This window comes from Pseudoalteromonas sp. XMcav11-Q (genome assembly GCF_040104525.1).
GTDB lineage: Bacteria > Pseudomonadota > Gammaproteobacteria > Enterobacterales > Alteromonadaceae > Pseudoalteromonas.
In genome coordinates this window covers 346029-403699 of sequence record NZ_JBECOX010000004.1, presented here as the reverse complement: position 1 = coordinate 403699, position 57671 = coordinate 346029, and the positions used below count along the sequence as shown (strand labels likewise).

The 57671-nt window shown below is 42.2% G+C and carries 51 protein-coding genes (2 of these 51 cut by a window edge); 28 read left to right on the top strand and 23 right to left on the bottom strand.

Features of this window, described 5'->3' with window-relative positions; genetic code table 11:
- Window positions 1–969: the 5' portion of a LacI family DNA-binding transcriptional regulator gene (locus tag ABMY45_RS09280; protein WP_010605303.1), read on the bottom strand. 63 nt of this gene lie to the left of the window's left edge; only the first 969 of its 1032 coding nucleotides appear in the window; its start codon is at window positions 967–969; its stop codon lies off the left edge, out of view.
- A 170-nt stretch (window positions 970–1139) separates the two neighbouring features.
- Between ABMY45_RS09280 and ABMY45_RS09275 the strand changes: the two genes are divergently transcribed.
- From ABMY45_RS09275 to ABMY45_RS09245, 7 genes are all read left to right on the top strand, one after another.
- Window positions 1140–1367 (top strand): FeoA family protein, encoded by a 228-nt coding sequence (locus ABMY45_RS09275; RefSeq protein ID WP_010605304.1) that lies wholly within the window; start codon window positions 1140–1142, stop codon window positions 1365–1367.
- An 18-nt stretch (window positions 1368–1385) separates the two neighbouring features.
- The gene (gene feoB, locus ABMY45_RS09270) at window positions 1386–3470 is read left to right on the top strand and encodes a ferrous iron transport protein B (protein WP_349288791.1); all 2085 of its coding nucleotides are present in this window, start codon (window positions 1386–1388) and stop codon (window positions 3468–3470) included.
- A gap of 270 nt (window positions 3471–3740) precedes the next feature.
- On the top strand, window positions 3741–4169 hold the full coding sequence (locus ABMY45_RS09265; protein ID WP_010605306.1) for a GNAT family N-acetyltransferase: 429 nt from the start codon (window positions 3741–3743) through the stop codon (window positions 4167–4169).
- Between the two features lie 105 nt (window positions 4170–4274).
- Window positions 4275–6128: a monovalent cation:proton antiporter-2 (CPA2) family protein gene (locus ABMY45_RS09260; protein ID WP_349288790.1), complete on the top strand. Its 1854-nt coding sequence runs from the start codon at window positions 4275–4277 to the stop codon at window positions 6126–6128.
- A gap of 25 nt (window positions 6129–6153) precedes the next feature.
- Window positions 6154–7053: a LysR family transcriptional regulator gene (locus tag ABMY45_RS09255; protein ID WP_174169310.1), complete on the top strand. Its 900-nt coding sequence runs from the start codon at window positions 6154–6156 to the stop codon at window positions 7051–7053.
- Between the two features lie 83 nt (window positions 7054–7136).
- Window positions 7137–7826 carry a pirin family protein gene (locus tag ABMY45_RS09250; protein WP_010605309.1) on the top strand — a complete coding sequence of 230 codons (690 nt, stop codon included), beginning with the start codon at window positions 7137–7139 and terminating at the stop codon, window positions 7824–7826.
- A 46-nt stretch (window positions 7827–7872) separates the two neighbouring features.
- Window positions 7873–8610: a sulfite exporter TauE/SafE family protein gene (locus ABMY45_RS09245; RefSeq protein WP_349288789.1), complete on the top strand. Its 738-nt coding sequence runs from the start codon at window positions 7873–7875 to the stop codon at window positions 8608–8610.
- Window positions 8611–8671: 61 nt separating this feature from the next.
- On the opposite strand, the gene ABMY45_RS09240 is transcribed toward ABMY45_RS09245, so the two are convergent.
- Window positions 8672–9106 carry a hemerythrin domain-containing protein gene (locus ABMY45_RS09240; protein WP_045990043.1) on the bottom strand — a complete coding sequence of 145 codons (435 nt, stop codon included), beginning with the start codon at window positions 9104–9106 and terminating at the stop codon, window positions 8672–8674.
- A gap of 15 nt (window positions 9107–9121) precedes the next feature.
- On the bottom strand, window positions 9122–9649 hold the full coding sequence (locus tag ABMY45_RS09235) for a hypothetical protein (RefSeq protein ID WP_174169308.1): 528 nt from the start codon (window positions 9647–9649) through the stop codon (window positions 9122–9124).
- A 537-nt stretch (window positions 9650–10186) separates the two neighbouring features.
- Here ABMY45_RS09235 and ABMY45_RS09230 point away from each other — a divergent pair.
- The 8 genes from ABMY45_RS09230 (at window position 10187) to ABMY45_RS09195 (ending at window position 22426) form a co-directional block, all read left to right on the top strand.
- Window positions 10187–12370: a pre-peptidase C-terminal domain-containing protein gene (locus ABMY45_RS09230; RefSeq protein WP_349288788.1), complete on the top strand. Its 2184-nt coding sequence runs from the start codon at window positions 10187–10189 to the stop codon at window positions 12368–12370.
- 138 nt (window positions 12371–12508) lie between these two features.
- Window positions 12509–14338, top strand: a complete 1830-nt coding sequence (locus ABMY45_RS09225; RefSeq protein WP_349288787.1) for a M28 family metallopeptidase — start codon at window positions 12509–12511, stop codon at window positions 14336–14338.
- A 152-nt stretch (window positions 14339–14490) separates the two neighbouring features.
- Window positions 14491–16212: an ATP-binding protein gene (locus ABMY45_RS09220; protein WP_174169305.1), complete on the top strand. Its 1722-nt coding sequence runs from the start codon at window positions 14491–14493 to the stop codon at window positions 16210–16212.
- Entirely contained in the window at window positions 16205–17563 is a 1359-nt protein-coding gene (locus tag ABMY45_RS09215; protein ID WP_211865691.1) for a sigma-54 dependent transcriptional regulator, read from the top strand. The genes ABMY45_RS09220 and ABMY45_RS09215 overlap by 8 nt, the downstream gene beginning before the upstream one ends.
- Before the next feature lie 161 nt (window positions 17564–17724).
- Complete coding sequence (locus ABMY45_RS09210; RefSeq protein WP_349288786.1) at window positions 17725–18675, top strand: porin; 951 nt, start codon at window positions 17725–17727, stop codon at window positions 18673–18675.
- A gap of 12 nt (window positions 18676–18687) precedes the next feature.
- Window positions 18688–20136, top strand: coding sequence for an SLC13 family permease (locus ABMY45_RS09205; protein ID WP_206471932.1), 1449 nt, complete (start codon window positions 18688–18690; stop codon window positions 20134–20136).
- 307 nt (window positions 20137–20443) lie between these two features.
- Window positions 20444–21847: a coniferyl aldehyde dehydrogenase gene (locus ABMY45_RS09200; RefSeq protein WP_174169283.1), complete on the top strand. Its 1404-nt coding sequence runs from the start codon at window positions 20444–20446 to the stop codon at window positions 21845–21847.
- Between the two features lie 204 nt (window positions 21848–22051).
- Window positions 22052–22426, top strand: coding sequence for a hypothetical protein (locus tag ABMY45_RS09195; protein WP_349288785.1), 375 nt, complete (start codon window positions 22052–22054; stop codon window positions 22424–22426).
- A gap of 178 nt (window positions 22427–22604) precedes the next feature.
- On the opposite strand, the gene ABMY45_RS09190 is transcribed toward ABMY45_RS09195, so the two are convergent.
- Entirely contained in the window at window positions 22605–22772 is a 168-nt protein-coding gene (locus ABMY45_RS09190; RefSeq protein WP_227387886.1) for a DUF2986 domain-containing protein, read from the bottom strand.
- A gap of 184 nt (window positions 22773–22956) precedes the next feature.
- Window positions 22957–23682, bottom strand: coding sequence for a tetratricopeptide repeat protein (locus ABMY45_RS09185; RefSeq protein ID WP_010605322.1), 726 nt, complete (start codon window positions 23680–23682; stop codon window positions 22957–22959).
- Between the two features lie 140 nt (window positions 23683–23822).
- On the opposite strand from ABMY45_RS09185, the gene ABMY45_RS09180 reads away from it, so the two are divergent.
- Entirely contained in the window at window positions 23823–24608 is a 786-nt protein-coding gene (locus ABMY45_RS09180) for a DUF6279 family lipoprotein (RefSeq protein ID WP_349288784.1), read from the top strand.
- 6 nt (window positions 24609–24614) lie between these two features.
- Here ABMY45_RS09180 and ABMY45_RS09175 read toward each other — a convergent pair whose 3' ends face one another.
- Genes ABMY45_RS09175 through ABMY45_RS09165 form a run of 3 tightly spaced genes read right to left on the bottom strand, consistent with a single transcriptional unit; the run spans window position 24615 to window position 26371 of the window.
- Entirely contained in the window at window positions 24615–25256 is a 642-nt protein-coding gene (locus tag ABMY45_RS09175) for a flavin reductase (protein WP_206471935.1), read from the bottom strand.
- Between the two features lie 7 nt (window positions 25257–25263).
- A complete protein-coding gene (locus ABMY45_RS09170; protein WP_206471936.1) occupies window positions 25264–25989 on the bottom strand; it encodes an SDR family NAD(P)-dependent oxidoreductase in 726 nt (241 codons plus the stop codon).
- Entirely contained in the window at window positions 25982–26371 is a 390-nt protein-coding gene (locus tag ABMY45_RS09165; RefSeq protein ID WP_010605326.1) for a DUF393 domain-containing protein, read from the bottom strand. The genes ABMY45_RS09170 and ABMY45_RS09165 overlap by 8 nt, the downstream gene beginning before the upstream one ends.
- 125 nt (window positions 26372–26496) lie before the next feature.
- On the opposite strand from ABMY45_RS09165, the gene ppc reads away from it, so the two are divergent.
- The 3 genes from ppc (at window position 26497) to cdd (ending at window position 30624) form a co-directional block, all read left to right on the top strand.
- Window positions 26497–29130: a phosphoenolpyruvate carboxylase gene (gene ppc / locus ABMY45_RS09160; RefSeq protein ID WP_206471938.1), complete on the top strand. Its 2634-nt coding sequence runs from the start codon at window positions 26497–26499 to the stop codon at window positions 29128–29130.
- Window positions 29131–29396: 266 nt separating this feature from the next.
- Window positions 29397–29714 (top strand): hypothetical protein, encoded by a 318-nt coding sequence (locus ABMY45_RS09155; protein WP_223192100.1) that lies wholly within the window; start codon window positions 29397–29399, stop codon window positions 29712–29714.
- A gap of 43 nt (window positions 29715–29757) precedes the next feature.
- Window positions 29758–30624, top strand: coding sequence for a cytidine deaminase (gene cdd, locus ABMY45_RS09150; RefSeq protein ID WP_010605329.1), 867 nt, complete (start codon window positions 29758–29760; stop codon window positions 30622–30624).
- Between the two features lie 26 nt (window positions 30625–30650).
- Here cdd and udp read toward each other — a convergent pair whose 3' ends face one another.
- Entirely contained in the window at window positions 30651–31409 is a 759-nt protein-coding gene (gene udp / locus ABMY45_RS09145) for a uridine phosphorylase (protein WP_010605330.1), read from the bottom strand.
- A gap of 378 nt (window positions 31410–31787) precedes the next feature.
- On the opposite strand from udp, the gene ABMY45_RS09140 reads away from it, so the two are divergent.
- The 3 genes from ABMY45_RS09140 (at window position 31788) to ABMY45_RS09130 (ending at window position 34861) form a co-directional block, all read left to right on the top strand.
- The gene (locus tag ABMY45_RS09140) at window positions 31788–32567 is read left to right on the top strand and encodes a DUF2189 domain-containing protein (RefSeq protein WP_010605331.1); all 780 of its coding nucleotides are present in this window, start codon (window positions 31788–31790) and stop codon (window positions 32565–32567) included.
- 296 nt (window positions 32568–32863) lie between these two features.
- Window positions 32864–33976: an arginase family protein gene (locus tag ABMY45_RS09135; RefSeq protein ID WP_349288783.1), complete on the top strand. Its 1113-nt coding sequence runs from the start codon at window positions 32864–32866 to the stop codon at window positions 33974–33976.
- 174 nt (window positions 33977–34150) lie between these two features.
- A complete protein-coding gene (locus tag ABMY45_RS09130; protein WP_239421115.1) occupies window positions 34151–34861 on the top strand; it encodes a transporter substrate-binding domain-containing protein in 711 nt (236 codons plus the stop codon).
- A gap of 16 nt (window positions 34862–34877) precedes the next feature.
- Here the strand turns inward: ABMY45_RS09130 and ABMY45_RS09125 are convergent, their stop codons facing one another.
- Window positions 34878–35120, bottom strand: coding sequence for a VF530 family protein (locus tag ABMY45_RS09125; protein ID WP_017216709.1), 243 nt, complete (start codon window positions 35118–35120; stop codon window positions 34878–34880).
- A gap of 32 nt (window positions 35121–35152) precedes the next feature.
- The gene (locus ABMY45_RS09120) at window positions 35153–35434 is read right to left on the bottom strand and encodes a DUF1496 domain-containing protein (protein WP_010605335.1); all 282 of its coding nucleotides are present in this window, start codon (window positions 35432–35434) and stop codon (window positions 35153–35155) included.
- A 60-nt stretch (window positions 35435–35494) separates the two neighbouring features.
- Between ABMY45_RS09120 and ABMY45_RS09115 the strand changes: the two genes are divergently transcribed.
- Window positions 35495–35725 carry a TIGR02647 family protein gene (locus tag ABMY45_RS09115; protein WP_010373121.1) on the top strand — a complete coding sequence of 77 codons (231 nt, stop codon included), beginning with the start codon at window positions 35495–35497 and terminating at the stop codon, window positions 35723–35725.
- A gap of 74 nt (window positions 35726–35799) precedes the next feature.
- Here ABMY45_RS09115 and maiA read toward each other — a convergent pair whose 3' ends face one another.
- Complete coding sequence (maiA, locus tag ABMY45_RS09110; protein WP_029215796.1) at window positions 35800–36426, bottom strand: maleylacetoacetate isomerase; 627 nt, start codon at window positions 36424–36426, stop codon at window positions 35800–35802.
- A gap of 8 nt (window positions 36427–36434) precedes the next feature.
- The gene (gene hmgA, locus ABMY45_RS09105) at window positions 36435–37730 is read right to left on the bottom strand and encodes a homogentisate 1,2-dioxygenase (RefSeq protein ID WP_010605337.1); all 1296 of its coding nucleotides are present in this window, start codon (window positions 37728–37730) and stop codon (window positions 36435–36437) included.
- A 112-nt stretch (window positions 37731–37842) separates the two neighbouring features.
- Between hmgA and ABMY45_RS09100 the strand changes: the two genes are divergently transcribed.
- Window positions 37843–38313 (top strand): MarR family transcriptional regulator, encoded by a 471-nt coding sequence (locus ABMY45_RS09100; protein ID WP_349288782.1) that lies wholly within the window; start codon window positions 37843–37845, stop codon window positions 38311–38313.
- A 57-nt stretch (window positions 38314–38370) separates the two neighbouring features.
- Here the strand turns inward: ABMY45_RS09100 and ABMY45_RS09095 are convergent, their stop codons facing one another.
- The 3 genes from ABMY45_RS09095 to ABMY45_RS09085 form a co-directional block, all read right to left on the bottom strand.
- On the bottom strand, window positions 38371–41649 hold the full coding sequence (locus ABMY45_RS09095) for a TonB-dependent receptor (RefSeq protein ID WP_349288781.1): 3279 nt from the start codon (window positions 41647–41649) through the stop codon (window positions 38371–38373).
- Between the two features lie 197 nt (window positions 41650–41846).
- A complete protein-coding gene (locus ABMY45_RS09090) occupies window positions 41847–44939 on the bottom strand; it encodes a TonB-dependent receptor (RefSeq protein WP_349288780.1) in 3093 nt (1030 codons plus the stop codon).
- Between the two features lie 36 nt (window positions 44940–44975).
- Window positions 44976–45836, bottom strand: a complete 861-nt coding sequence (locus ABMY45_RS09085) for a S1/P1 nuclease (RefSeq protein ID WP_010605341.1) — start codon at window positions 45834–45836, stop codon at window positions 44976–44978.
- A gap of 378 nt (window positions 45837–46214) precedes the next feature.
- On the opposite strand from ABMY45_RS09085, the gene ABMY45_RS09080 reads away from it, so the two are divergent.
- Both ABMY45_RS09080 and ABMY45_RS09075 read left to right on the top strand, forming a co-directional pair.
- Window positions 46215–46952: a PhnD/SsuA/transferrin family substrate-binding protein gene (locus ABMY45_RS09080; RefSeq protein ID WP_010605342.1), complete on the top strand. Its 738-nt coding sequence runs from the start codon at window positions 46215–46217 to the stop codon at window positions 46950–46952.
- Entirely contained in the window at window positions 46942–47868 is a 927-nt protein-coding gene (locus ABMY45_RS09075; RefSeq protein ID WP_102058000.1) for a hypothetical protein, read from the top strand. Before ABMY45_RS09080 ends, ABMY45_RS09075 begins: the two co-directional genes overlap by 11 nt.
- A 50-nt stretch (window positions 47869–47918) precedes the next feature.
- On the opposite strand, the gene ushA is transcribed toward ABMY45_RS09075, so the two are convergent.
- The 3 genes from ushA to ABMY45_RS09060 all read right to left on the bottom strand — a co-directional run bounded on the left by ushA (window position 47919) and on the right by ABMY45_RS09060 (window position 50288).
- Window positions 47919–49508, bottom strand: coding sequence for a bifunctional UDP-sugar hydrolase/5'-nucleotidase UshA (gene ushA, locus ABMY45_RS09070; protein ID WP_211865681.1), 1590 nt, complete (start codon window positions 49506–49508; stop codon window positions 47919–47921).
- Between the two features lie 63 nt (window positions 49509–49571).
- Window positions 49572–49763 carry a hypothetical protein gene (locus ABMY45_RS09065; RefSeq protein ID WP_349288779.1) on the bottom strand — a complete coding sequence of 64 codons (192 nt, stop codon included), beginning with the start codon at window positions 49761–49763 and terminating at the stop codon, window positions 49572–49574.
- A gap of 102 nt (window positions 49764–49865) precedes the next feature.
- A complete protein-coding gene (locus ABMY45_RS09060; RefSeq protein WP_349288778.1) occupies window positions 49866–50288 on the bottom strand; it encodes an MAPEG family protein in 423 nt (140 codons plus the stop codon).
- A gap of 117 nt (window positions 50289–50405) precedes the next feature.
- On the opposite strand from ABMY45_RS09060, the gene ABMY45_RS09055 reads away from it, so the two are divergent.
- Together ABMY45_RS09055 and ABMY45_RS09050 are read left to right on the top strand one after the other, a co-directional pair.
- Window positions 50406–53291 (top strand): insulinase family protein, encoded by a 2886-nt coding sequence (locus ABMY45_RS09055; RefSeq protein ID WP_174169268.1) that lies wholly within the window; start codon window positions 50406–50408, stop codon window positions 53289–53291.
- Window positions 53292–53409: 118 nt separating this feature from the next.
- Window positions 53410–53919: a GNAT family N-acetyltransferase gene (locus ABMY45_RS09050; protein ID WP_206471945.1), complete on the top strand. Its 510-nt coding sequence runs from the start codon at window positions 53410–53412 to the stop codon at window positions 53917–53919.
- On the opposite strand, the gene ABMY45_RS09045 is transcribed toward ABMY45_RS09050, so the two are convergent.
- The 4 genes in view from ABMY45_RS09045 to ABMY45_RS09030 are tightly spaced (at most 60 nt apart) and all read right to left on the bottom strand, a layout consistent with a single transcriptional unit that may run on beyond the window.
- Window positions 53914–54492 (bottom strand): ABC-type transport auxiliary lipoprotein family protein, encoded by a 579-nt coding sequence (locus ABMY45_RS09045; protein WP_174169266.1) that lies wholly within the window; start codon window positions 54490–54492, stop codon window positions 53914–53916. The two genes, ABMY45_RS09050 and ABMY45_RS09045, sit on opposite strands and share 6 nt — an antisense overlap.
- Window positions 54493–56148 carry an intermembrane transport protein PqiB gene (pqiB, locus tag ABMY45_RS09040; RefSeq protein WP_102058004.1) on the bottom strand — a complete coding sequence of 552 codons (1656 nt, stop codon included), beginning with the start codon at window positions 56146–56148 and terminating at the stop codon, window positions 54493–54495. It abuts the gene before it with no gap.
- A complete protein-coding gene (locus ABMY45_RS09035; protein WP_010605351.1) occupies window positions 56145–57338 on the bottom strand; it encodes a PqiA/YebS family transporter subunit in 1194 nt (397 codons plus the stop codon). The genes pqiB and ABMY45_RS09035 overlap by 4 nt, the downstream gene beginning before the upstream one ends.
- A 60-nt stretch (window positions 57339–57398) precedes the next feature.
- Window positions 57399–57671, bottom strand: partial view of a thioesterase family protein gene (locus tag ABMY45_RS09030; protein ID WP_349288777.1) — the 3' end only. It continues 522 nt past the right edge of the window; only the last 273 of its 795 coding nucleotides appear in the window; the start codon falls outside the window, past its right edge; its stop codon occupies window positions 57399–57401.

Here is a 57671-nt window from a genome sequence, read left to right as displayed (position 1 = left end):
GAAGAGTTTGGCTGCTTCTCGGCCTTTTTCTTCACTATTTTGATGAATGGTAGTTAAGCTGGGACTAAAGCGTAGCGCTTCATCAACGCCATCAAAACCAACGACTTTAAGATCCTGCGGTATCTTTACACCAAGTTTTTTGGCTTCTCTTAACAGCGGTAGTGCAATTAAGTCACTCATACACAGCACGGTATTAGGCCTTGGTGAGAGGTTAAGTAGTTCTTTTGCGGCGATATTTGCAAACCTTTCGCTGCTTTCAGGAATATTCCACACTCTGTCTTCGCCAAGTGTTAACCCACGCTCTTCAATGGCTTTGAGATATCCGCTATAACGCTGATGCGCAATAGAGGTCTCTATATCTGTTAGGTTCTGCTCATATACGCGGCATAGCAAATCAGTGTCTAATAATCTCAAACCAAAAATAGCAACATCACTATTGTCGTTTAATGCTTTACTCGCTACATCAAAGGCGGCTTGTTGGTTGTCGATATTAATACTGGCATGTGCGGGCAAATCAAAGTCAACCGTCACAACCTGTTTGCTAACATTCGCAAGATGCTCAATTAACTTGGGATTACGCGGGCGGCCATAACAAATTAAGCCGTCGACGAAATCGACAATGTCTCCGACATTATCTGCGGTGCCTGAGAACAAGAGTAGGTTAATATGCTGAGCTTCTAAAACGCTTGCAACTCCTCGCATAAAGCTACTCGCAACGGGATCTGATACCATATATTCAACGCTATCGGGTAGTACCAGCGCGACAATGTTAAACGAGCCCTTACGCAGCGATTGGGCTGCCTTGTTAGGTCCAAAATAACCCAATTCTTTACAGGCTTTTAGGATTTCTTCTCGTTTGGATTTAGAGAGTTGATCTGGTCTGTTAAAAGCATTCGATACAGTTGCATTTGACACACCTAATTCCGCCGCAATGCTTTTGAGCGTCCATTTTTTTTTGTCGTTACTCATTGGCAGGACCCCTTAATACAGTCAGGCATATGGCAATGGTTTAGTTCATCTTAACTAGTAAACACCTTAAATAACAAGCAATAATAGATTATTGTCGCAATCTAGTTTAAAGAAAATAGTCAATGAGGTATGATGCGCCATACTTTTATTGCAAATTGTTCTCATAATCAATGACATTAGATAAACTTTCCAAAAATAGCGCAGCGACCATCACTTCTCTTACCCATCCAGATACTGCGTTACTGAGTCGAATAATGGCACTTGGAATTATTCCTGGTGAGCAAATAGAAGTCATTAACGTCGCCCCACTTGGATGCCCGATGCAAGTGAAAATTGGTGACACCTTTGTGAGTGTGCGTAAGGCCGACGCACAGTTCGTTGAAATTGAAGTTTTATAAGTTATTAAGGGCTCACGTATGAAAATTGCGTTAGTGGGGAACCCGAACTGCGGGAAAACCACATTATTTAACCGCCTGACCGGCTCTAAACAAAAAGTAGGGAATTGGCCAGGGGTAACTGTCGAGAAAAAATTCGGCTATTTTGCTTTAGAAAACACAAACGTAGAATTGGTAGATTTGCCCGGCTTATATAGCATGGAGCAAATTGAGCCAAGCCAAGATGAGCAAATCGCGTGTGACTTCCTAAAGCAAAATGAAGCTGACGTCATCATTAACATCGTGGATGCCGCAAACTTACAGCGAAATCTAGTATTAACTTCCCAGCTGAAAGAATTAGGCAAACCTATTCTCGTTGTTGCAAATATGGTTGATGTCGCAACACAGCGTGGAAGAACGTTAGATTTAAAAAGACTCTCTGAACAGTTAGGGTTACCTGTAGTGCCATTCCACGGTGCTAAAGGTACAGGGCAAGAAGCGTTGTTGGAACAACTCGCACAGATCACGCGTTTTCCAAAAGCACCTGTGACGGCAAACACCGAAAGTGCTAGCAGCGATCCCCTCGAAAAAGCGGTTGCTCGTCACCAAGCAGTGAAAAAATTGGCTGATGGCGTAAGTGTCATTACGCCAAAACGTGCAGATACGACAGAAACGCTTGATAAAATCGTGCTCAACCGCTGGCTTGGTGTACCTATTTTCTTAGCCATGATGTATTTAATGTTTACCATTGCGGTGAATGTTGGTGCTGTATTTATCGACTTTTTTGACATCGCCGTGGGCGCCTTACTTATCGATGGTGTAAAAATCTTGCTGGCAGATATTGGCGCACCTCAATGGCTGGGTGTGTTATTGGCTGATGGTTTTGGTGCGGGTATTCAATTAGTGGCGACCTTCATCCCTGTTATTGCGGTGCTATATCTGTGCTTATCCATTTTGGAAGACAGTGGTTATCTTTCTCGGGCCGCGTTTGTTATTGACCGTTTGATGTCATCCATTGGTCTACCTGGCAATGCTTTTGTACCTTTGATCGTTGGATTCGGCTGTAATGTGCCTGCGGTTATGGCGTCAAGAACGATGGGACGAGAGTCAGATAGATTACTGACGATTATTATGGCGCCATTTATGTCCTGCGGCGCACGTTTGACGGTATATGCGTTATTTGCAGCGGCTTTCTTTCCAACGAACGGAGCCAATGTCGTTTTTGGTCTGTATTTGCTTGGCATAGTGGTTGCGGTAGGTTCTGGCTTTTTATTTAGAAAGCAAGTATTCAAAACGCAAAAATTACCCTCGTTTACTGAGATGCCAGCGTATCATATGCCAATTTGGCGCAATATATTCATTACCACTTGGCAGCGTCTGAGCGGCTTTATCAAACGTGCTGGCAAAACAATTGTCATGGTGGTTATTTTACTCAGTGCATTAAACTCGATTGGTACCGACGGTTCGTTTGGCAATGAGAATACAGATAGGTCACTTTTGGCGAAGGCTGCACAAGTTGTCACGCCAATCTTTGAGCCAATTGGGTTAAAAGAGGAAAACTGGCCTGCTACGGTTGGTGTTGTGACTGGTATGTTTGCCAAAGAAGCCATCGTCGGTACTTTAGATGCGCTTTATACCGGTGCCGAAGAAGAAGGTGGAGAGTTTTCATTGTTGGCTTCGTTAAAAGAAGCGTTGATGACCATAGTAGACAATAGTAAAGATCTTATCGCAAACCTTGGTGATCCATTAGGACTTAACGAATTAGAATCAGGTGCTGAAAGTGGCGCAGTGCTACTCACCGCAATGGCCGCGAAATTTAATGGTCAAATTGGTGCATTTAGTTATCTTGTCTTTATCTTACTCTATACTCCTTGTGTAGCGGTATTAGGTGCAATTAAGCGTGAATCTGGCGGTAAGTGGATGTGGCTTGTTATTGGCTGGACGACCTCAATTGCTTATATCATGGCGACTTTAGTTTACCAAGCTAGTCAGTTAAGTACCTCGCCGACGAGTGCTTCACTTTGGATTGTAGCGATGTTGTTGTTTGGATTTGCGTGGTGGAAAGGGTTATCCCGACTGGGCAATAAACTTAACCAACCGCCAACCTATCAAATAAACTTAGGTTAGTTATATTCAAAAGCTTGTTTAATTACGGCGCTTAGAGCGCCGTTTTTTATTATTTTTTGGTATCAAGCAAAAAAAGGCAGTGTCAACTGAGTCAACACTGCCAACAACTCTAAATCAATCAAGGGGAGTCTTCGTAAAGGAGATTACGCCGCTTTATTGACCGAAGGGTTACGCAATAATGAAAGATTTATGACTGTGAAAATTTCACTTTGCTTCTTGCTAAAAATCGCTTAATTTTTAGCTCTACTCTTGCTGTTAACCGGGACAATAATGATAACCACTGATACTCCTCTTATTTTGCGCCACCTTGATACTATCCATGCACTGATCTCTAATGCTTATTGGGCAAAACAAATGCCTAAAGCATTGCTAGAAAAAGCCATTCAAAATAGCCTGAGTTTCATGTGTTTGGATGACAAAGGCGAGTTTCAGGGTTTTTGTCGCGTGATAACTGACTATGCCACCTTTGCCTATCTTGCTGACGTGATAGTTGATGAAAGTGCCAGAGGTAAAGGAGTAGGCAAAGCGATTGTTCAAGCCGTGGTTGAACATCCAGAGCTACAAGGCTTAAGGCGCTTTATGCTGGCAACTTTTGATGCGCATACTCTATATGAAAAATTCGGCTTTGCAGCGGTGCCAGATCCGAGCATTTTGATGCAGATCTGCCACCCCACTATATATTCGGATTTACAAGATTAATTGCAGGATTTCGGTCATTTATATTTTGTTTTTTAGAACGAAGACTGGATAAATACACTTACCCTGAACATAATAAAGACGATAACAATAACAGGTGTCTTTATTATGTTACTGCTCGCGACTATCTATTTGGCTGCTGCGATATTGGCGGTGCCAATCGCTAAACGGCTAGGGCTTGGCTCTGTGCTTGGATATTTATTGGCGGGGATCCTAATTGGTCCTCACCTTCTTCATCTTGTGGGGGAGCAAACGGACGTCATGCACTTTGCCGAGTTTGGTGTAGTGATGATGCTATTCTTAGTCGGGCTTGAGTTACAGCCCAAAAGGCTCTGGACGATGCGCCGCTCTATAGTTGGTCTCGGTGGCTTACAAGTAGTTATAACAACGGCTGTACTCTATTTCGCGATTGATTTAGCGCTTGGCTTTTTGTGGCAGCAATCATTAGCCATTGCGTTAATGTTGGCACTGTCTTCTACCGCCATTGCACTGCAAACCTTAAATGAAAAAGGCTTGATTAAACAATCTGGCGGTCAAAATGCGTTTTCAGTGTTGTTATTTCAAGATATAGCCGTGATCCCCATTCTCGCGATTATGCCGTTGTTAGCATTTAGTGATTTGGCTGTGAGTGATGGTCACGGCAATTTGTTACACACTTTTCCGACTTATCTCCAAGTGATTATCTCTGTTTTTGTCATTTTGGCTATTATCGCTGCTGGGCATTATGTCGCCGCGCCGTTATTTAGGTATATTGCCAGCACTCGAATGCGCGAGCTATTTACCGTGGTGGCGCTATTTATCGTTATCGCAACCGCGTTATTGATGCAAAGCATCGGTTTATCCCCAGCGCTTGGAACATTTCTCGCGGGTGTTGTTCTCGCGGAAAGTGAATTTCGCCATGAATTAGAAGCCGATATTGAACCGTTTAAAGGGTTACTACTTGGCCTCTTTTTCATGACAGTAGGCGCATCAATCGACTTTTCCTTATTGGCACAAAAATGGTTATTTATTTTAGCGTCAGTGGTGCTACTAATGGGGTTAAAGGCGGTTATTTTATATATGTTGGCAACGGCGTTTTCACTGCATAAGCGAGCGACATGGTTATTTACCGCAGCCCTGTGTCAAGGCGGTGAGTTCGCGTTTGTACTCCTTTCGGTTACTGGCAGTTTAGCAATCTTAACTCCAGATCAAGTCGCGTTAGTTACACTGGTTGTTGCGGTATCTATGCTCGGATCGCCCCTCATTTTTATTCTTTATGACAAAATAGTTGAACGCCAGGCCAATACTCCTCAAGAACAAGATAGCTTAGAGACGATGGAAGCGACACAAAACGTTATTGTGGTCGGCTACGGGCGTTTTGGCCAAGTGATAGGGCGTTTGCTTCATGCACAGGGTTATCATTTATCGATTTTGGATCACAGCCCAAGCCAAATTGAATTACTCCGTCGCTTTGGCAATCAAGTGTTTTATGGCGATGGTGCTCGATTAGATTTACTCGAAGCCGCAGGGGCTCACGAGGCGCAAATGCTGGTCGTGGCGATTGATGAGCCAGATAAAACCCTCGAAATCGTCAGGTTGGCGCAGCAACATTTCCCTAACCTAAAACTTGTAGTTCGTGCGACCGACCGTCGCCATGCCTACCAACTGATAAAATTGGGTGTCACTGCGTTTGAGCGAGAAACCTTTGTCTCTGCTGTGAAGTTAGGTGAACAGGCGCTCAAGTTATTGGGCCATAGTGAAGAAGATGTCGCACGAGCGGGTTACCTCTTTACCAAACACGATGTTGAATCTATGCATATGCTCGCCGATGTGTGGGGAGACGATGAAAGCTATGGTATTGCGATCCGTCAGCGTATGGCTGACCTCAAACAGGTGTTGCAGGCGGACGAAAAAGCGCAAGAAGATCTTAATACCTGCCATGGTGAAGATTGTGAAAATAAACCATCAACCATTGAGCAATAACGCATAAATATTAGGTTAAATCAGTATGTTGAGAGTGACATTAGAACAGTGGCGAATGTTTAGAGCCGTTGTTGAATATGGTGGTTTTAATCAAGCTGCCAAAGAAGTGCATAAAAGCCAGTCAAGTATCCACACTGCGGTCCATAAAATTGAGGAATGCCTTGGTGTTAAGCTTTTTAGAGTCGAAGGGCGAAGAACCCTGTTAACCGAAGCGGGTGAAATGATGCTGCGCCGTGCCAATTATCTCTTGGAAGAAGCGGCAAAAGTGGAAGCGGTAGGGCAGACGCTGGGCGAGGGAGTTGAGAGTCAATTGCGCATTGCGGTCGATGAAATTTTCCCACAGCAGGTACTCTATAAGGTGCTAGAAAATACATCTGCACAATACCCTTTATTGCGTGTCGAGTTGGTCGAGTCAGTATTAACAGGCGCATCAGAACTTTTACAAAATACCGACGTAGATATCGCCATTTCTCCAGTTACTTTACAAGATGGGTTCAGTGAAGAGTTGTGCCAAATCGAGTTTGTTGCAGTGGCAAATCCCAATCACGCATTACATCAATTTGGTCGCGAGCTTACATTCGAAGACTTAAAATCCCATCGTCAAATCGTAGTGAGAGATTCTGCAATCTCGCGTAAAAAAGATGAAGGATGGTTGGGGGCGCATCAACGTTGGACGGTGAGCCATATGACAACCTCGATAGATATGATAGCGCAAGGCTTAGGATTTGCTTGGTTACCTATTCCGGCTATTAAAACGCAACTAGACTCTAGCGTCTTGAAACCACTACCACTATCGCAACATAGTCAGCGTAAAGCACAGCTTCATCTTATTTTTAAAGATGGTGACAGGCTTGGGCCCGCCGCGCGCGCTTTTATTGGTGAGTTAAGATATCAGTGCATGCAGCTAGAAGATTCTCTTGAGTAGAATGGTTGATGTTAAATTATCAAATTTTATTCGTTTCAAACAGGCAATAGACTAAGGTCATCAACATGCGTTTGGAGCGAAACATGCGATATATTCGAAAAGCACAAGATAGAGGTAAAGCAGATTTTGGCTGGTTGCAAAGCCAACATAGTTTCTCATTTGGTCGATATTATGATCCCGCCCACATGGGATTTGGTAATCTTAGGGTGATCAATGATGACACAGTACTTGGTGGTCATGGCTTTGATACTCATGGTCACCGAGATATGGAAATTATTTCCTATGTCATTGACGGTGAATTAGCACATCAAGATAGTATGGGTAATCAGTTTACTGTGGCGGCAGGTGAAGTTCAGAGAATGAGCGCCGGTAGTGGCATTCTTCATTCAGAATATAATGCTTCAAAGACAGCGCCTGCCCATTTTTTACAAATTTGGATAGAGCCAAAGCTTAAAGGCATAACCCCGAGTTATGAACAAATTCAAATCAAACAAAGTAGTGCACTTACGCCGATTGTTACGCCTACAGGCGTGGAGAGCACTCTGAGTATCAATGCTGACGCTGAAATACACCGATTGCAACTACATCAAGGTCAACAGATTGAGCTGAATGCGCACGCGCAAAAAGCCTATTTGCACATTGTTGGCGGTGAAGCGACGCTTGATGGTGAAAGGTTTCAGCAAGGAGATGGCATCGGTCTGATTGCTGATGACAACATGCAGGTTACGGCAGTAACAGATGTTGAAGCGCTGTGGTTTTTATTACTTAACTAAGCAAATTGGTATTAAATTCAGCGCCTAAAATTAAAGGAATTGAAGAATGACAGAACCAATTCAACTTGCAGTAATTGCCCTTGTCGTTCTGCTAAGTGGTATTTCAAAGTCTGGCTTTGCAGGCGCGTTAGGGGCGTTTTCTGTTCCAATTTTGATGATGGTGTTGAATCCAAGGGACGCCATTGCGTTGATGCTTCCGCTACTTATCGTTGCGGATGTTTTTAGCCTGAAGAGCTATTGGCGCTTATGGAATATGCCAGAATTAAAGCGGTTATTGCCAGGCACACTAGTCGGGATAGCCTTAGCAACGCTTTTTCTTCAAGGCGTCAGTGAGTTTTGGCTGACGGTTGTGATTGCAGCGATGAGCATAATATTTGCGCTTAAAAGCTTACTGATTAAAAATACACCTGAAAGTGTTGGGCACTTAAGGTTACTGGCCGCGAGCACCTCTACCGCAGCTGGTATCTCCACGACCTTAATTCATGCAGGCGGCCCACCACTCATGGTGTATTTTAACGCTCGCAAATTAGAGCCAACGGCTTATATCGCGACGGTTGCGGTACTATTTGCGCTGATGAATGTGATTAAGTTAGCGACCTTCTCTGCAACTGGGTTGTTACAGTGGCAACATGTGCTGCTTGCTATCTGTTTTACACCTTTAGCGTTGCTTGGTAATAGGCTCGGTGTGCACCTTGCGAAACGCTTACCTAAAAAGCAATTTTTGCTGGTGATGAATGGACTACTGCTCATACTTGGAGTGGTATTGATTGGTAAATTGCTGTGATGGTGTCGGTTACCAAAATCTAGCAAAGTAAATGCCCACAACATGTTGTGGGCATAGAAAGCTATAACTGCTCTTCCATCTCTTTTTGATACTCATCTGCAAGTTGCGACTTTTCACTTTTATCAAGTACCTTACCCGCACGCTGGAAAAATGCTTGCTCTTCGTCAGCCAAGTGATGCTCAACTTTGTCTTTGAGTTTTTTCAATTTAGTTAGCCAACTAGGATCGGAAAACTCCGTATTATCCAGTGCCTCAATTAACTCATCAATCTCATGATGCTCGGCGATACCGTGGCGAGAGTCTTCGATCGTCATGTCGCTTTCCATTAACGGGGCGTAAAAGTACCTTTCTTCTGCGATGGCATGCGCCTCTAGCGCGTCCTTCAACTCTTTATAGTACTTCTCGCGAACCTTTGAATCACCAGACGTTTCTGCCAACATGTTCAATAGGGCGCGTTGATGATCATGATCTTGCTTTATTGCATTAAAAATTTCCATGTAGATTACCTCTTTCTAGCTTAAAACGTCTGTTCTGGTGCTGTTTTTAAAAAACGACATGAGTTTGCTTCGATGCGCCTCATTATTCGTTTTAATGATAAGCAGCCACTTGCCCTCTGCGATTTTATTCATCACCGCCTGGTTAAACGCATCTTTGTCTGGACGCAAAGAAATAAGGCCCGAAGCAAATAGCCCTAAAAATAAGCCGGGGCTTAGTAAAGCGATAAACGTTAAATAAGGATTAGCTTGAGTGAAAGCCGGTCCATAACTTACCAATAGTCCCGCGATGAGAAAGCCTAATATCACCCCCATGCTGCCAAGGTACAAATGCCAATTAAGCATGTTTTTGGCAAGGCGACTTTCGCTTTTAGGCTCAAGTTTTTTGTCGGCATCTTTGTCATACGGATTAACCAGTTCTAGATGCTCATGTTGAACAAGGTGGCTGTTTAACAATTCATTTTGCAATTTTTCTGCGGCTGCTTTCCCTGTTAGAACGGCCCCAACTCTATGATCTGTGTAGGATAATATTTCAAAAGTATCCATTACTCCTCCTAATTTCGTTGCAGCTTGTAATTATTCAAACTGCAAGTGTTATACCGAGAGTGTAAGATTTCTAAGATATTGAATTTTATTAATAATTTTAGATTCCAGATGTTGTGGGGTTGAACAAATGAAGCACAAGGCAGAAAGAATTACCGAGTAGTTACTACATGTTTTGATACAACATAATGATTATAAAGTTAGTTTAGGGAAGAAACTGGCATATTTACTCATATTGTATCAAAAAATTTACAAAGGTATGTTTTGTTACTTAATTCAAGATATTAAGTGTGGGTCTATTTTTTAAACAAATGCATGAAAGCATTGCATAAATATTTAAAGTAAATTAAATATTATTAAAATGTTAACTTTGGGGTTTATTTATTTGAATTGCTGCCTAGTCTAATAAGGCGTGGCGAGTGCTAATGGGCTTGCCATGTCTTCTGCAGTTGAAGGAGAAAACAGTCACATTTCATCTAATGTTTTTTGTTAAGCAGTGATGAAAAGGACAATAAAACAACAATACTAGGAGTGTAATTCGTGAAATTATCTACAGTAACTATGGCTACGGCGTGTGCGATTGCGTTTACTTCGCTCAGTGCTCAAGCTGCAACAAAACAATACTTAAACCAGCAAGCTGACATGAATACTATGCTTAAGTCAGCTTCTCAAACTGTGTTGAGTACACAACCAGAAGTGCTGATTGGTTTGGAAAGCGCGAGCCAACTAAAGGAGCTTAAAAGCTTCAATAGTAAAAAAGGTGAAGTAACTAAGCGTTTTCAACAAATGTACCAAGGATTACCAGTGATTGGCGATTCGGTCATTTTAACGTTTGACGATGCCGGTGCGCTTAAAAAGGCTCACGGTGCAGCGGTTTATAACATCGCGGCTGACATCGGTTCGGTAAAACCCAAGCTAAATGCCAAAATGGCATTGAATCAGTTTGAAAAGCAATCGCTTAGTGCAGGCAAAAAGCTTAAAAAACATAACGAGAAATCTCGCCTTGCGATCTGGCTGGATGGCAATTCAACGGCACGTTTAGTCTATGAAGTCACTTTTGTTACTTATGGTGATGAGCCTAAACGCCCATATTTGATCATTGATGCAAACACAGGCGAAGTGTTAGAAAGCTTCAATAACTTGCAGCATGCAGATGCGATAGGCCCTGGTGGTAACCAAAAGACTGGTCGTTACCAATATGGTACTGATTATGGTCATCTAGACGTTGCACAGTCGGGCAATACTTGTACCATGACTAATGCGAACGTTAAGACAATTAACTTAAATCACGGTAGCAGCGGCTCGACTGCACATAGCTTTACGTGCCCAGAAAATACAGTTAAAGAAATTAACGGTGCATACTCACCGCTGAACGACGCCCATTATTTTGGCAATGTAGTATTTAATATGTACAACGATTGGCTCGGCACAGCGCCGTTGTCGTTCCAGCTTAAAATGCGTGTGCACTATAGTAGCAACTACGAAAACGCGTTTTGGGATGGCAGTGCGATGACATTTGGTGATGGTGCAAATACATTCTATCCGTTGGTAAGTCTTGATGTATCTGCTCACGAAGTAAGCCATGGTTTCACTGAGCAAAACTCAGGTTTGGTATACCGTTATAAATCAGGTGGCTTGAACGAAGCGTTTTCTGATATGGCAGGTGAAGCTGCTGAATTTTATATGAAAGGCAGCAATGACTGGTTAGTTGGACAAGACATTTTCAAAGGGAGTGGTGCATTGCGTTATATGAATGATCCAACGCAAGACGGTCGCTCAATCGATCATCAGTCTAACTATACGTCTAGCATGGATGTTCATCACACTTCAGGGGTGTTCAACAAAGCCTTCTACAATCTGGCAACTACGGCAGGTTGGGATACGAAAAAAGCCTTTATCGTAATGGCAAAAGCTAACCAAATGTATTGGACCGCTAATACTGACTGGGACTTAGCTGGTAATGGCGTGATGGATGCGGCATGTGACCTAGGTTATGAACCTGGTGATGTACAAGCTGCGTTAGCAGCGGTTGGCGTTAACTCTAACTTAAGCACAGGTAGTAGCTGTGACACCAACCCACCACCTCCTCCTGGTGGCGATGAAGAGTTAACGAACGGTCAGCCTCGTACTGGGATCAGTGGCGCGGCAAAAGAGCAAATGTTTTTTACCCTTGATGTGCCAGCTGATGCGACTAGCCTAAACTTCACCACTTCTGGTGGTAGCGGTGATGCGGACCTTTATGTCAAGTATGGCTCTCGTCCGACACTAAACACTTATGACTGCAATAGCACAACGTCTACAAGCAACGAAAGCTGCGATATTAGTAACATTCAAGCTGGTAAGTACTACGTGATGGTCGAAGCGTGGAATCAGATTTCGGGCGTAACTTTGACTGGTACATACAGCTCAACAGGTGGAACTCAACCAATTGACCGCACTGAGTCAAATATCAGTGTTGCATCTGGCAGCTGGACACGTTTCACGCAAGATCTAAATGCTAGCTACAGCAGCCTTGAAGTAAGCATTTCAGGTGGTTCAGGTGATGCGGACCTATACGTAAACTTTGGTTCTCAATCAACAACGTCGAGCTATCAGTGTCGTCCTTATAAAAACGGTAACAATGAGACTTGTACGATTGCAAACCCGCAGCAAGGTACTTGGTATATTGATTTACGTGGCTATAGCGCAGCTAGCGGTGTAACACTGAATATCAAAGCGAACTAAGTAACAGTTTATAGGGAGCGCAAGCTCCCTTTTTTATTAGGCCCCAAAAAAGTCATAAATTTACCTCATTTGAATAATTCTTTTATTTTGCTCAGCGCTTAAATCATGTTGTTATTCAAATGAGTTGAGGATACAACAATGAAATTAACTACACCTATGCTACTGAGCATTGCCTGTTTGAGTGGCTTTTCTGAAGCGTCAGAAGAGGTTTGGGTGACGATGGATGCGAAGTCTAGTCAGCATTTCCAAGTCCATAATTCTATTCGCGGTACTCACTTTGAGCAGCTTTCTTTACCGAACAGCGAAGTCAAAGCGTTAAAAGTACCTGCAAGCTTACATTCACACCTGAGTGCATTTATGCACGACGAATATCACCGCTGTGGTGGTTTTGTCGCTCATGACTCTTTAGAGCAGGCGCAAAGCTACCTTGCACAGTTAGAAAGCATAAACCCAAGTGCGACGCTGGTTAACTACAGCATTGATAACCCCGCGCGGGTTAACAGCTTAATCTCAAAAGTCAGTACGGTAAACTTAGACAGCAGTGTCAATTCGCTAACCAGTTTTTATAACCGCTATTATACCTCGCAAACGGGTGTTGATGCCGCTGCATGGGTCAAGCAAACATGGAGCGATATTGCAGCAAGTCGCTCAGATATTAGTGTTGAATATTTTAGCCACTCTTGGGCTCAGTCTTCAGTGATTGTCACCATTCCAGGTAGCGAACTGAGCGATGAAATCGTTATTATCGGCGGGCACCTTGATTCAATTAACCAATCTAACTCAAGTGGGTTTGCGCCGGGTGCGGATGATAATGCCTCAGGGATAGCTGTGCTTACCGAAGCGCTAAGCGCTATTGTTGAAGATGGTTATCAGCCTCAGCGGACAATCCAAATCATGGGCTTTGCGGCAGAAGAAGTTGGGCTTCGAGGTTCTAAAGCTATCGCGCAGTCGTACAGCTCTCAGGGAAAAAACGTAGTCGGTATGACACAATTTGATATGACTGGCCGCAATGGCAGTAGTGCGGATATTGTGATGATGACAGACTATACAAACAGCGCACAGAATCAGTTCTTAGGCCAATTAATTGAAACTTATTTGCCAAACCTTAGCTATGCCTATGACCAATGTGGCTATGGCTGCTCCGACCATGCATCTTGGTATCAGCAAGGGTTCCCAGCTTCTATGCCATTTGAATCAAGAATGTCTGAGATCAACAGAAAAATTCATACCACCAACGATACTGAATTTGATTCAACACATGCACAAAAATTTGCAAAACTCGCGCTGGCATTTGTTGCTGAGCTTGGTAAAAATGCGGGTGATACACCTCCGCCACAACCAAACAATAAGCTTGAAAACGGCGTGGCTAAAACGGGGATTTCTGGCGCTTCTAAAAGCCAACAGTTTTTCACCATGGAAGTACCACAAGGTGCAACTAATTTAAGTTTTACCACCTCAGGTGGTACTGGTGACGCCGATCTCTACGTTCGCTATGGATCCAAACCTACTTTGGATACTCATGACTGCAAGAGCACTAACTCGTCTAGTAACGAGCAATGCAATATTTCCGCTGTGCAAACTGGTACGTATTACGTGATGGTAGAGGCATGGAACGCGATTTCGGGGGTCAGTTTGGTAGGACAATACGATACCTCAAGTGGCAATACGCCTATTGACGAAACTATCAATAATATTTCTGTCACCAGTGGTCAGTGGCAGTATTTTAGTCAAGCACTAACCGCGGGATACCAAACCCTGACAATTACGACGTCGGGAGGCACGGGAGATGCGGATCTTTATGTTAATTTTGGCACGCAACCAAATACCAGCACCTACCAATGTCGGCCATACAAAAATGGCAATAATGAGGTATGTACAATCTCCAATCCTCAGGTTGGCACTTGGCATATCGGCCTGCAAGGCTACCAAGCAGCGAGCAATGTAACGCTAAGTATTAGCGCGAATTAATACGCCAACTAATACGCGTTTAAAATTAAGACCGGGGATATAATCTTGCTTATCTCCGGTCTTGGCGCTTAGTGATACATTGATTTAGAGAGATTTGATTTAATTGATATTCTGCTTCTGATAGACTCAATGAGTTCAATTAGGAGTTGCGTGTGTCACATAAGTTCTCAGTTAAGATATTAATTTATCTTTTATTATTATTTTGTGGGCTGTGGGCAAGTTATTTGTTCAATGTGGCACAGGATGAGGAAAATGTCCTTGGTCAGACTAAAACCAACCTAGAAAAGTTCAATAGTTATGTCCAGACTGAATTTACTCGTTATCAAGCTATCCAAACGCAATTGAGCCTAAGCAATTTGGTGCAATCAGGCTTACAGCAAGCAACCGCTATTAACTCCAATGAACTGGACAGATACCTTCAGGACATTCAAATATCCAGTGGTGCGTCAGACGTTTACCTGCTAGACCTCAGTGGAACTGTGATTGCGAGCAGCAACTGGTATTTACCGCATAGCTATAAAGGCAGCAATTTTGCCTTTCGCCCCTATTTTTACGAAACAATCAAGGGCAATGAGCATGTCTCTTTTGCGCTCGGTTTACGTTCCAAAACCCGTGGCTTCTATTTTGCTAAGTCTGTCTATAAAGACGGCTCGCTTGTGGGCGTGGTGGTGATGAAGGTTAACGCCAGTAAATTTGAATCAGATAAAGCCCAGCTTGATACGGGAACTGATAGCCATTTCTTAATTGTGGACGATAATCATATTGTACTGGCATCTGATGTTGAGCAGTGGCGGTTAGGCTCGTTAGGGGAACTGTCCCCAGCAAAGCGAAAAGAAATTGAATCCTCAAGGCAGTTTGAAAACGAATCTCTGTTTCCGATTGATTGGCGCGTGCTTTCACCAACCAGAGTGAAAACTTCATCTCATGGCAGCGACGCGCTGATGCAAAAGAGGCCGCTTAACAAGCAATACACTCTTTATTTGCTACATGAAGTTGCGCCTATCAAAGCTGCACAGTGGCCGCGGCTTGGGGTAACTGCACTGGTATTGATTTTACTCTTTGTTGTTGTCGAGTACACGTTGAGTAAATTGACAGGATACCGACAACTGCTTTTCAGCCAGCGGAGTCTCGAGGCTGAGGTTGCCAGCCGCAAGCAAGCGCTCGAGCAGGCGCAAGATGCACTGATTCGCGCTGCCAAGTTAGCAACCATAGGGCAGCTCAGCGCCAGCATTAACCATGAAATCAATCAACCGCTTAGTGCCATGAGTGCGTATGTTGCCAGCGCCAAACGGTTGGCTCAAAAGGGAGAAGTGAGCAAAGTAGTCGAAAATATGGTCCTGATCCAATCTTTGATCACTCGAGTGCATAAAATCGTGGCGCAGCTAAAATCATTTAGTCAGCATCATGATAATAAGATGCTGGTGGCCAACCTTAAACACTCTGTAGATAACGCCTTAGTTATAGTTGGGCCTGAACTCAAACGCTACGGTGTAGCAATTCAAAGTGAGGGGCTTGCGTGCAATATCTGGGTCGATCCATTTAAGTTTGAGCAAGTACTGGTGAATATTATTAGCAATGCGTGCCAAGCCATTGTTGAGCAAGATAATAAATGCATTTATATTCGCGCCGTGGAGCACGAAGGCAAGATCCAGCTGTCTATTATTGACTCGGGCGAAGGGATAAAGCAGCATGCTTTATCCAACATATTTGAACCGTTTTACACCACTAAATCAGGTAATGGCTTGGGCTTGGGGTTATCCATTTCAAAACAGATCATTGAATCGTTTCATGGCAAACTCAGTGCCCATAATCATCCGCAAGGTGGTGCCGAGTTTTTAATTAGTTTACACACAAAGAATCCGCAACATGACTGAAGAGAAAACCCTGTTAATCATCGATGATGAACAAAGTATACGAGATGCACTAAAGCAACTGTTTGAAATAGAAGGGTACTCAGTGCAGTGTTTTTCCAGTGCAACGCCTGCATTAAAAAAGCTTTCTCGTCAGTTTAGCGGTGTTGTGCTTTGTGACATCAATATGCCTGAGATCAATGGTATTCAATTTTTAGAGCAGGTAATGCAGTTTGATTCTGAGTTACCTGTGGTATTTCTAACCGGCTTTGCGGATGTTGAAGTGGCGGTAAAAGCTATCCAAAAAGGGGCTTACGACTTTTTTGAAAAGCCTGTGTCAGAGCCGCTACTTGACTGCATAGAAAGGGCGCTTGATAAACGCCGGCTGGTGATGGAAAACCGAGAGCTAAAAGCGCAAGTCAAGAAAAAGTCTGCGCCGGGGGTGCGGATCTTAGGTGAGACAAAACAAATGCAGCAAATGCTACATTTGCTTGATGCCGTGATTGATACTCCTGCTGACGTACTAATTGAAGGTGAAACCGGTACAGGAAAGGAATTGGTGGCGCGATACTTACACGACCATAGCGAGCGCTCAAACCATAACTTCGTCGCCATCAATTGCGGTGCGATTCCAGAAGAGCTGATTGAAAGTGAATTATTTGGTGCCAAAAGCGGAGCATTTACGGGTGCTAAAGAGTCTCGCGAGGGAAAATTTTCTTTTGCCCAAGGTGGCACGGTTTTTTTGGATGAAATCGAAGCCATGTCTGCGGCTTTACAAGTGAAGCTGCTGCGCGTTTTAGAAGAGAGAAGTGTGACGCCAGTTGGTAGCAACACTGCGATAGCACTGGACATTAGAGTGGTTGCGGCGACGAAAGTGGATTTACAAACCTTAGTCGCACAGGGTAAATTTCGCTCGGATTTATTTTATCGACTTAACCTCGTCAAAGTGATGATCCCATCACTTCGTTCCAGAAAAGCTGATATTCCGCTGCTATATAAACACTTTAGCTCCATTGCTGCTACTCGCTTTCATAAACCTATGCAGCCAATTAGCCCTGAATTAGAGGCGCAGCTACTGGCGCAAGACTGGCCTGGGAACGTGCGAGAGCTGAGAAACCACGCCGAGCGCCATATTTTACTCGGTGGTGCGATGGCTGCGAGTAACAACATGCAAAGCAATTTGTCTGATGAAACGTTGAGTTTGGCTGAGAAGGTGAGCTACTACGAGCAATCGTTAATTGAAGAAGCGCTGGCACAAAGCCAAGGTAGCATAAAAGATGCGATGAATTTATTAAAAGTGCCGAGAAAAACCTTGTACGACAAGATGAGCAAGTATGGTTTAAATCGCACTATGTTCACCAATGATGATGGGTGAATTTAGTGACACATTATAGATTTAAGTGTGTGGAAATCCGCACATTTTAGCTGGTGTTAATCTTAGATTTATATTTATCCATATGATTTATATTAAAAAATAAACTCTGGTCTCAGAATTGCGTTGTCTTAAGCGACAATAATCAAAAAATGAGACAAGTTATGACAGCAAGTAAATCTTTAGTGGCGTTGGCAGTTGCCAGTGCAATGCTATCAGCCTCTGCGTTAGCCGCAGACTACAGCATTTATGGTAAAGCAGAAGTTCAAATTGCTAACACAGACGAAGGTGTGATGCGTTATACCAAAGAGGGCACACAAATTGACGCACCATTTTCAAGAATTGGTGTAAAAGGCACTCACGGCTTATCAAGCGATCTAAAACTCGTCTACAAATATGAAGTACAAGTTAAAGGTTTTGAACACGACGATACCACCGAGCCATTTTCAGCAAGAAACACCTATGTTGGCCTTGAAGGTAAATTTGGTACGGTTTTAGTGGGCAGAAACGACACGCGTTTTAAATTCAGTGAAGGGAAAATCGATCAATTTAACGAAACCCAAAGTGATATTGCCCAAGTGCTAGCAGGCCAAGACAGAGTTGGTGATTCAATTACCTATTCTTCACCTAAATGGAACGACTTTTCTTTTTCTCTGACCTACACACCGAAAGACGACGCGAGCAACGACGAAACTGGGTTTGCAGCTACCGCAATTTATGGTGACCGAGCATTAAAAAATAAAGATTACTATGTTGCTCTGAGTCATACCGACAGTATTGGTAATTTGGTTTCCACGCGTATCGCGTTGGCTTACAAGTGGCAAAAGCTACAACTTGGTGCCATCATCCAAGACAGTGAAAATCTAGCGAAAGACAAATCAGGTAATGGCTATGTGCTAAGCGCAAGTTATCAACTCGACGATAATTGGCGTCCGAAGCTACAGTTTGCCAAAGACTCAAGCGGATTACGCCACAGTGAAGATGCGACTCAGTGGACGCTAGGTACAGACTATATTTTTGATAAACAAACTAACTTGTATGTAATGGCAACGCAGCTCGACCTTGAAACACAAGACGATACTAGCATCGCTGTTGGTTTAAAATATAAGTTTTAAAGGTTCAAGATAATGACAGAAGAGAATAAAAAAACGATAAAAACGCAGCTGTTTCTGTGGCTTGGTCCCTTGGTAATGTTACTGATCTGTTTGGTTGAACCACCATCTGGCATGTCGGTTGAGGCATGGAGAACCGCAGGCTTAGCGTTTTGGCTAGCCTCTTGGTGGATAACCGAAGCTGTGCCTATTCCAGCGGCTTCGTTATTACCTTTGGTTATTTCGCCTTTAGTCGGGATTGCATCTATTAAAGCAGTCGCTGCACCGTTTGCGCATCCTTTGATTTATCTATTTCTGGGTGGATTTTTGCTCTCAATCGCCATGGAAAGGTGGGGGCTGCATAAACGCATCGCGCTGAATACCATGTTGTTCGCAGGCACTAAACCGAGTATACAGATCTTAGCGATGATGGGCGTGACAGCATTTTTATCTATGTGGATGTCAAACACGGCAACGGCAGTAATGATGTTACCGATTGCACTTTCGGTTATTCACTTGGTAAAAGAGCAGGGTGGAGATAGCCAAAGCTTTGCTAAAGCGCTATTACTTTCTATCGCTTATGGTGCCAGTATTGGAGGTATTGCAACTTTAATTGGTACGCCACCAAATGCGTTAATGGCTGCATATTTATCCGACAGTTATCAAATAGAGATTGGTTTTGCCACTTGGATGATGATTGGTGTGCCTTTGTCTTTGGTGATGCTGGCATTTGCTTGGTTCTGGTTGACCAAAGTGACTTACAAGGTTGATAAAGAAGAAATCAATGTTGATACTAAGTCGTTATTTACTTCCCAATTAAAAGCACTCGGTGAAATGTCTCGTGCGGAGAAAGGGGTTTTTGCGGTATTTATTTTAGCGGCAGTATGTTGGATCTTTAGACCGCTAATTGGTGATGTTACGGGTCTTAAATTGTCAGATACTGGCATTGCAATTGCCGCTGCACTGTTACTATTTGTTCTTCCTGCTAAGTCGGGAAGTGACGAACGTATTTTAGATTGGGAAAGCGCAGCTAAGGTGCCTTGGGGGATTTTGCTATTATTTGGCGGTGGTTTATCGCTCGCGGCACAGATCAAATCTTCAGGACTTGCCGATTACATCGCTAACTTACTTGTGGGCGCGGATGCCATGGGCTTAGTGCTTGGCGTGCTAGTTGTTGCAGCGCTTATTACGTTCTTAACGGAAATTACCAGCAATACCGCAACGGCTGCAGGCTTTTTACCTTTACTTGGACCTGTCGCTGAATCAATCACGGGCTCTCCTTTAGCTTGGGTTATCCCTGCAGCAATCGCGGCCAGTTGCGCCTTTATGATGCCTGTCGCAACACCACCAAATGCCATCGTATTTGGCTCGGGTGAGATTAAAATTAAAGACATGATCCGAGCAGGGTTTGTTTTGAACTTAGTCGCAATTGGGTTAATTACAATCGTTACCTTGACTTTGGCAAGGAGCATACTAGGGTTTTAAAGTTGCCATTCTCCACAGGCTGTGTCCATCGAAAGGCAACTCGGTCATACGCAGCCTGCCTCTATAGTAATACCAATTGTGTTAACTCTCCAACCTATTTGAAGGGCAAAATACCATATTAGCGTCGTTAAAAATTTCTCATTTAGAACAACTAAATAGCAAAATTTTTGCCTAGCTACTAAAGCTATTTTTCCGCTTCAAAATAGTTCATTTACTTAATACAATTGGTATAATACCTAGCTTTTTGAAGATAGACCCGTTGTTTTTTCCTTGCTATATTCGAATTAGACATTAGCAGGACCTGATAATGATTGAAGATAATACCAGCACTCTAATAGCCACATTTACTCAGTTAAAAAGCCGCTTTAACCAAGATCCTTACCCAGCGCTTGAAAAGCGCTTACGTTTACTAGCGGAAATAAAAGCACGTATATTGCAACGGCAAGATCAATTAGTCGAGGCGGCGGATCAGGACTTTGGTACTCGGAGTCGATTCGATACTGTGATTGCAGACATCATGCCTTGCATTAATTCGATTGATTATATCGCTAAGCACCTGCGCAAATGGAGCAAAGTGCAGCATCGTTCACCCGGTGCGCAGTGGCTACCATCTAAGGCGAAAATTGAGATTGTGCCAAAAGGAGTCTTGGGCGTGATAGCCCCGTGGAATTATCCAATTCAGTTGGCGATTGTCCCCGTGATTACCGCCCTCGCCGCTGGAAACAAAGTCATGCTCAAGTTGAGCGAGTTCACTCCCAATGTGAATGCGGTGATAAGAGCCATTTTTAAAGGATTGGATAATGAAGTGTGCGTCATTGAAGGTGGACCTGATATTGCCACGACTTTTACTGAGCAGCCATTTGATCACTTGCTATTTACAGGTTCAACAGCAGTTGGCAAAAAGGTGATGGCGGCGGCGGCTAAAAATCTCACGCCGGTCACCCTAGAGTTAGGGGGGAAATCACCTGTTATTGTGCTTGATGACGCTGATATCAGCGCCGCTGCGATGAGCGTGTTAATGGGTAAGCTCTCTAATTCAGGTCAAATCTGTGTTGCACCAGATTATGTGTTAGTGCACGAAGAAAAATACGACGCATTTATTGCTGAGCTGGAACAGCACTACGAAAAAACATATAAAACAAAAGTAGGTGTAAAAAACCAAACTTCAATTATTAACGACAGACAATTTCAGCGCTTAAATGACATTATTATTGATGCCAAAAGTAAAGGCGCAAATGTATGGCAAGCTGAGCCGGCATGCGACAACCGTCAGCTCCCTCTGCATATCATTACCCATGTCAACAAAAGCATGAGGGTGATGCAAGAGGAGTTATTTGGAACGATTTTGCCGATACTAAAAATATCCGACTTAAATGATGCGATTAACTACATTAGAGAAGACACCACACCGCTTGCGAGTTATTTGTTTACGCAATCTCAGGTTGCTATGAATAAAGTGTCAAAGGAGCTCGCAACGGGGACTCTAGCGATCAACGAAACCATAGTGCACGTGGTTGTTGAGTCTTTACCCTTTGGTGGCCTAGGTCACTCTGGTATGGGTCAATATCATGGCGAAGAAGGCTTTTATACCTTTAGCCACAAAAAGCCCATTCTCCAATCCAATAATACTAAATGGCGCAACAAGATGTTGCTTAGCCATTCGAAGCTGCTTACAAAGCCTTTAGAGTGGCTATTTTTGAGGAGAAAGTAGCGTTAATGTGTTGAGCGAAGCGCCATTACATATTGAGATCCAATGTACTTGAAATAAGACTTAGCCTGAAATATCACTGGTTATTTTTATGGGACTTTACTATATCAACAGATAAAAAAGCTGATGCTAGAGAGAGTGCTGGCTCAGCCCAATATTCAGGCTAACACGATACAGGATGACAGTTTCAGTCAGGAAGGAGTTCACATGAATACTAAGGTTAAGTTCACAGCTGGTCGTAATATCGCCATGAAGCTGCCGCCTCATCAGTACGAGGCAACACTTCAGTTCTACCGCGATGTCATTGGCCTCAAAGAAATAACAGAGCATGCTCCATCGGTTGGTTTTGAGTTTGGCTCCAATAGTCTCTGGCTCGACAGCGTACCTGGTATCAGCCAAGCCGAAACATGGCTCGAGATTGTTACCAATGATATTGCAGCAGCGTCAGAGCACCTCAAAGCTGCTGGCGTCGTACGCTGTGATGAATTCGAGCCGTTACCTGAAGGATTTCAGGCATTCTGGGTGTCAAGCCCTGCATCGATTATCCACCTTGTTTGCAAAGACTCAGAGTCATGGAAATAGTAACACCTAACACGTGTGAATTTTCACTGTTCAAACCAGCAAATCAATTTTAATTTGAGAGCAGAGATCCTCATCTAACGTTGGAGGATTGATTGAGGTAGGCAACAATGCAGAATCATAGTTAAAAAGAGCTTGAAATTAAAACAGTTAATGACGAGCTGGCACAAAACTCAGGCAATTAATGTTCATTGTTTTCGCTATTTAACTCGTCACTGTCTTGCTGGGCTGCGATTTTCTCACGCTCAGCTTTTGAAATATAACGAGGTTTGTTGCTTTTGTGGAGTTTAGCATTAGCACGTTTGTCTTTTTTCTTTAAGGTTTCGTAAATTTTCTTTTTGCGATTCATTTTCACAGCTCATTATGAATGAAGTGCTAGTTTACCTTAGTGTTAGCGGGTTCAACAATGTAAAAAGATTGCCGCAGTTAACAATGAGCATGACTTTTACCTAGGTGTGATGGTACTAGCTCAATCTCTTAGTAAGGAAAATAATAAGGGCCTCACATGAGACCTTTATTATTTACCACTTTACTTACTTTGTACGTGTTTCTGCCACGTATTTACCGGCTTGAATTCGCTCGTAAATACTATTTGCGAGCTCTTTCGCTTGCTCGATTTGTGAAGGGGAAAGCTGTTTTTCGTCGAGTACTCGGCTCTTTGTGGCTTCAGCATAACCATTAAATTCGGCTAACGTGTTCCATACGTACGAGCGTTCAATATTTTTCTCGACTCCTAAGCCCTGAAAATACATGAGTGCTAAATTAAACATGGCTAAGGTGTAGTTGTTTGCGGCGGCTTTTTCATACCAGTTAAGTGCGTGGCGGTAACTTTGTGGTACACCGTCACCGTTTGCATACATTAGCGCTACGTTAAATTGCGCGGCTGGCATGTTTTTGTTTGCCGCTCTGGTCATTAGCTCAACGTATTTTGAGCGGTCCTTTTTAACGCCGCGACCTTCGTCATACATGACTGCTAGCGCAAACATTGCGTCGGCTTCACCAAGTTTTACGGCCTGTTGAAATAACTCTGCAGCTTTGCGTTGATTTTTAACGACACCATAGCCGCCTTCATACATTACACCGAGTTGATAAATGCCTGGGGCGTAGTTCATTTCAGCTAAATAATTGAATTCTTGTAGTGCTTCTTCGAACCTGCCAGCATTGAGTGCATCTATGCCTTCTTCCAATCCAGCTGTTGCCAAAGGTGCTTGGCTTAAAAGTGCAATGGCGATACATGCTTTTGAAATCCTGCCTAACATCATAGACCTCCTTAAGGTAGCTATGCTAACTATGTTGTTAGTTATTCTAATGCCAGAAACACAGATTTACAAAATACAAATCTAAAATGGCAGATACTGCGTTAATATAAGGTAATAAAAACAAAAATTGAGGCTATGGGATGAAGAAATTAATAGCACTGGCGCTATGTTTACTGTGTTTGGCTGGATGTAGTCAAAGATTGGCCTATAACAACTTAGGATGGTTAGCGAGTTATTATATTTCCGATTATGTTGAGCTGACGGATGAGCAAGAGGAAAAGCTGGAGGCTGATGTAGAATCTTTGGTTGCGTGGCATCGACAGTCAGAGCTACCAAAATACAAATATCATATCCAATCACTGTTGAAGCACTGGCAAACCATGACAGAGAGTGACATGGTGCATATGGTGTATACCACAAGGAACTATTGGTATTCCGTCGTTGAAGCCGTATATCCCAAGTTAGAAACACACCTAAATTCGCTTAACCGTGAACAGCGAGAAATGCTGATAGCCAACATAGAAAAAGAAATGTTGGACGATGACTGGGAGGAAGGAGACCAATTTAACCGCTACGAGCGTTGGCTTGGTGATTTGAGTGATAAACAAAAGGAGCTTATTAACGAATATTACGAGCAAGGCGAGTTTGCGCGTCAGGTTTGGCGTGCACATGAACAAAGACGATTTAGCCAGTTTAAACAAGCCATGATACTGAGCGGAGTCGAGCAGGTTTCACCTGAGCTGTTGCAGCAAGCGATAGTTACTACACCCACAGCGCTGCCTGAGCGCATCCTAGATATTCAAGCAAGGCGAATAAAAGAGTATGCAAATCTCGCTGTTAAACTTAAAGGCACGATGAGCGGCAAACAAAAGAAGCACTTTAAGGAAGAGCTCGAAGAATTACTTGAGCTCTTGGAATCATTGTAGAGATACCTAGCCAAGTAATTTAATTCTGGTTGGCTTGTTTGGTTTAGCATACTCCAAGCGATTAATACGCTTGGTACTGTGATAGCCGTCTAAACTGGAAATCGCGACACAGTCGAGCGCCTCTATATCGATATAGCCGTCTTCGAGTAGAGCGTTTTCTTCAATGTGAAGCGACTCAATTTCGCCTATTACCAGCTCAGTATCGTTGAGCTTGATGATTTGGTGCTCTTTGAGGCTAAGCCCGTATTTTAATCTGCTTTCCTTGACGAATGGAGCAGGAAAAGCATTTAAATACTCGGAGGTTAAACCCGTTTCCTCAAATTCAGATTGATTCTTTTCATATCTGGCTGAGGTTTGATGGGCTGCCGTATAAATTTGAACATTAACTTGATTGATGGTGTATTTTTCAGTCGCTAAGATATTTTCCAATGTGTGCCTAGGTACACTATGAGGCCTAAAAATCACACCCACGAGCGCCGGGCTGGCACCGAGGTGGAAAACGGAGCTGACGATAGACAAGTTTTCTTGACCTGTCTCATCAACCGTTCCAATTAAGTTAGCGCTTTTGAAGCCTGATAGTGAATTTATCATCAATGCGCGATAACGCTCGTCTAAGGTTTTAATATCGTTACTTGAGAAGTATTTCATGCTGTGTTCACCATCCAATTAATTTATTTTGCCAGTCAACATAGCTCACCGTACCATCAGGATGACTGTTTGCGATGATGCCACTAAGTTGATGTGCTACAAATTCCGGCGTAAAGAGTTTTTCGTCCGGGACATTGGCTTGAAAAGGTTTTGAAAGTGGCGTGTCGGTAGTACCTGGATGGAACAAAATGAGCTTAATGTTTTTTGCTCGACGCGCAAGCTCGACTGCTGCGGTTTTAAACATCATATTAAGCGCAGCCTTTGAGCTGCGGTAGCTGTACCAGCCGCCCATCTGGTTGTCACTGATGCTTCCAATACGGGCAGAGAGTGCTGTAACTACGCATGACTGCTTACCTTTTAAGACTGGCAATAAAGCTTGTAACCAAAGCATGGGGATCATGGTATTGATATTAAACAGCGCCATGCTGTATTCAAGATCAATGTCCTCGAGCTTTTTCTCTGGGAATGTATCAAACTCGTCATGGAGTAAGCCATTAAAAATGGTGACACTTTTTACCATTAAGTCCAACTCGAGAATACGGCTCGCAACTTGACGAATTTGTGTTTTAGAATAATCACACTGAAAATGCAGGTTATTGGCATGTGAAGCCGTTTTAGCTTGCCTAGACACCGTGATCATTTTTACGTCGGGATTTTGTTCGGATTGCGCTTGTATAAAGGCATCAGCGATCGCTGAACTTGCACCAATCACTATGATGGCGAAGTTAGTCACGATTGCAATCTCCACTATTTTGTATACTGCATTGATTTGGGACCAGAAGTTTAGAAATTTTCATTCTGTGCCTTGCAAAAAACAGGTAAACGCCGTCTGCAATTGTTCGGATGATGGGTAATCTTAATAATTTGATCCAGCGATGTTTACCAACTTGACTCCAAGCCGCTGCGGTAACATCTAGTCCTAAAATAAGCTTACCTTGGTTATCATAACCGTGGAGTTTAGCCATAGCCGCTTCATGCTCTATCTCAGGAAACTCGCTCGAGAAGCGATCATCATGAATATTCACAAAATCAATTTTATTGTGTTGATCGAAATGCTTAAGTTCATTCATTTCTCTCACACATAGCGGACAGTTACCATCGTAAAATACAATCATTCGCTCACTCGAATAATACTTATCTTTGTCATGTTATTACGTTAACGTCTTGAAAATAGATCGTTCGCAAATCAATTTATTCTCGGTATAGTGGAGTTCGAGTATCTTTTCATCAAGGAGATTGTATGACTGAGCAATACGCAAGCCTACGTAGTAATGTGAGCCTTTTGGGGCAGATGTTAGGGCAAATTATTCAACAAGCGCAGGGTCAAGAAACATTAGACAAAGTTGAAGAAATTAGACACCTAGCAAAATCCTCTAGAAGCGGTAATGATTCAGATAGGCAAGCGCTGATTGACACCTTACGTAGCCTAAGCGATGAAGCGCTACTTCCCGTTGCTCGCTCATTTAATCATTTCTTAAACCTGGCGAATGTCGCAGAACAATTCCACACCATTTCAAAATCAGGCTCTCCAGACGGCGTGATGATCGAAGTCGATAAGGCGCTTGATGAATTGCAAAGTAAAGTTGATGCTGGTGCGCTGACACTAAACGAAGTTGCAGATGTAATAAGCAAACTAAAAATCGATTTGGTGCTAACCGCTCACCCGACGGAAGTAACACGCAGAACCATCATCAATAAACACGTTGAGCTGAGCGAATGTTTAAAAGTGCTTGAGGTGACCTCAGGTGAGGACCCTGTCTACGATGAGGTCATTGACCGCATTGAGCAGTTGATCTCACAAGCGTGGCACACAAGCGATATTAGAGAAAAGCGACCTACGCCGCTGGATGAAGCAAAGTGGGGATTCGCGGTTATTGAAAATAGTCTTTGGGAAGCCGTGCCTAAGTTTGTTCGGTATTTCAACGCCCAAGTGAAAACGCGATTAAATTTACAACTACCCGCCAATTTTAGTCCTATTCAACTCACTTCTTGGATGGGGGGCGATAGAGACGGCAACCCGTTTGTTACTTCTCATGTGACGCAATCTGTGCTTGATCACGGCCGCTGGATGGCGCTTGATTTATATCGTCGAGATCTAGAAATTTTGGGCGCAGAACTCTCTATGAGTAATGCATCCGAAAGCTTTATAGCGCGAGCGGACGGCAGTAATGAACCTTATCGTTATGTACTAAAGCAAGTACGCGCTGAGGTAGAAGAAACCATTGCAGCATTGGAATATAAAATCAAAGGCACGCCCTCTCATTATCAGGACAAGATTAAACAGGTATCACAGATAAGAGAGCCACTAGAGGCGTGTTATCGCTCGCTGGTTGATTGTCGCATGGCTAATATTGCCGACGGTTTGTTGTTAGATGTATTAAGACGAATTGACTGTTTTGGCGTGTCTTTATGTAAGTTAGATATTCGCCAAGATTCCGCCAGACATACCGAAGTGTTTTCTGAATTAACACGCTATTTGGGTCTTGGTGATTATGCTCAGTGGCAAGAAGCAGACAAGCAAGCTTTCTTATTAACCGAGCTAAGCTCGAGACGACCGTTACTGCCACGTCATTGGCAACCTTCTTCCAATGTCCAAGAGGTGCTAGAGACATTTGCAACGATTGCGGATCAAGACCAAAACGCACTCGGCATTTACATTATCTCGATGGCGCAAAGTGCCTCTGATATTCTTGCCGTGCATTTATTACTCCAAGAAAGCGGGTGTAAATTCAACTTACCGGTAGCCCCGCTATTTGAAACACTGGATGATTTAAACAATGCGCAATCAGTGATCAGCGGGTTATTTGAGAACACTTGGTATAAAGGCACGATTGGTGCCAAGCAATATGTCATGATCGGCTATTCCGACTCTGCAAAAGACGCAGGGATGATGGCGGCAGGATGGGCGCAGTATGATGCAATGGAAAAGCTGGTTAACCTTGCTGATGCGAAGGGCGTTGAGCTGGTCCTTTTCCATGGCCGTGGAGGTACGATTGGTCGAGGGGGGGCGCCTGCTGCACAAGCGCTGAGATCTCAGCCTCCTGGTTCGCTAAAAAGTGGCTTGCGAGTGACCGAGCAAGGCGAAATGATCCGCTTTAAATTTGGTTTACCTAAAGTCGCGATGCAAAGTCTATCTATTTATACCAGTGCGATTTTACAAAGTAATTTGTTGCCGCCCCCTCGACCCGAACCTAAATGGGTAGAGGTTATGGAGACGATTAGTGAAGCTTCCTGCAAAAAGTATCGCAGTATTGTTCGAGAGAACCCTGAGTTTGTGCCTTACTTTAGAATGGCAACGCCAGAACAAGAGCTGTCTAAATTACCGCTAGGCTCGAGGCCTTCTAAACGAAATCCAAACGGCGGAGTAGAGAGTTTGAGGGCTATTCCATGGATTTTCGCATGGAGTCAAAACCGCTTGATGTTGCCTGCTTGGCTAGGGGCGAAAGAAGGTCTTGAAGCTGCCGTAGAAACGTTTGGTAAAGACATGCTGCAAGAAATGAGCGCAAAGTGGCCATTTTTTAGAACCCGTTTAGAAATGCTCGAAATGGTATTCTGTAAAGCCGACCTTTGGCTCAGCGAGATGTATGATGCAAGTTTAGTTAGTGACGAGTATATAGGCCTAGGGGATGAGTTAAGAGACAACTTACAACAGGCCATCGAGCTTATTCGCGGCCTTGCGCCAGAGTCGTCGCTGTTGTCACAGCAACCTTGGATCAAAGAATCGATCGGGCTGAGAAATCCGTATACTGATCCTCTAAACTTGTTACAAATAGAACTGTTAAAGCGTGTGCGTGAAGAAACCAATCACGATTTGGAACTGGCACTCATGATCACGATGACAGGGATTGCGGCGGGGATGCGCAACACGGGTTAGTGCAACAATTTGAATAATCTATTTTTGTAAAATTTTACATTTATAAGCATAATAGCTACAAAACCAATCCCAATGGATTGGTTTTTTTATTTTGATTGGTTTTTTATTAGTATATTTATTGACAGTAATTCTCATTGATTTAAAATGCGCGGCTGGTTTTACCAGTCGTTTTATTTGTTTTATTCAAGAATTGTCGGTTGATGGGTCTACGATACATGCACAAAATATCTACTAGCGTCACATTTGATGAGTGTAATGATCTGATTATGATGAAGATCAGAGGCATTGCGAATGCAAACGATGTGGTCTCGGCATACGAGAAAGCCAATCTATACGCAAAAAAGCATAATAGTAGCAAAGTATTAGTAGATGTGAGTGAACTTGAACACCGCTTCGCCGCAATTGATATTGTGAACATAATGCCAAAAGTTGCGCACAATATTGGCAATTTACATATTGCACGCGTCGTTGGTTTTGAAGGTTATATGCATGATCTTTTTCTACAGAAAATTAAGCGTTTTAATATCAGCGCTGAAAACTTTGAGTGTTTTAAATCTGCAAGAGAATGGTTGAGTCGGCTGTAACTCTTGCGTAAACTATCCTGCCATAGATAAACATGACAACAATATGGCAAAGATAGAACCATCAATAAAAAGTGCGTTAACGCAATACGCCATCGCCCATCGTGGAATATTTAGTTATTCCCAATTAGTACAATATCAAAACCGCTTTCACTTATCTCGATCTGAGCTTGAGGCTGCATTACTTGAAGTTGCAGCTGAGTTTGCTACGCCTCCTATTTCACAATTTTATGTTGGTGCCATTGCTTGGGATGATAAATCGCAACAAGCGTTTTTAGGCGCGAATTTAGAATTCTCGCATCAGGCGCTTTCTTTGGTTGTTCATGCCGAGCAAGCGGCAATTAACAATGCGTGGTTAAATGGTGCAACGGAAATCTCTAAAATGACGATTAATGCCGCGCCTTGCGGATTTTGTCGTCAATTTATGAATGAGCTAAGCACGGCAAAGGAGCTTGAAATTTTATTGCCGACAGGCAAAACCTCGTTGTGTGACTTGCTGCCGACTTCGTTTGGTCCGGACGATCTGGGCAACAGTGAAAAGCTCTTTTCTCAAGCGCAACATCTTGCTGCGAATGAAACATCGCCTGCATCAATCAGTGCGGCGCTTTATCGGCATTATCTGCGCGCTTATTGCCCCTACACACACAACCAAAGTGCGGTGGAAATTAAACTAGACACTGGTGAGTGCTTTTATGGGCGTTATGCTGAAAATGCGGCTTATAACCCAAGCTTATCGCCATTACAAAGTGCACTAAGTCAATTAGCTATGTCGGGTAAAGTATTATCTGAGGTAAATGTCGTAGAGATCACTTTGCTAGAAAAACAGGGCAGTGCTAATCAGTTGCAAGTAAGCTTAGCGGTTTTAAAGGCATACAATGCCGAGCATTTGCTTACACATATAGAGATTGAGTAACCACTCAATCTCTACGTTTACTGCTACTACTTCGAAAGTAACAGTTCAGCTGCTTTTAAAACTGCAGTGACAGCTTTCTTTTCAACAGCTTGATGGTCGACATTAGGAATTTCTTGGCGTGTTCTGTTTACCAATACGCCTGCAAGACAAGCTGCCTTCAATCCAAGTGCTGCACACATGGTAAATAACGTCGCAGATTCCATCTCATAGTTCATCACATTAAGCTTTTGCCATTCTGCACACGAACCTTGATACGCTTTTCTGACGTAGCCTGAGTATGTGTCGTAACGTTCTTGCCCTGGGTAGAAAGTATCGCTAGACGCAGTGATCCCAACATGGTGAGTAATGCCCAACGATTCACAGGCTTGTACCATTGCTGAAGTGGTATGAAAATCAGACACAGCAGGAAACTCGATAGGCGCAAAATGCTGGCTAGCACCATCTAAACGCACTGATGCCGTGCTCACCAAAATATCACCTTCATCGATATGTGGTTGAATGGCACCAGTCGTACCTATGCGTAAAAAGGTAGTGATACCAAGCTGTGCTAATTCTTCAACGGCGATTGACGTAGATGGGCCGCCTATACCAGTTGAGCAAATTACCACAGGACTTTCATTTAAAAAGCCAAGGTAAATATGAAATTCGCGAGTTTGTGCTAAGCAGACTGGAGAGTCGAGATATTCAGAAATGCGTTTTGAGCGCTCGGGATCACCCGGAACAATTGCTAGTGAAGCGCCTTGTAGGTCGGCTTTCGTAAGACCTAAGTGAAATACCTTTTCCATAGTAAACCTTAGTTATAATTAAAGCGTAATGTTTATAGTTAACGCCTATCAAGTACAGGACAGATGTCCTATTTAAGTGTGGCGTGTTTAAATTATACCAATCGTATTAAGTAAATGAGCTATTTTGAAGCGGGAAATAATATTAGTAGCACCGCTCTCGCGTCCTGCTACCGCTTTGGCAACTAAATCCATATAGGCAAGGCAAAAATTTTGCTATTTAGTTGTTCTAAATAAGAAATTTTGAACGAAGCTTGTATGATATTTTACCCGTTAAATTGGTTAGAGAATTAACGCAGTTGGTATTATAGCTCAGGATAGCTTGCGGGATTGTCGATGTTCCACTAAACCTTAACATGAGAGCAACAATGAGGAATGGTTATGCCTGCTACACATTCTATAAATAAAGATAACGAATTTGCGCGTTGCTTTGAATGCAACAAAGTTCCAACCTTGGCACCGTTTCACTGGCTTGCATTAGCATTTAAAGATATTGCGAATGCACCATTACTTAGCCTAGTGTATGGACTTATTTTTACCCTAATACCTGCTTTTATCATGTGGTTAGTGTACCAATCGGGTACCCACTTGGTAATTCTGCCTGCCGCTGTCGCCTTTGCGCTTATTGGACCTGCTTTCGCAGCTGGCTTGTATGATGTTGCGTGGGAGTTGGAAAAGGGCCATAAACCAACGTTAACGCATAGTCTTAAATCAATGTTTCGTAATCCCGCTGGCGAGTGGGGGTTTGCGGTGTTACTGATGGTCATTATGATTGTTTGGATGCGCTTAGCTGCGCTTATCCATGCATTATATCCAAATGTTCCGAATCCTACGTTTGAACAGCTTTCGGCATTTTTAGCACTCGGCTCGATAGTGGGAGGCATTTTATTGGTGTGTGTATTTGCAATCTCAGCGTTTACGCCACAAATAATGATGGAGCGCCGAGTGGATATTATGACTGCGGTAATAAGCTCAATGCATGCTGTGAAAGAAAATGTCGGCGCTATGGTGGTATGGTGTGGGATCTTAGTGTTCTTGGTGATGCTTGGTTTTGCAACAGGAACGGCTGGGTTTATCGTTATTATGCCGCTGCTAGCGTACGCAAGTTGGCATGGCTATATCGCTGTAATTAAAACAAAAGTGCCACGCCACTACGAATAACTAAACACCCTCTATGAATAAACAACCGTAGCATCAATGAGCATTGTTGGTACTGCGGTTGACTTCTTATTTGAACCTGTTATATGTGCTGCAACAACGACCTAATGAACAGTCAATGTCTTTCGAAAACGAAGTTAGAGATCAAGCAAGTCTTTTGATTTATAAGGATTTTTATTTTTAATTTGTCGTTTTTACTCATTTTAAGCCAATCGTATTTTGAGTGTTTCGCAATATATAAAGCGCAATAGTGGAGATTTTTCTGGGTCGCATGATTATGCATATAAGAGGGGATAGCGATGTCTGAGAGCAAAAAACAATTCCATAAAAAACTTGAGCACTGTTTATGCCCACCGGGAGATGGTGTGTTTACAGTAAACACAGCGAAAGAAAGAAAAGACGCGCTAAGACAAAAGCTATATGGACAAACAGAGGGTGTCGATACGTTATGGAAAGCCTCACTGGAAAAATTGGGCGAAAGTGAACATAAAGCGGCAATTCTTGGGATCAGTTCAGATTGTGGCGGTGGTATTTTACGCGGCGCCAACTGGGGTCCACTATTTTTGCGTTCGACATTAATAGAGCAACAGCCGCAAACGAGCGCGTTTGACCTTGGCGATGTGCGTGTTATTCCACATTTACTACATGACAAATATTTAAACGAGAGCACGATCAGTAATTGTCAAAAGGCACTTTATGCTGACCCTGAGAGTGATTATTACGTCTCACCATTATCTATTACAGAAGATGTGTGTGATGGCTTTTACGAAAATTACCCAGATAAAGGTGTGTTTGGCATTGGTGGCGACCACTCAATCAGCTACCCGTTAACAAAAGCGTATCTTAAAGCAAAGCGTGCTCGTGGTGTAAAAACAGCGATTATCCATTTTGATGCTCACACGGATTTACTTGTTGAGCGCTTAGGTATCGATTTATGCTTTGGCTCTTGGTGTACGCATATCCTAGAGTTTTTACCTGCACCCCATCACTTAGTACAATTTGGGATCCGCTCGAGTGGCAAACCTAAGTCTCATTGGGAATCTACATTCGGCGTTAAGCAGCATTGGGCTCATGAGATCAGAGAGCGTGGTGCACAAGCGATAGTTGATGAGGTTATTGCGCAGTTAAAGGCTGATGATGTTGAAGAGCTTTATGTCAGCTTCGATATTGACGCACTTGATGAAGAGTTTGCTTCTGCAACGGGGACTCCAGAGGCAGGCGGTATGACTCCAGACGAAGCGATGTTAATTCTACAAGCTCTGCGTGGTGAGTTTAAAATCACAGGTGCAGACATGATGGAAATAGCCCCATTTACCGACAGCTCTCTTGTTGGACAAACGAGCTCAGAAACCACGCTTAAAGAAGGCGCTAAGCTGAGTGCGTTTTTAATTGATGCTATCAACAATAGCTAAAGCAACTAAATAACTAAACAGCACTGTGATAGGCGAAGGCATCTTTGTCTATCACTCATTCACTTCAATAAGTTACTCATAACCCGCATTCACAAGCAGCTATTCTATCTCTTTAAAAATTGCTCAACCTTTAAGTTAAGACTATATTATTCAAGTAGCTATGGGGAGAGTTTCATGAAGGGTGCATACTCTTTTGGTCTTTGTATTTTACTGACGAGTTTCAGTGCGCTTGCCTATACGCTAAATATTGTCACTGAGAACTTTCCTGACTTCCAATACCTTAATGAAAAAGGGGAGCTAATTGGGCGTTCAGCGGATAAAGTTAGGGCAGTGCTTGATGACTCTGGCGTTGATTACACCATCAACGTACTTTCATGGCCTGCAGCCTATAATGCCGCATTAAGAAAAGAAGATACCTGTGTGTTTTCAACAGCCAGAAATACCATTCGCGAAAATGAGTTTAATTGGGTATTTCCAATTGATACGTTTACCACCTCTTTTTATGCACTACGTGAAAGCAAAATCAAGCTGAATAAATTAGAAGATGCTCAAGCTTATCGAACTGCGGTGATCCGAGATAATTTTAGCCACCAATTTTTAATGGAGCATGGTTTTCAAGAAGGGAAACAGCTTATCCTGATTAATTCTTTTGATAAGGTTTTTGAGCTACTCAAGACGCGCAAAGACTTTGTTGATTTGGTGATATTAAGCGATGCCCAGTTTAGGTTTCGAAGTGCAAAAGAGCAAACGGCTCAATTACTTGAGCCGGTATATACGTTAGATCAGTTTAATACGTCTCTTTATCTAGCCTGTAATAAAAATGTTCCCAAGCATATTCTTGATAAGCTTCAGGAGACTTACAACGTGCTTTATGTAGCCAAATAAACTTAGAGAAAACGGGTTATTTTTTTATATCTGGCCACTGAAAGCCGTGGAAGGTATCTAGATACAGTTGCTCCACTTTGGTTCTTGCCCAAGGTGTGCGACGCAAAAACTTGAGACTAGATTTAACGCTTGGATTATCTTTGAAGCAGTTGATATCTACGGCGGCTGCCATTTCTTTCCAGCCTAGTTGCTGTTCAAGTTTTACAATAATTTCTTCTAACTTGATACCGTGAAGGGGGTTATTTGCTTGGGTTGTCATCTTCTACTTCTATATAACTTTAGATATTACGCCTAGTTTACCCTAATTTTATCCGAAATTTCAGGTCTAATTGGTGCCCCAGACGCGTCAGCCTTTACCCACACAAGTTTGCCATTGTCTTCGTTGTACTTTTTCGTTGCACAGACAAACAGCATGTCAAACTGTAGCAATAGTGCGCCTTCGCTATATGACTTTCCTTCATACCAACAGACTTGCTTTGGTATTTCTCCATATAACCTCAAATCAGCGGGCGTTGTAGCCAAAACAGGCAGTGAGATCAAATTAACAGTGATTAAACAAATTAAAAACTTCATCAAATTTGGTTTTTTGAACTAGAGTGTTAAATGACTATAGAAGAATAAGGAAAAATGACAATGGCATTAGACCAAAAATTGTTGGATGAGTTGACCTTACTAGCTAGATTTCCAAGACATAGTTTGCATCAGGGGATAAAAATTCATAGCAGCGCGCCTGAAGGTATACAAGGTGCCGCGATGCGGCTATTTGAAAAAGGGGTCATTGACAGCCCCGATGGGGGTTATTTGACTGATCTTGGTCACGACCTTATTGGCCATTTTGATCATGTCTATAGCGCGTTGAAATAACAAACGTTCATTTGATTGAAAGAGTGATATGCTTAGCATGTCACTCTTTTTAGTTGGCTTATCGTTTACTAGCCTTATTGTGCGTCTAATTGATTTTCAGGCGCCGCATCAGAAAACGCATCAAGCGTATTACAATATTCGTACACTCGACTGATCTTAGGAAATGCAGTCATATCAACTTTAAAACGCAGGGCATTAAACACTTGTGGTACTAAACAAACATCCGCAAGTGTGGGCTCCGTGCCAAAGCAAAATTGACCGTCGCCTATCATAGGCTCGAGCTTTTTAAAGCCTTCGATAACCCAATGGCGATACCACTCATTTTTTTGCTCATCAGATGCACCTAGCTCACTTGAGAGATATTTAAGTACACGCAAGTTATCGATAGGGTGGATATCACAGGCGATGGCGTAGCAAAAGTTTCTTACCTGCGCTTTTTGCCAAGGATCTTGTGGTAGCAATGCTTGGCCTGTTTGGGTTTCTTCTAGCCACTCTAATATCGCTAAAGATTGTGCAAGAACGCCATGCTCAGTTTCAAGCGCCGGTAGCAATCCTTGACCATTTTTACTTAAATATGCCTCGCCGTTTTGCTCCGATTTAAGCAAGTTTACAGGGACTAATTCATGCTCTAATCCTTTAAGATTTAAAGCAATACGCACACGGTAGGCTGCAGATGAGCGAAAATAAGTATAGAGTTTCAACATAATCTTTATGCTCCTTTAAAGTACTTTTTAATGCCTTTCCAGCAATCAGCATAGTTAGGCTGACGTGCTTTGCCTTCTAAAGCATACTTAGTTGGAGAGATAATGTAACGTGACTCAAACATAAACGCGAGTGTGTTTTCATAGCGCTGTGGTGCAAGCTCTGCGTTGCTCGCCTTTTCAAATACATCAGCTTCTGGCCCATGAGGAGACATACAGTTGTGTAGACTCATGCCACCTGGCACAAAACCATGTTCTTTGGCGTCGTATACCCCTTCAATTAAGCCCATAAACTCACTCATGATATTACGGTGATAATAAGGCGGACGGAATGTATTTTCTGCCACCATCCAGCGCGGTGGGAAGATCACAAAGTCTACGTTTGCAACACCTGGCGTGCCTGATGGAGAAGTCAGTACAGTAAAGATTGACGGATCTGGGTGATCAAAGCTTACGGTGTTCATTACGTTAAATCGTGCTAAATCATATTTGTATGGGGCGCTATTACCTGTCCATGCAACCACATCAAGTGGTGAGTGGCCAATCTCACAGCGGAACAAATTACCATTAAACTTTGCAACGAGTTCAAAATCACCTTCTTTGTCCTCAAAGGCGGCAACCGGGTATTGAAAGTCACGTTCGTTGGTATAGCCATTCGCCCCAACAGGGCCTCGCTCAGGCAATATATAAGGGTGTCCGTAGTTTTCACAAATATAACCACGCACCGTATCGCTTAAAAGCTCTACACTGAATTTGATACCTCGAGGGATAACGGCAATCTCACCTGGTTTAATTGCGAGTTTTCCACACTCTGTGTGTAAAATGAGTTCGCCTTGCTGTGGGACGAATAACAGCTCGCCATCCGCATTATAGAAGTAACGACCTTCCATTGATGCGTTAGCAACATATACATGAATACCAATCCCGCTTTGGCCATTGGCACTGCCGTTAGCTGCCATCGTCACTAAGCCATCGATAAAGTCTGTTTTTTCGTGTGGTATATCGATAGGGCTCCAGCGCAACATAGAAGGGGGGGAAACGGCTTCAGTTATTGGTGCCGTGCGCAATAGGCCATTATCCATCGCTTCATATTCACCTTGTAAAACAGAAGGGCGAATACGGTAGAACCAATTTCTACGATTATCAGCACGAGGCGCTGTAAAAGCGGTGGTGTTATATTGCTCCGCATAAAGGTCGTATTTTACTTTTTGCGGTGAAAACTGACCAATAGGCAAAGCGCCCGGCAGTGCTTCACTTTCAAATTGATTACCAAATCCAGTTAAATATTGAAGTTCTTGGCTCATGTGTCTCGACTCCTTTGTGTTTTATAGTAAGATACTCTCATGTGAGAGTATTTTCAATGTTTGTCATCTAGTCGCTCTGTAAAGTAATAGTGACAGTTGGGAGTGTGAAATAATGTCTAAAACTGATAAAAAACTGCTGAATATAAACGAATTTTTGCCATATCAACTTGTTTCACTGTCAACAAAAGTGAGCAATGACTTTGCGCACGTCTACGAACAAAAGGGGGAATTAACGCAGCCACAATGGCGAGTATTATCTCACGCAATACAGACGGAGGGGCTTACTGCAAAGCACATATGCGAATTGGCAAGCATGGATAAATCAACCGTTTCAAGAGCAATTAAGCAGTTACAAGACAGAGAGTTGATCGAGATGTTAGTGAGTCCAAGTGATAAACGTGCAAAAACTATTGCGGTGACAGAGCAAGGAAGAGTGCTTTATCAAGCATTAACGCCGCTTGCATTGGCATGGGAAGCTGAGTTACTTAGTTGTTTTAGCGATGAGCAGAAAGAAAATTTTATTGGGCTGTTAATGACGCTTCAAAATAGACTAGCAAACTGTGATACCAGCAATGCTGATTAATGAAAAAAGGCCAACGATCGTTGGCCTTTGGGAGATTATCTAATTACGTGTTAGATATTAGAATGTGTAACGAATACCAATTTTAGCTTGCCATGCTGACGCGCCTTTATCGATAGTCGAGTAATTGCGAACATCAGCACCGTTGTAGCGTGGCTCGATGATTAGCTTGCCATCGTCATCTAAACCGCCGAAGTCATAAACGGCTTGGTCAGAGTAACTTAGCTTCTTCTCTACACCCCAGTCACTATTAAGTAGGTTAGCGAAGTTTTCGATCATAAAGTAAAGTTCGCCTTTATGCTCTTTATAGAAACCTGGGATTTCTTGTTTAAAGCTAACATCCATAGTGGTAACCCAAGGCTGAGTTCCCGTATTGCGGTCTAATAGTTGTCCACGCTCAGTTATGCCTGCACGGTTAAGTAAGGCTTCTAGCTGATTCCAAGATAAATCTGACTGTTCCCAGTTTACATTCGCATCATCAGGACCAGATGGGATGTACGCTAGGTATGCAGATGTGCCTGCAAAGTCACGGGTATCTCCCAAGTCATAATCATTGTATGAACCCATTGTGTAGCTAAATGGACGGCCAGATCGACGTTCAAAGAACACGTTAAACTTCGACGCATAACCGTCAAAGAATTCAGTAGTGTAGCGCAAGTTAATCTTGAAGCTATGTTCTACTTCGTAGTGACCACGACCTACTAGGTCAACATTACGGCTGTGCGTAGTTGCGTGTTTGTAGTTACCATCTGCTTGAGAAGCGCTACCAGGTGATACATCTTCAACATCTTGATTCGTGTAACTTGCAGAAACGTAAAGACCGTTATCCCACTCTTTAGCAATTGCGGTGCTTAAAATAATAGAACGTGCGTCTTCATCAGCATTGGTCATCATGATGTCATAGTTATCTCTAAGCTCACCAGAGTACTTGTTATCATAGATGATTCGACCAGTTGCAGAGCGCACGATGTTACCGTTTTCATCAAGCTTTGGCGTAATAGAAGTGTTATGCCATACCGCTTCGTCTTGCTTGTTGTGGTAAGCAAGTTCAGCAGTCCACTTGAAGCCGTCACCTAGCAGTTCAGAATCAAATTCGTATTCAAACCCAACCTGTGCACGAATGCTTGATGGTAGCTTGAAATTAGGATCCGTATAAGCTGTGCTGCCAGCACCTTGCTGTAAAGAATCTTGAATTTGCTGAGGCACGCGAGTGAAATCAACTTGATCTACGCCTGCAAAGTAATTATTGATAGCGTCTTGTGTCGCATCAACTTGTGTTAAGCCGTCTTTTTGGAATGGGTTGTTAAACCAAACATTTGGAATACCGCCGTGGAAGCGACCAACACCACCATTAATTGTTAATGACTCAGTAGCATAGTATTTAAAGCCAATACGTGGTAGGAAAATGTCAGCACCATCCAAGTTTTCTTGGTTTGTATAACCATACGTTTCTTGGAAAGCAGTATTTAATGTTGGTTTGTCACTTGAAGATAAACGCTCATAACGAAGGCCTGCAGTCACTTCAAGGTCATCAGTCAGATAGAACTTATCTTCAACGTAAAGTGCAAGCTGCTCACGTGTTGCGTCATAAGCTAAGTCGTTGACATTGTTAGTATAAGCGTTAGTGTAAGAGAACTTGTAGTCATCGTATCTATTTAAAAATAATTTCTTATTTTCAAAGTCTTCGATACTACCAAACGTCCAGCTACCTCTTGAGTCTTCGCCAAATAGGTTGTAAAGACGTTTGCTCTCATATTGACCACCAAAGTTAATCTCATGGTCACCCATTAAGTAAGTGGCATCAAGTGTAAACGCAAAGGTTTCAGTTTCAGATTCGTTGGCATGACGGTATACATCGCGGCCGAATTGGAAGCCTGCGCCACGGTCGCCATTCAAGTACACTTTAATGGTACCTAAATCTGAGTTTGTTACGCTGTCATTAGTTACATTTTTGTAAGCAAGACCAATTTCTGTCGAAAACTCATCAGACCAATCTGAATACAATTTAGCGGCAAAATTATCGAACTTGGTTGTGTATGTGTAGCGGCTCGATGCCATTGATACCATCTCACCACCGGTCGAAAAACCTCTTGCATCTTCTTCATCTTGCCATTGGTAAGTAAAGTCAGCACGATGCAGATCGGAAATGTTCCAGCTAAGCTTAATTAACACGCTATCGCTGGTGTCTTCTGGGTTACCACCAAATCCATCTTCGATACCATATACGCTGTTTAATGTAGTGATGAATTTATTGTAGTCATTTTCACTCACATCAAATTCATGCGCTGTACCTGAACCATCAAAGCCGTAGTCCATATCCATCTCTTGTTTCCAAGAGTTGTAGTTAACAAAGTAAAATAACTTGTCTTTGATAATCGCACCACCGGTGCTAAAGCCCAAACGCTTTTCGGTAATGATAGGGTCTGTGCTTGCAACTTCGAAAGTCTTATGACCATCTTCATCAAGAATATTTGAGCCAGCACGGTGGATTACATTACCATCAGCGTCTTTAACATCTTCTTTATATTTGGCGTCGGAAATATTATCTAACTTACCTGCAAGGCTTGGTGTACTTGTCTCATAGAAGCCTGTGAAAGTATATTCATTAGAGCCGGACTTAGTAACCGCATTGATTGTACCACCACCAAAGTTACCTTTTTTAGCAGAAAAAGGTGAGGTATCAACTGAGATCTGCTCAATTGCATCAAGTGCCACAGGTGGTTGTGCTGTTGGGTAACCGCCAAAGTTGAGGCCAAAGTCATCATTTTGGCCGATACCGTCAACGGTTAAGCCATTCGTTCTCGGGTTATTACCCGCAATCGTGAGTTCACCATTTCCATTGATGCTGGCAAGCGGATTTAAGCGCGCAATGTCTTTGATGTCATTATTGAAACTAGGTGCATTTTCAATGGTATCAGCACCAAATACGCTGCTTGAACCACCAGCTTGTTGTACCAGCTTATAGCCTGTAACTTCAATTTTTTCGATTTGCTGTAATGGTTGAAGTTGATTATTGATACGGTGAGTGTCGCCTAACTCAAGATAGATATTGTCAAGTTGGGCATCTGAATATTTGTCAGAGTCAAGTACTACTCTGTAAGGTCCGCCAACGCGAAGACCTTTTGCGATGAAAGCACCAGATTCATTAGTAGTGAATGTGCTTATAGTACCAGTTGGTTCGTGAATAACTGTAACTTTAACATTTGCAGCTGCTTCACCGGTTGGGGTGGTGATCTTACCGCGCATTGCAGACGATGTATCTGCAGCGTATGCGCTGACTGATACCCCAAGAGCTAATGCAAGTGCGCCGGCCACTCTAGTTAAGCGAACGTTTTTCATTGTTTCATTTCCCGTGTAAGTAGATTATGAGAGTCAGATTTTTAGATGTGTTTAAACAGCATCTAGTACTCCTGTTCTCTAACTATGTTGATTAATTTATAAAGCACAATCATCTGCTGGTTTACGACGTAGCACGGCTAGCTTCTATAGAAGGTAGCCGTGTCGTAAAAGTGATAAATTCAACCAAGACTTATCATCTAGAAGTTATATTTAACGCCAAAACGGATTTCATATAACGATGGTTTAATTTCAAAGTCAGTGCCTGAAGGGTTGTTGAACTTCTCAAACACATATTGACCGTTGTCATTGATAGATGCTGTCACTGCGTTTTGCATTGAGGTACCACGCTCTAAAGTGCCCCAGTCATCGTTAAGTAGATTGCCAACATTCTTTATTACGAAGAATGCAGAACCTTTATGTCCATCAGCAAAACCGGCAAACTCTTGTTCAACTTTTAAATCGAAAGTAACAAACCACTCGCCGTCTTGCGAGTTACGGTCTTGAATTTGACCGCGTGAAAGGCCCTCACGATTAACCCAAGAGTCAAACGCAGATTTATCGAAATCTTCACCGAAGACCACTCGTTGATCACCTTCACTTGGGACGTACAACAAGTCGCGTTTTTCGTCAGCGTAACCAAACATACCCGTGTTATCAAACGTGTATGAATAAGGGTTTGTCATACTTGCCTGTCCGAATAGGCTAAAGCGAGTTTCTAAGCCATCAAATAGTTCAGTTTTATACGATAGAGACATTGTTGCGCGATGTGGTACTTCGTAATCTGAAGTCGCGACTTCTGGGTTTTGCGGATCCGCAGTTGCTATTCTGTGATAGTTCGAAAACGCGACAGAGCTACCCATTGGATGCACATCTTTTGCAACGGTGTATGCATAAGAAAGCGCTAAATCTATACCATTATCAAATGACTTGTTCATGCCAAAAGATAGAACATGGCTATAACCATCATCACCGGACACATTGGTTAGCATTAAGTCTGATTCGCGAGAATGAAGATTATCGTTGTAAATTGGACGGCCATCGGGTGCAGTTTCATCAGATGCCAATGTGATATTCTTGATAACTGCTGAATCTTGTTTATCTGTATATAAGTAGTCAACACTGAATACATAATCAGATTCAGTAACATAAGTTGCACCTAGTGAAAGCTTCCACTCTGAAGGAATTTCAAAATCAGGGTCAGTTACGTTAGTACTATCATCAGCTCCACCCGCAGAGATAGTATCGTATAATTCTTTAGGAATATCGAAACCAGCTTTACCGTCGCCAACAAACGCAATTGCATTTGGGCCTAGCAACTGAAGGTTTTTCTTGTCTGTTTGGATGTTACGAATACCATCGTTTGAATAGCTGTTTGAGATCCATACATTTGGGTTACCACCAGAGTAAAGGCCTATACCACCACGCAATTCTAGCTGGTCATTGTAAGTCCAGTTAACACCTAAACGCGGTTGTAATAGGTCAACGCCATCCAGATTTTGTTGGTTTGAAAAGCCAAAGCGCTGTTCAAAGTTTGGATTATATGCTGGTACGTCATCACTGGTATACCAGTCATAACGAACGCCTGCCGTGATGGTCATATCGTAATCGATAAAGTCGAACTTATCTTGGAAGTACAACGTATTTAGTGCGTACTTAAATTCACCAGCTGCATCTTCAGGGTTATGTGATGAAGCATTGCCATAGTAAACGCGCGCAATGCCATTACTGAGATCTTCAATACTGCTAAAGCGATATTCACCTTCGTTGTGTTGCACGAACATATTGAATACGTCGAGTTCTTCACGTTCATATCCAAAATATAGCTCATGCTCATCAAGGTAATAGGTACCTGCAAGTTTCAGAGAAAGGTTATCGTACTTTAATTTGTTTGCTTGACGAGAGTCGTCCGGACCTAAATAAACAGTGACATCATCAACATTTACTTGAAACTCGCCAAAACCAGATGCTTGATCTAGTGATAATTGACTGTTATCAAGCTCTGAATAACCAATACGGACTTCAGTCGAAAACACATCGCTCCAATCCGAATAGATTGAAGTAACAAAAGAGTTGAGCTCTGCGCCACGTTCATAGAAGTGGTTCGATAAAGATAGCCTGTCAGAACCAGAATCAGATTGAGACAAAGAAAAGCCATCGTTATAGTTATATACGAAGCTTGCACGATGATCGTCGTTGATGTTCCAGTCTAGTTTTACTAATAGTTTTTCATCTTCTACAGGCATACTTGGGATCATACCGCCTGCATCATAACCATATTTTTCTTGCGTTATTGCAGTAATACGGTCAATGCTCGCCTGACTGATTTTTCCATTTGCAAATGGTGTGTATTCGAAGATCTCTGATCCTTCCAACTTTTCATAGCTGGTAAATAGGAACAGAGAGTCTTTAATCAGCGGTAGGCCAACGTTAAAACCGTAGCGTTTCTCGTCATAATCGCCGATATTTTGCTTTTGACCATCAATTTTATCACCAGATAGCGAATCACTGGTATAGTCAAAAAATAGACCGCCCGTTAATGTGTTTGTACCTGATTTTGTTACGGCATTGATGTTACACGAAGTAAAGCCACCGTATTGAACATCGAATGGGGCAAGTTCTACAGCAACTTGATCAATAGAATCAAAAGAAAAAGGCATCCGCTCAGTTGGGTAACCATTGCTATTTAAGCCAAAGTTATCGTTCATTCGCATACCATCAACAGTTAAGCTGTTGAACCGAGGGTTACCTCCCGCACATAAAATAGCGCCTGAACTGCTTTCGTCTACGTAGATTCGAGGGTCAGTACGTACAATATCTTTCAAATCGCGGTTAATTGCAGGCTTATTTTGTAATTCAGCCAGAGAAAAGTGAGATGCGGGGCCTGTTCCACCAGACTGTGCAGTTAAAGGACGGCCAGTTACCACTATTTGCTCAATGTCTTGTAGTGATTGCAGTTGAACTGAAACTGGGTATGTTTTACCTAAAGATAAATAAACATCATCAACTCTAGTATCTTCAAATTTATCAGAGTCAATTATAATTTGGTATGGGCCACCAACGCGAAGGCCTTTTGCAGAGAATACACCGCTTTCATTCACTGTGGCTGTTTTTACGGAGCCTGAAGGGGTATGAATAATTGTTATTTTTGTACCAGCAGCAGGATTACCCATAGGACCTACTACTTGACCTTTTAAGCTAGAAGCTGTGTCGTTTGCGTGTGCAAAGCCGCTTGCAGCTAAACTTGCTGCAATAGCAAGAGACAGCGAAGTTTTGCGTAAAAGAGTATTCATTTTGTTGTTTCCCGTATATTTCAGAACTTACTAAAGTTATTTTATATTCGCAGTATTAGAAGTCTTTTTTAATGCTTCTTTTAATGGCTGCGAGTCCTTATCGAAAATTTGGTTTAATAGGCCGGCTAATCTAATGCCACCTTGTTGCAGCCTAAATTTAACTGTTGGCATATATTTATAAATGTAACCGTAACTTATTTCAGTTTCATTGCTGTTATAAACTTTTTCAGCAATATTATTTGACTCAAGCAACCAATCTGCTGGCGAGCTATCTAAGTATTCAGCAATTATTTCATTATTTGTGGTTTGAATAAAACGTGTAAATTCTGTAAATGAAAGATTTTCATTTTCGATTAATTTGGTGTCCCAAGTGCTGTGTAAGTTTGAATCACTGCCAAAAAACTTTACTTTAATCATGTTACCACCACGGTCTTTACCGCGACCTGCGTGAAATGGTTGGTGGCTGTCACCTACAAGGTGAACTAGGAAACGAAATGCAAAACGCTTTTCATCGATTGACTTAGATTCTGACTTCAGTGTATTGATGGAGTAGTAGATACCGTCTAGGATGTGTTTTACTTTTTCTTTGTCATTCAAATCGGCATGAACATGCTCGTGCATTGCCTTTGGGTTGTCGATATTGATGTAATGCCACTTTGAAGATTGTTTACGCCAAAATGTGCTTGGATCCGAACGCATCTCATCTGCCCAAGTTGAAATCTCAGCCAGAGAATCACCTTCTAATAACGGTTGAATCGCAACGCGAGTCTGATCGGTTAAATGCGCCTCCGCCAATTCGCCAATGATCCTATGACCATTTTGACCCCAGGCATGTGCACTTGACGTCGTTATAGTCATCCCTACAGCGAAAAGTAATGACAAGCTTTTACGTAACATTTGTATCTCTTGTAGAAAAGGGAACAATCTTCCCAACCGAAAAGTGAGGCCAATTGTCCGTATTTTTCAACAAAATAAAAGGACTCAATAAGATTCATAATTTCCTGTCAATAAAGTAATAAATTCATGGTTTTATGATTTATTAGTAAAATTACCTATTGCAATGAGTAAAGAAAATTGATCTAATAGCGGTCAAGAAAGGATAGGTTATTCCAATTAGTGATACATAGTAACATTTTGACTAGTAAATCAACAATTGTATCTTTGTTGTTTATAAGCGCATTATTGTGCTGGATTTTAGGGGCTCGATTAATATCGGCAAAGCCTCTTATTCTTGATCCCGTTGTCCAGTACTCAAATACTTGCAAAACGCGTTCAGTGTCCAATATCAACACTTTAAAAATACATGTTCCGATTAAAAGTCTCGCGTTAGACGTTTTAGTTAGAGCGTGTGAAGATGAAGTGGTCACTAGACAATATGGGCAGGTGAAAGTGTATTGGGGAGGAAGCCTCGCTGAGCAAATAGAGTTTTTAGCTAAGGGAATTGCCGATCTTATTTTAACAAAAGACAATATCATGTCGGCTTTGATGGCTGAATCAACGCATAGTTATAAGCCTGTTATAGGGTACCCGGCTTATTCCGCCTTTTTTATCTCAAACACAGAAAAACCCAAATTATCTAAATCTTATTTCTTAGATAAAAAAATAGGTTTGCTTGACTATCCAACAAGTCGCTCTGGTCACATATTACCAAAAAGTGCGTTTAAAGAGTTAGATATCGATATTAATGCGCTCGATATTACCTATTTAAGCTCGCATCAAGCGCTCCGCGATCGTCTAGCTGCTGGTGAAGTTGATATTATTGCCTCCTATTGGTCCGAAGAAGACGAGTTGCGGTTTTCGAAGAATTACATTACGCCAATTGCAAATAATGTTAGCGGCAGTAAATGGTATTTAAAGATGAACAACAATAACACTGATCTAGCTTGTGCAATGCAGGGAATTATTAACCAAGTCGCTCAATTAAGAACATCGAGTTACTTTGATAAGGTAGATCGATACTGGCAATGTGAAGCCTCACCTTATGGCTTTATCGGAGAAGCAGATGGACGTTAGCCAGCGCAATATATCCGTTTTTATTGCTTTGGCGTTATTGTTTAGCGGCATTTTCTACATTTCTCAAAGTATTGAAACTAAGCGGGTTTTGAAGCAACAAAAAGAAGCGGTTGCGCTTCGCGTTGCTATTGATATGAATCGTTTACCTGTCGCAGATCCTTTTCTACATTATGCAGGTAATGAAACTGAGTTAAGAGAATATATAAACTCACTCAATGCTGCGCTAGGCGCTCAAGGTGCCCGTTTAACTGTTCTTGACATTAATACGTCTGGGGCAGGTGAAGGTGAAAAAAGTGAAGTGCTAACATTGTCTGCGCCACACAGAAATTTCTATGTAGCGGTGTCATTAGACGACTCCAAACCGAAATTTACCTATATTTTTCCTCTGATTATGGCGCTTATCGGCGTTGCGGTGTTCAACTGGGTGAGAAGAAAAGGTATTGATGCAAAAGTAAGTTCAAATCAAACACTAGAGAAGTTGCCGGAATTTAAGCTTGTTATTGATTTGTACTCAAAAACAGTAACAACGAATAGAAACAAATTAGTCAGTGTTCAATTAGCCAATAAACCATTATGCTTTTATTTGGCACTTGTTGAGTTTTGCGAGGTAAACCCTGACACTATTCTCAACCAAAACAAAGAGATGCCAAAAGAGTTATTGGATCTCGCGGATAAATACTTTTATCGTTTAGTTGAGCTTGGTCATACTATAAGAAAACGGCCAAACTTCACCAATAGTTTAGAAAAAACACTAAGTGAAATTAGAGCTGCACTAGACGAAGTATTAGACGCATTCCCAGAAAAAAAGGTGCTGTTTTATCCGCCAAAAGCACACGGAGAAGGGTCTCGTTCCAAATTACATAGTTATGGACTGAGCGGAGTGAAAAAGTCTGATGTTGATATTATTGGTAAATAGAGCAGGTGTCAGTAAAGCGGTGAGTCACACCGCTTTACTGGATTGTCTTTCTATAAATCGATAGCTTTTATTGGACTATTCTTTTGGAAGTAATCTTTTAGAACCTGTGCATCAGTTAGATCTGTAGCAGTATATTCAGGAAGATGATTAATCTTTGGATAGCCATCACCACCAGATGCATTATAGCTATTCACACTCATACGATAGGTCTTATCGTTGGTTAATGGCTCGCCCGCAATGCTAATATTGGTTACCTTATCATTCTTGATATCAAACTTAATATGGTGGAACTGTAAGTAAGCACCAGAGTCAGGCGGGAATTTAGCAACAATGTTTAAGTAATTAATAAGATCTCTGGCCTTCCAGTCTATGTAAGTAATACGATTTTTAAAAGGGTGAACTTTCAGTACATCTTTGTAGCTGACATCACCTTGTTCTATGCTATCTCGGATCCCGCCGCCGCTGATAATGCCAAAGTCAGCTTCGACAGCTGCCATTTGCGCATTAATGATAAGATCTGCGAGGTTGCTTTGCTTAAATCTCACTGTACTGCGACGACCATCTAAAAAACTATCAACGTATCCTACTGCACCAGCAATTTGAGCTTGTCCTTTTTCTTGAAAAGGCTTCAAAAAAGCAAGCATTTGCGGATCTTCTTGAATCGTTTCACCAATCACAGAGCCAGCTTTATCTTTTAAGTTTACAGGGATTAAGTTATAGCTAATCAAGGTTTTTGTATCACCATCAATTCTAAATACGGCTTTACCCACATACTTACCCCACTCATGTGCTTGCATAATCCAAACACCATTTTGATTATCTGGTTTACATGTTTTACCAGGAGCGAATGACGTATCCTCGTTACCATTGTCGTCGACACAGACAGGTTCTTGAGAATGTCCACCGACTATCAAATCAAGCATACCTTTAGGAAGTCGGCGCGCAAGTGTTACATCACCGGGCGCATTGATACCATGATTAGCACCGTGATAGTGGCCCATATGTGTGACAGCAATCATCACATCTGGGTGATATTTGGCCTTGATCTTAGGAACCCAGTTTTCTGTGGCTGTTAAAGGCTCAATAAAAGTAAGGCCATGAACATGTTTTGGATTGGCAATTTTAACAGTATCAATTGTCGTAAGCCCAAGGACAGCAATGGTCAATCCTGCACGTTCAATAATTGTGTAAGGCTCGTATGCTGGCATTTGATTTGTATTATCAAGAATATTTGCTGACAGTACTGGGAAGCTTGCCCACTCAATTTGTTTGGCTAGTACATCTCGAGTGTTATCAAATTCATGGTTACCAATTGCCATGGCATCGTAACCGAGTTTACTCATTCCCTTAAAATCAGGTTCGGCAAACTGTAAATCAGATTCTGGTACACCGGTGTTTATATCGCCTCCAGAAAGCAATATAACGGCATGTCCTGCTTTTTCGGCATCGCTCTTTAATTGGTCAATTAAGGTTTTTCTGGCAGCCATACCATATTCACCTTTTTCATTTTGCCAAAAACGACCATGATTATCGTTGGTGTGTAATACGGTTAGGTATTCTGCTTGTTGCGACTGCTTAGGAGAGGAAAAATGGCATGCTGATAATAGCAAAGCCGTTGAAAGAATAAGTAAGTTGCGCATAATTTAGAAGCTATTTGATAAATTATGCGCGTATTCTAGATCATTATAATTATTTTAATAGTGCTAACACTCAAAATTGCTATATTTTCTGGCGTTTTGTGTCACCGCAGATACTCTTCTGTCCAGTTCAAACTTTGCTAACTCACATTTTGCATGGTCTGTTTCTATCATCCAGTTTAAAAAGCTAGCTGGCAGCGTGGAGTACGGTTCTCCAGCATGAAGTCCAAAATCGCAGATATCATTATCCTGTTTCATTTATGTGCCCCTGTTGTTCTTTTTGCCATCGCCATGCTAACAAATTGACTCAGAGATTAAAGAACAATTAGTTAAAACGGATGGCATTTTTATCGTTTTTGGTTATATAAGTGTTAAAAGTAATATGATCCACTGCAACACAATGAACGCACATCCAGCAAGGTAGAGGCGAAAACGCGTTCTAATATGATTACTGCCGATATGAACATAGGCATGTGCAATACGGCTAATTACAAACAGTAAGGCGAAAATGCTGAACCACAAGGTGACAAGCTTCATTGCGAGTGCGGCGAGAGAAACAACAAAAAACAACATGGGAATTTCGAACTGATTGGTAAAGTTTCGGGAAGCCAGAATGACTTTTTCAGGCGCATTGTCGAGCGCCATGGTTTTGAACTGATCAAACTGGATCTGTTTTTCTCGTGCCGCTTTAAATCGACGTTTACCCATAATGACCATGATGACTATGGTCAGCAGAGTTTGTAAAAATAGTGCGGCGAGCAGTAAATAAGTGGATGTTGGCATAGGCTCCTCAGTTTACGAAGTGTTACAAAACAAAAAATTTCTATATTGCAAAAGCTTAGTTGAATGACGATGATAGTCTGGTTCCAAAAAGTAATTATCACAATAATGGATTGTTTTATGAAAAAGCTATTCGCAATTAGCACACTTACCTTAGCAGTTTTGACTGGATGTGGTACAACTTCTTCACTTAATCATTCAGGCACGACTGAGAATCTTCTTTCAGAGCAACTGGTTGTAAGTCCTAATGATGATAGGCAATATCAAACGTTAACCTTAGAAAATGGCATTGAAGTTATTTTGGTATCAGATCCATCTGTATCGAAATCAGCGGCCGCGCTGAGTGTTGGCGTTGGTCTACTACACGATCCGATGTCACAGCAGGGCATGGCGCATTATCTTGAACATATGTTGTTCCTTGGCACAGAAAAGTATCCAGACAGCAAAGGTTATTCTGAGTTCATGACCAAAAACGGTGGGGCACACAATGCTTATACTTGGTTGGATATTACCAATTATATGTTCAAAGTGAACAATGATGCCTATGACGAGGCGTTAGACAGGTTCTCCGATTTCTTTAAATCTCCAAAGCTCTACCCTGAGTACACGGAAAAAGAAAAAAATGCAGTGAATGCTGAGTGGTCTATGCGTCGTGAAATGGACTTTTTTGGTCAATTTAAACTTGCACGAAACATGATGGGAGAACATCCTGCTAACCGTTTCCTTATAGGTAATCTAGAAACGTTAGGGGATAAAGAAGGAAGCAAGCTACATCAAGAGACTGTTGCTTTCTATGATAAGTACTACTCTGCGAATATCATGAAGTTAGCCATGATTTCTAATGAGCCGATTGAGCAGATGGTGGTAAAAGCGAAAAAGCACTTTACGACAATTAAGAATAAGAACATCGAGAAGCCACAGGTCAAGCAATCGCTTAACTTCGATAATGTTGGACAAAAGTTGGTCCATTATAAACCGAATGAAGACGTAAAGACTCTACAGCTTGATTTTACTATCAAGAACAACGCCAATGCGTTTGCGGTTAAGCCGAACTATTTCATTACTTATCTGCTAAGTAATGAAATGGCGGGTAGCCCCGCTCAAGTTCTAAAAGATAAAGGTTTAATCTCATCGTTAAGTGCATTCGCGACTCCAAATAGTTATGGCAACTACGGGACGTTGCAGATTGATATTCAGCTAACCGATGAAGGCCTAAAGCAACGTGAGTTAATCACAGGTACAGTACTGGATTATATCGATATGATCCGTGATAAAGGAGTCGATAGCCGTTACTTCAAGGAAATCCAAACGTCGCTAAATAATCAATTTAGGTTTTTAGAAAAAGGCGATGAGTTTGGTTACGTTAGTAACCTTGCAGATAGCATGCAGCATTACCCAATGAACCATGCTATCAATGCAAGCTACTACTACGCGCAGTTTGATGCTGATGCAGTTAAGGCTGTCTTGAAGCAACTTACACCTGAGCAAATGCGGGTATGGTATATCAGTAAAGGTGAGCCTACCGACGCAAAACTGCACTTCTATGATGGTGAATATCAGATCGTAGACTTAAAGCGTAGCGATTTTGATAAATGGAAAGAAGAGGCAAATTTCGATTTAGCACTTCCTAGTGTAAATACCTTGCTACCTGAAAACTTCGCACTGAAAACATCTGCGGATGATGCGAAAAAGGGCGTTCAGAAGGTTATTGATACTGATGGGGTAACGGTTTGGCATGCCGCGAGTGAGCGCTTCTACCAGCAGCCTAAAGGCAGTCTGAAAATCTACTTGAATAACCCAAGTGCATTAAAAGACATCAAAACTGAGGTTGCACTGTCGATTTGGGCCGATCTATACCGGCTGGATAAAGCAAAACTGATGACGGAAGCGAGTATCGCTGGTATGCACCTTGGCTTGACCCCAGCAAATGGGGTAATGCTAGATATTTCAGGTTTTACTGATAAACAAGCATTATTGCTAAAAGATGCGCTCTCAGGTGTTCGTGTAGAAACGAATAAACGCGCATTTGATCAGGCTGTTGATCGTTACGTGCGTGGCATTAAAAACCAAGAAAAAGAATTCCCATTCAGACAAGCTTTTGGTGTATATCAAAAACTTATCCGTTCAGGAAGCTATGATGATTCTGCATTGATATCAGCAGCTAAGTCTTTGACTTTGGCCGATCTAGATAAAGTGCAAAATCAAATTTTAACGAATAACCAAGTTCGCGTTTTTGCTTATGGCAACTACGATAAAACGGACTTGCAAACAGTAAAAGAGACGCTTGATAATGCGTTGCCTAAACGCCAAAAAGTGACCAAGTACGCGCGAGCTAAATATTGGCAGCCAGAGCAAAAGCAGACAATCGTATGGCAGCAAGACATTGACGTTGCTGATGTTGCCGTAATCGATTTTGCAGTGCACCCAGTCAAAGGTTATGCACAAAAGGCGGCGGCGATGGTGCTTCAAGGGCACTTAAGAACAGCGGCATTTGAACGTCTGAGAACCGAAGAGCAGTTAGCGTATGCGGTTGGTGCAACCAGCGTTGCTATTGACGAATATTCAGCGCTAGGCTTCTATATTCAAACACCGGTAAAAGATGCTAAGAGTATGCAAGCTCGCTTTGACGCGTATAAAGATGAATATGCTAAAGACTTAGCAGCGTTAGATCAGGCAACGTTCGAGCAGTTAAAAAATGCAGTGTTAGTCTCATTAACCGAAGAGCCAAAAAATCTTTCTGAAGAACTACAACCGTTATTGGGCGATTGGTTCAAAGAAAATATGGCGTTTGACTCCGAAGCTAAGCTAATTGCTGCAGTTGAAGCGGTCACATTAGAAGATATTAAAGCGTACTATCAGCAAACTGTAATGAACACCGATGCTGCTAGATTAAATATTCAATTACGTGGCGCCAAGTTCCAAGCTGAACCGTTTGCAGATCTACCGAAGCAAACTAAGCTGGATTCAGTTGAACAGATGTATAAAAACGTGAAATTCCAACAATAATCAGTCGGTATTTCAGTGATGATTAAAAGCTGGGAAAATTCGTTTCCCAGCTTTTTTATTAGCTTTTGCAAATGCTAAAGTATAAACGGAAATTAATTACAGTATTTTCGGAGACTAGATGGTGATTGTGACGGGAGAAAAGATCTTTTTAAGAAAGGCAAATTTAAATGATGCGGGGTTTTTACTCAGGCTTTTGAATCAAAAAAGTTTTATCGATAACATTCGGGATAAAGGCATAAAAACACAAAAGCAAGCTGAGGAGCATATCGAGCAAGCTTACCTAATTCCTTATCAAATCGGTACGCCAGCGCCTTACGTTGTTGCTGAACTTAGTAGCAATACGAGCATCGGAGTCTGTGGCTTATATCAAAGACCTTTTTTTAATATTCCAGACTTAGGTTACGCGTTTTTAGATGATTTTACTGGGAAGGGTTATGCTTCCGAGGCTGCCAAATTGCTAATGCAATATGTTAAATCAGAAGGGAATCACCCTAAGCTGAGCGCTATCGCGCTAGAAAGTAATGCAGCTAGCATAAGCCTGCTTTACAAAGTGGGATTTAGTCGTATTGGTAAAATAATAATTGATAACGATTTAACACCTGTGGTGGTGTTTGATTGTCAATTATAATTGTTGACTTATTTGTGTCGTTAGTTGAGTAAAGTTTCTCTGATGTGCCGCAACCAGAGCGCTAAAGCCATCCTGATCAAGAGCTGTTTCAAATTGGAATGGTTGCACTTGAGTTAGTTGATAGCTCCCTTTTGTGTATTGATAAAGATACCAAGTCCCGCTCATCACAGCACCTTTTTCAAAGTGCCCTGCAAACTCATTAATTTCTACAACGAGGCGTTGGTGCTCTTGCGCATTGCGATAAAATTTATCGCTTTTAATTGCAGTAGCTTTGTTGGTTCCATTTAGTGCGTTTACTAAGTTCCATGTCAACATATCGGCGGGGGGTTGGGCCCAAAAATGGAAATTAGCGATGTTTACTCTATTGTCTCGCTGAAATTGCACCAAGGCTTGTTGATCAAACAGTTCGATTAACTGCACTTTATCAATCAGTAGTACACGATTGAGCTCAACTTGCTTTTCGCCTGCGACATTATTTGCTTCTAACTGATAATAACTAACCGGTTGGGATGGATTAGTTATACATCCTGTTAAACAAAATAGAAGCAAAAATATCACAGAGCCAGTCTTCATTTATTTTTTCCTTGGGAGCGGATCCGCGCCACTTTCTTTATTAAAAATAAGCATATTCGGCTGCTCATTCAGCCCTTTAGAAATAGGCTTTAAGCGATTGGACAGGCTTTCAAGCTCCTCAAGGGTATTACTAAGTTGATCCATGACACCTGAGCCTTTTTGGTACTGCGTCATAGTTTGTTCAAATTGCTTTAAGCTTGATGTGAGCTGGCTTAATGTATCTTTTAAGTTCGTTAAATTGCCGCCAACCTTGTCTGTTATCTTGTTGTTATTGATAGACTCTACGAGTTGATTCATTTCCATTGCTAGTAACCTGTGTTGCTGAAGGGCGCCTTCTAGTTCCTTAACAGTTGTTTCAAGAGGTAACCCATTTAACTTGTTCAGTAAGCTTGTGACCTGTTCAGAAAGTGCTGTAATACCGCTCGGAACGCTGGGTAATACCGGGTAAATAGTCGTTTTGTTTGAACTAACGACTTCTGCACTTGGATAAAAGTCTAACTCTATATATACCGCACCTGTTAATAAATTGCCACTTTTTAGTGACGCCCTAAGGCCGTTACTAATCCATTTGTCTATGTTTTCTGACCAATATGTTTGAGCAAGTTGCGCATCTTCGTAAATGCGTCCGTACTCAATTTTAACCAATACAGGCACAGAGGTGTTATTTTGTTGAAAGTATAAAGGTCTATCATCGCTAACACCAGTCGCTGGTACCTGCTCTATTGTGCCAATCCGCATCCCGCGGTATTCGATTGGTGCACCAGCTCGAAGTCCTCGAATTGATTGCTCAAACTCAATAAGATAATAATCGAAGTGATCAAAGCGTTGCTCTAAGGCCATTGCGAAATTTTTGTGCAAGGCGAAGGTTTTATTTTCGAGTGCTTCTTTGCCACTTGGCATGGTTGGTGGATAGTCTACAGAAATTCCGCCTTTAACCATTTTGGCAAGAGATCCTGTCGACACTTCAACACCTTCCGTTGACAGCTTAAAATCAATGCCGGAACTAATCCAAAAAATAGCGTTGTCTGTGATAAGCGTATCGTATGGAGAATAGATAAAAATACCGTACTCCATTTTTAAGCTTTCGACGCTAAAATGTGCAGACTCAACTTGACCCACTTTATAGTTGCGGAAAAATATACTGGAGCCAACGTCTAACACTTCAGCATCTGAAGCCACGAGTTGATAGCGTTTTCCTTGCACTTCTGAGCCGATTAATGCAGGTTCATCCATTAAGGTGAATATGCTCGAACGTGCTTTCGCTTCACCGGGGGATAGCTCTATATACACTCCAGAGAGTAGTGTATTCATGCCTGATATTCCGGATTCGTCAATTCGAGGTTTAACTACCCAAAACGATGAATCTTCAGCTAATAAATCACGATAGGGCTGTAAAATCCTAACTTTCGCAACCACTGCATTTTGCGCTAATTCAAGCTTTAATGACTCGACTAACCCGACCTTAACGCTTTTTACTCTCACCTCAGTTTTGCCTGCAATTATGCCATCTGCGTCAGTCATTTTTATAAAAATAGTGTGGCCTTTATTTGCCTGATGTTGATATAACATCCAGCCTGTGATGAGCAACGCGATAATTGGAATAATCCAAATCACTGAAAATTTTGGTTTGTCTTCTATATCGGCTTGAGTAGTCATTGACTATTTTTATCCCACAATAATCTCGGATCAAAACTATTAACGGCTGCAATTTGGCAAAGCACCATCAAAGTAAAAAACACGATACCAATTTCCGGCTCGACATTTAGCACCGTACCAAGTTGTACCAAAGACACTAAGATTATCACCACAAACACATCTATCATCGACCAGCGACCAATAAATTCGAGCAAGCGGTACACTTTTGTTGCTGTGATTGGGTCTTTGGGCTTCTTAACTCGTATTAGTAAGTAACTCAATAGTAACGCTTTTGCGATAGGAATACATATACTTGCGAGAAAAATAAGTGTTGCTACGGGATAAGAGCCGGCTTCCCAAAGCACTTGAACGCCGGAAAAAATCGTTGCAGGAGTATGAAGCCCAAGACTGATGGTATCCATGATGGGCAGAAAATTAGCAGGTACAAGTAGCACGACGCTGGTGAGCATCCAAGCTAAGCTTTTTTGCGTTGATTGAGATTTGCGGTATTTTAGTTTGGCGTAGCAACGCTGGCACTTTTCGCCTTCACCTAAAAAGCCACAAACCTTGCAACGTTTTAGCGTGGTAGATAAATTCTTTGGTTCGGCCAAGTGACGATTACATTGAGTCTGATTACGCCACATATACTCGTGATCAAAAAGTGAGAGGGCTTCAATAAAACACAAAACGAACAAAATATAGGCCCAAAATCCAAGGCCCATTTCCAATTCAGCGAAAGACATTAATTTAAAAGCGCTTACGAGCACGGCTACTAAAAATATATCGGTGAGATTAAGTGGTTTTAGTGCTGAGAGTAATTTTGCTAAATGCCGAGCATTGTGCGCATTGATGATTTGCCAATACTCGGTGTGTGCAAGCAGTAGCAATGAGCATACGGCAACAGGCATGACTAAAATAGTGAAGGCAAATAATCCAGCGAGAAAATAGCTGTAATGCTCAGCTAACAATATGAGTGCTTGCCAGAGGCTTACAACTTGAGTGATACCGTGTTGTGTGTAGGAGATAAAGTCTGGAAATAAGCTTGCGAATAAAAATAGTAACGCAGAAAAGCTGAAGGCTTGTACTAATTGGTTTTGGTGTCCTTGTACATGACACAACACGCACCGACAGTTTGGGCACACCGCACGCTTTTGGGACTCGATAGCGTCTATTTCAACAAGCGTATCGCATTCAGGGCAAGCTGTAATCACATAAAAATCCGTTGATTTCCTTTTATGCTAGTTTGCTTGATGCGCCCAAATTTATCAATGTTAATCAAATACCGCGACGGTTTGGCGACTTAGGGCGAGCAGCTTGCCATTTTGTGACCAAATTTTTGCATCTTCAATACCATAACCATTTTGGCTATGGTGAGTCACGGCTTCAAAGCCAAGCCAAGACTCTGAGTCGAGTGAAATATCACACAAAAATTCTATGTACCAAGACATACTGCTAGCGGGGCTTGGTGCTTTACACATCTGGAGTAACGTTGGCGGCCATGAGTCAGCAAGTGCCAGTGTATGTAGTTCGTTTACCGATGTAGT

What these genes read in the sequence shown, in the direction of transcription:
- ABMY45_RS09235 (WP_174169308.1), bottom strand. Translation starts at nt 9,649, where the DNA reads ATGGATACTTTTGAAATATTATCCTACACAGATCATAGAGTTGGGGCC.
- ABMY45_RS09275 (WP_010605304.1), top strand. Translation starts at nt 1,140, where the DNA reads ATGACATTAGATAAACTTTCCAAAAATAGCGCAGCGACCATCACTTCT.
- ABMY45_RS09195 (WP_349288785.1), top strand. Translation starts at nt 22,052, where the DNA reads ATGAATACTAAGGTTAAGTTCACAGCTGGTCGTAATATCGCCATGAAG.
- ABMY45_RS09205 (WP_206471932.1), top strand. Translation starts at nt 18,688, where the DNA reads ATGACAGAAGAGAATAAAAAAACGATAAAAACGCAGCTGTTTCTGTGG.
- ABMY45_RS09190 (WP_227387886.1), bottom strand. Translation starts at nt 22,772, where the DNA reads ATGAATCGCAAAAAGAAAATTTACGAAACCTTAAAGAAAAAAGACAAA.
- ABMY45_RS09165 (WP_010605326.1), bottom strand. Translation starts at nt 26,371, where the DNA reads ATGATTGTATTTTACGATGGTAACTGTCCGCTATGTGTGAGAGAAATG.
- ABMY45_RS09245 (WP_349288789.1), top strand. Translation starts at nt 7,873, where the DNA reads ATGACAGAACCAATTCAACTTGCAGTAATTGCCCTTGTCGTTCTGCTA.
- ABMY45_RS09095 (WP_349288781.1), bottom strand. Translation starts at nt 41,649, where the DNA reads ATGAAAAACGTTCGCTTAACTAGAGTGGCCGGCGCACTTGCATTAGCT.
- ABMY45_RS09180 (WP_349288784.1), top strand. Translation starts at nt 23,823, where the DNA reads ATGAAGAAATTAATAGCACTGGCGCTATGTTTACTGTGTTTGGCTGGA.
- ABMY45_RS09050 (WP_206471945.1), top strand. Translation starts at nt 53,410, where the DNA reads ATGGTGATTGTGACGGGAGAAAAGATCTTTTTAAGAAAGGCAAATTTA.
- ABMY45_RS09140 (WP_010605331.1), top strand. Translation starts at nt 31,788, where the DNA reads ATGCCTGCTACACATTCTATAAATAAAGATAACGAATTTGCGCGTTGC.
- ABMY45_RS09265 (WP_010605306.1), top strand. Translation starts at nt 3,741, where the DNA reads ATGATAACCACTGATACTCCTCTTATTTTGCGCCACCTTGATACTATC.
- ABMY45_RS09055 (WP_174169268.1), top strand. Translation starts at nt 50,406, where the DNA reads ATGAAAAAGCTATTCGCAATTAGCACACTTACCTTAGCAGTTTTGACT.
- ushA (WP_211865681.1), bottom strand. Translation starts at nt 49,508, where the DNA reads ATGCGCAACTTACTTATTCTTTCAACGGCTTTGCTATTATCAGCATGC.
- pqiB (WP_102058004.1), bottom strand. Translation starts at nt 56,148, where the DNA reads ATGACTACTCAAGCCGATATAGAAGACAAACCAAAATTTTCAGTGATT.
- ABMY45_RS09200 (WP_174169283.1), top strand. Translation starts at nt 20,444, where the DNA reads ATGATTGAAGATAATACCAGCACTCTAATAGCCACATTTACTCAGTTA.
- ppc (WP_206471938.1), top strand. Translation starts at nt 26,497, where the DNA reads ATGACTGAGCAATACGCAAGCCTACGTAGTAATGTGAGCCTTTTGGGG.
- ABMY45_RS09065 (WP_349288779.1), bottom strand. Translation starts at nt 49,763, where the DNA reads ATGAAACAGGATAATGATATCTGCGATTTTGGACTTCATGCTGGAGAA.
- udp (WP_010605330.1), bottom strand. Translation starts at nt 31,409, where the DNA reads ATGGAAAAGGTATTTCACTTAGGTCTTACGAAAGCCGACCTACAAGGC.
- ABMY45_RS09090 (WP_349288780.1), bottom strand. Translation starts at nt 44,939, where the DNA reads ATGAATACTCTTTTACGCAAAACTTCGCTGTCTCTTGCTATTGCAGCA.
- ABMY45_RS09255 (WP_174169310.1), top strand. Translation starts at nt 6,154, where the DNA reads ATGTTGAGAGTGACATTAGAACAGTGGCGAATGTTTAGAGCCGTTGTT.
- ABMY45_RS09120 (WP_010605335.1), bottom strand. Translation starts at nt 35,434, where the DNA reads ATGAAGTTTTTAATTTGTTTAATCACTGTTAATTTGATCTCACTGCCT.
- ABMY45_RS09185 (WP_010605322.1), bottom strand. Translation starts at nt 23,682, where the DNA reads ATGTTAGGCAGGATTTCAAAAGCATGTATCGCCATTGCACTTTTAAGC.
- ABMY45_RS09130 (WP_239421115.1), top strand. Translation starts at nt 34,151, where the DNA reads ATGAAGGGTGCATACTCTTTTGGTCTTTGTATTTTACTGACGAGTTTC.
- ABMY45_RS09260 (WP_349288790.1), top strand. Translation starts at nt 4,275, where the DNA reads ATGTTACTGCTCGCGACTATCTATTTGGCTGCTGCGATATTGGCGGTG.
- ABMY45_RS09115 (WP_010373121.1), top strand. Translation starts at nt 35,495, where the DNA reads ATGGCATTAGACCAAAAATTGTTGGATGAGTTGACCTTACTAGCTAGA.
- ABMY45_RS09225 (WP_349288787.1), top strand. Translation starts at nt 12,509, where the DNA reads ATGAAATTAACTACACCTATGCTACTGAGCATTGCCTGTTTGAGTGGC.
- ABMY45_RS09060 (WP_349288778.1), bottom strand. Translation starts at nt 50,288, where the DNA reads ATGCCAACATCCACTTATTTACTGCTCGCCGCACTATTTTTACAAACT.
- hmgA (WP_010605337.1), bottom strand. Translation starts at nt 37,730, where the DNA reads ATGAGCCAAGAACTTCAATATTTAACTGGATTTGGTAATCAATTTGAA.
- ABMY45_RS09075 (WP_102058000.1), top strand. Translation starts at nt 46,942, where the DNA reads ATGGACGTTAGCCAGCGCAATATATCCGTTTTTATTGCTTTGGCGTTA.
- ABMY45_RS09210 (WP_349288786.1), top strand. Translation starts at nt 17,725, where the DNA reads ATGACAGCAAGTAAATCTTTAGTGGCGTTGGCAGTTGCCAGTGCAATG.
- ABMY45_RS09085 (WP_010605341.1), bottom strand. Translation starts at nt 45,836, where the DNA reads ATGTTACGTAAAAGCTTGTCATTACTTTTCGCTGTAGGGATGACTATA.
- feoB (WP_349288791.1), top strand. Translation starts at nt 1,386, where the DNA reads ATGAAAATTGCGTTAGTGGGGAACCCGAACTGCGGGAAAACCACATTA.
- ABMY45_RS09250 (WP_010605309.1), top strand. Translation starts at nt 7,137, where the DNA reads ATGCGATATATTCGAAAAGCACAAGATAGAGGTAAAGCAGATTTTGGC.
- ABMY45_RS09240 (WP_045990043.1), bottom strand. Translation starts at nt 9,106, where the DNA reads ATGGAAATTTTTAATGCAATAAAGCAAGATCATGATCATCAACGCGCC.
- ABMY45_RS09155 (WP_223192100.1), top strand. Translation starts at nt 29,397, where the DNA reads ATGATGAAGATCAGAGGCATTGCGAATGCAAACGATGTGGTCTCGGCA.
- cdd (WP_010605329.1), top strand. Translation starts at nt 29,758, where the DNA reads ATGGCAAAGATAGAACCATCAATAAAAAGTGCGTTAACGCAATACGCC.
- ABMY45_RS09135 (WP_349288783.1), top strand. Translation starts at nt 32,864, where the DNA reads ATGTCTGAGAGCAAAAAACAATTCCATAAAAAACTTGAGCACTGTTTA.
- ABMY45_RS09045 (WP_174169266.1), bottom strand. Translation starts at nt 54,492, where the DNA reads ATGAAGACTGGCTCTGTGATATTTTTGCTTCTATTTTGTTTAACAGGA.
- ABMY45_RS09100 (WP_349288782.1), top strand. Translation starts at nt 37,843, where the DNA reads ATGTCTAAAACTGATAAAAAACTGCTGAATATAAACGAATTTTTGCCA.
- ABMY45_RS09215 (WP_211865691.1), top strand. Translation starts at nt 16,205, where the DNA reads ATGACTGAAGAGAAAACCCTGTTAATCATCGATGATGAACAAAGTATA.
- ABMY45_RS09175 (WP_206471935.1), bottom strand. Translation starts at nt 25,256, where the DNA reads ATGAAATACTTCTCAAGTAACGATATTAAAACCTTAGACGAGCGTTAT.
- ABMY45_RS09125 (WP_017216709.1), bottom strand. Translation starts at nt 35,120, where the DNA reads ATGACAACCCAAGCAAATAACCCCCTTCACGGTATCAAGTTAGAAGAA.